Source organism: Pseudomonas sp. BF-R-26 (assembly GCF_019947395.1).
GTDB classification, from domain to species: Bacteria; Pseudomonadota; Gammaproteobacteria; order Pseudomonadales; family Pseudomonadaceae; genus Aquipseudomonas; species Aquipseudomonas farris.
Window position 1 is genome coordinate 1 of record NZ_JAGYGK010000028.1, and the last position, 41,983, is coordinate 41,983.

Here is a 41,983-nt window from a genome sequence, read left to right on the forward strand (position 1 = left end):
CTCCTACACGATAATCTCCAGCGTGGTCGATTATCGGGAGCGAGGGCTGGCTTGAATATGTGGAGGGCAGGTGAGCGTCGATATCGAATGCGTGGTGGTCGGGGCCGGTGTGGTCGGGCTGGCGGTAGCCAGGGCGCTGGCTCGGGCCGGGCGAGAAGTGATTCTGGTCGAGGCGGGCGAGGGGATTGGCGTGGGCATCAGCTCGCGCAACTCGGAAGTGATCCACGCCGGTATCTATTACCCGAGCGGCAGTCTCAAGGCGCAATTGTGCGTGGAGGGCAGGCAACGGCTGTACGCTTTCTGCGATGAGCGCGGCGTCGATTACCGGCGTATCGGCAAGCTGATCGTGGCCACCGATGACCGTCAGTGCCGAGCCTTGCAAGCATTGCTGGAGCAGGGCCGGCGCAACGGTGTTGATGATCTGCAATGGCTGAGTACCACGCAGGCGCGGGCGCTTGAACCGGCGTTGTCCTGCGTTGCCGCGCTCTGGTCGCCGTCCACCGGCATCGTCGATTCCCATGCCCTGATGTTGGCGCTTCAGGCAGACGCCGAAGCGTGCGGTACTTCGATAGCCTTTCACACGCCATTGGAATCGGCCCGTTGCACCGGGCACGGTTTCGAGCTGCACATGGGTGGGGCTCAGCCGATGACGTTGAGCTGTCGTCAGTTGATCAACTGCGCCGGATTGTCCGCGCCTGAAGTGGCGAGCCGGATCGAAGACTTGCCAGCGCAGCACGTTCCCAAGGCCTGGCTGTGCAAGGGCAGCTATTTCAGTTTCAGCGGTCCGGCGCCGTTCCGGCATCTGGTTTACCCGGCACCGGAAAGCGCCGGGCTGGGCGTGCACATGACCCTGGACCTGGGCGGTCAGGCGCGTTTCGGGCCGGATGTCGAATGGGTCGAGCACGTCGATTACCGCGTCGATCCCCGCCGTAGCGAAAGTTTCTATCAGGCGATCCGGCGCTACTGGCCGGCGTTGCCCGATGACAGCCTGCAACCAGCCTACAGCGGCATTCGCCCGAAGATCAGCGGGCCGAGCGAGGCGGCCAGCGACTTTGTCATCAGCGGCCCGGATGTGCATGGCGTGCCGGGGTTGGTCAACCTGTTCGGCATCGAATCTCCGGGGCTGACCAGTTGCCTGGCGCTGGCCGACCGGGTGGTAAAAATACTAGCCGCTCCGCATTCCTTGTAGCAGCTGGCGAAGCCTGCGTTCGGCTGCGTTCGGCTGCGTTCGGCTGCGAAGCAGTCGTAAAACCTGCCCATGCGGTTTACCTGGTAGACCGCAATGCCTGAATTCACGACTGCTGCGCAGCCGAACGCAGGCTTCGCCAGCTGCTACAAAGGCGCGTACGGCGTGACCGATGATCAGCGTTTACGATGTTGCCAGCCGCGAGGGCTATTCTTGGCAATGCGCCCATCGTCATGGGAGACCTCTGATGATCAACGTACGCACTGCCCGCATGCTCGCCGATTACAGGCGCTGGGCCGATCAGCGACTCTTCGACAGCCTCATGGCGCTGCCACCGGAAGAGCTCAACCGCAAGCGGGTGTCGGTGTTCAACAACATCATCGGCACCTTGAACCACATCTACGTGGTGGACTGCATCTGGCAAGCACATCTGGAGGGCCGAGGGCACGACTTCAAAACCTCCCATGACCTGCTCCATACCGAACTCCCCGAGCTGCGAATGGCGCAACAGGAGATCGATCAATGGTTCTGTGGATGGACCTCGGCCCAGACCGACGATTCGCTGGATCAACCGATCGAATTCACCTCTGTCTCGGGGGAAAGCGGGGTCATGAGCGCCGGCGCGATGCTGTTGCATGTGGTCAACCACGCCAGTTATCACCGAGGCTGGGTGGTCCAGATGTATGTCGAGATTCCGGCCCTGCCGCCGATCACTGATCTGCCGGTATTTCTGCGCGATGTTCCGGGGTACTGAGTCATCGCTGACTTAAGCAAATCCCTGTGGGAGCGACCTGTGGCGAGGGGGCTCGCCCCCGTTGGGCTGCGCAGCAGCCCCAAAATCTCTGATGTACCAAAGATCTTGTGAGTGCTGCGCACTCAAACGGGGGCAAGCCCCCTCGCCACAGGCCGCTCCCACAGGGGGGCTTCTTTGTCAGTGAATGAGTGTCAAGCCTGAGGAATCAAACTCTGCCGGCAATCGAGCACCAAGAGCGCACCACCCAGTTCGCTGCTGCCGACTTCCAGCGTAAACCCATGCAAACTGACAATCGCCGCGACGATCGACAGGCCCAGCCCGAAACCGCTTTGCGGGTTACCGCCCTCGGCGCGATAGAAGCGCTGGAACACCGCTTCACGTTCGGCCAGCGCAATGCCGGGGCCGGAGTCGAGTACTTCGATTCGCGTATGCCCAGCGTCATTCAACCCACGTAAAATCACCTTGCCACCCGGCGGTGTGAATTTGATCGAGTTGCTCAGCAAATTCGCCACGGCTTCGAACAGCAGCGCCCGGTCGCCGTTGAGCCGGGGCAGGGACTCGGGCAGTTGCAGTTCAAAAGTCAGTTCGCCTTCTTCCGCCAGCGGCAGATAAAAGTCATGCAACTCTTGCAGCAACGGCACCGGGTCCAGTTGCACGAAACCCGAACGGCGCTGGCGATCCTCCAGCTCGGAAATTCGCAACAGTCCACGAAAACGCGCCATCAAGGTATCGGCTTCGCCGAGCACCGAATCCAGTTGCACGGCCAGCGTCGAACCGTCATCGGCCTGCTGCTGAATCCTGTACAGCTGCGCCCGCAAGCGCGTCAGTGGTGTGCGCAGGTCATGGGCGATGTTGTCGCACACGCCCTTGACCTCGTTCATCAAGCGCTCGATGCGTTCGAGCATGGCGTTGACGATGGCGGCGAGCATGTCCAGCTCGTCACGGCGGTTGGACAGCGGCAGGCGCCGGGTCAGGTCACCGGCGACGATGGCTTCGGCGCTGGCCTGGATTGCCCGGATCCGCCGCAGCGGTCGCCGTCTCAATAAATGCCAGCCGGCGATGCCGGGCAGAATGGTCAGCGACACGCCCCACAGCAGCGCGTGCAGGATGATCCGGGTCACGGCAAACAGCGAACCGTTGTCCCGCACCAGCACCAGCCAGCGACCGTCCAGGGTCCGGGTCGCCGCAGCATCGCAGCCGTCGGCGGGCAGAGTCGGGTCGTCGGCGTCGACGCAGTCGCTGAGGATGTGAATCTTGCCGTCCAGCGGCAGGCCTTGGGGGATCTGGCGCAAGGGGCCGCTGAGGTAGTGCTGCTGGTCATCGAACAGGCCATAGGCATCGATGCCGCGAATGTCGAAGGTCACACTGGCGGCGAGGGCGTCCTCCAGTTGCTCGCCCTGGAAGCGAGAAAACAAATGCTGGCGTTGCATCAACGAATGCTTGGCCAGGGTGTCCAGGTAGCTGGACACCTCGTAATACATGACCCCCATGAGAATCCCGCTCCAGGCCACGAACAGCGAACTGTAGAGCGCCAGCAAGCGGCTGCTGGAGGAGCGCCAGCCTTTAGAGGGGTTCAGCAATGACATAACCCGAGCCTCGCACCGTCCGAATCAGTGGGACTTTGCCTGGCGGGTCGATCTTTTTGCGCAGCCGGCCGATGTGCACGTCGATCAGGTTGGTGCCAGGGTCGAAGTGATAACCCCAGACCTCTTCGAAAATCATCATCCGCGACAGAATCTGCCCGGTGTTGCGCATCAGAAATTCCAGCAACTTGTACTCGGTGGGCAACAGCGTCAGCAACTGGCTGTCGCGGCTGGCCTCGTGGCTGATCAGGTTCAGCTCCAGATCGGCCACGCGCAATGTGGTGGCCTGGGCGGTCACGGTGTTTTGCCGGCGCAGCAAGACTTCGACCCGGGCGGCCATTTCATCGGTGGCGAACGGTTTGGTCAGGTAATCGTCGCCGCCGGCGCGCAGGCCGCGAACCCGTTCATCGACATCGGAGAGGGCGCTGATCATCAGGATCGGCGTGGCCACGCCCATGGTGCGCAGGGTGGTGACAATCGCCAGACCATCGAGCTCCGGCAGCATGCGGTCGAGGGTGATCAGGTCGTAGTCGCCACTGACCGCGCGCTCCAGGCCTTCGCGGCCATTGTCGACCCAATCCACGTCGAGGCCGTGGCTACTCAGTTCGGCGACGATTTCCCGGGCGGTCACAGCGTCGTCTTCGATGGTCAAGATGCGGGTCATAAGGGCTTGCCTGGTTAGGTGTTCAAGACGTTGCACGGCATTTTGCCAAGAAATGATCGATGGTTTTCTAAATAAAATTTCATGCAGGCCTCGTTTTGATCAATGCATAAAACCCGCCGATATGGCCGGCTCCTTGCAAACTGCATGACCCTGAGAAGTTCATTGTTTTCAACACATTGAAATAGAACGATTTATCCAAGTGACGCGACTGGCACGTTGACTGCAATTGCTCGTTTGACGAGTTGTAACACCTGCCTGGAGCACTACAACAATGAACAGATCCTCTGATGGTTTTTATCCTGTCGCAGATGAGTTCAGCACGCTCTCGGGCGTATCCTGGGCGGCGATCTTCGCCGGGGCCGCGGCGGCTGCGGCGTTGTCGCTGATCCTCGTGCTGCTTGGTTTTGGCCTGGGTTTTTCGGCGGTTTCGCCGTGGGCCCATGAAGGCGTCAGCGCCAAAAGCCTGGGTATCTCGACGATTGTCTGGCTGGCCTTTACCCAGATCGTGGCGTCCGGGCTCGGCGGCTACATCGCCGGTCGCCTGCGAGTGAGGTGGGCCTACATGCACGGCGATGAGGTCTACTTCCGCGATACGGCCCATGGCTTCCTGGCCTGGTGTATCGCGACGTTGGTGACCGCGACCCTGGTGGTCGGCTCGGTCAGCAACATTGTCAGTGGCGGCGTGCAGGCCGGGGCCACGGTCGCCGGCGGTACCGCCAGCGCCATGACCCAGGCTGCCGGCAGCGCGGTCGGTAATACCGACAGTGACCCTTACGGTTACTTCGTCGACAGCCTGTTTCGCGATGATCGGCCAGTCGCCGTCAGCGAGGACGCCGTCAATGGCACCGTCACCCGGATCTTCGCGCGCAGCCTGCGTAACGACGGTCAATTGGCGCCCGAGGATCGGACCTACCTGGCACAACTGGTCGCCCAACGGACCAACCTCACTCAAGAGGACGCCGAACGTCGTGTCGATGAAGTCTATGCCCGCACCCAAAAAGCCGTCGCCGACGCCAAACTGGCGGCGCAACAAGCGGCCGACACCGCAGCCAAAGTCGCAGCCTTGACCGCGTTGTGGATGTTCGTCGCGTTGCTGGCCGGTGCATTTTTTGCCAGCCTCGCCGCGATCTTCGGCGGTCGTCGTCGGGATGCCGTGGAGTACCTGGAAACCGATGCCTACGTGACCACCACCACAACCACGACGCTGCCACCTGTTCGCTAACCCAGGAGAACCATCATGCGCTCTATATTGCTGCTCCTTCTCGGCGTACCGATCCCGATCATCATTCTGATTGCCTTGCTCACGTGACCCCTTCGAGGCGCTTGCCTGCGCCGCTTCTATCTCCGGTAGAAGCGGCGTTTTGCTTTTCTGATGCCCAAGCAGCGAGAATCGCCCCATCGGGAGCACATCCGCTCCCACTTTTAATGTTGTGTTGCCTGACAGGAGAAATACCTTGGACAAAAAGGAAAGCAAACGGCAACTGGTGGCGATGCTCGAAAGCGGGTGTTCGAAGACCGAAATTTTCAAGACGCTGTCCGGCGGCGAGATCAAGGATCGGGTGCTGGCGTACTGGATCGGTGCCTATGCGGACCCTGCGCTGTGTCAGCGGCACTCCGGCAAGATCAAGACATTACTTTTTCTGACGATTGCTCAAGCGTTGCTCGGTGCAGTCTTCGGGTTCTTCCTCGGCTCGATGATCGGACCAGGTGCCGCCGTGTTTTTTACCCTGTTTGCCGCAGGGGTGCCGCTGCTGTTCGCCTGGGGCTTTTATAAGAACGTTGCGCAGGCCTACACCATTTACGTGATCCTGTCCCTGAGCCAGTTTCCGCGAATGTTCCAGGGGTTTGAGGAAGATCCGCTGCTGACGCTCGTCGGTGCCGGGATCACCCTGGGCATGGTGTTTTTTGTCGCGTACCTCAAAACGCTGTTGTTCCCGGACCTGGGATTCCTCGGCTCGAAGAAGGTCAAAGGACACTACGTGTTTTCCAGCTGAAGATCGGTGCCGGGCGCGGCAGAAATGGAATGCTTGAGGACGCCTTCGCGGGCAAGTCGGATCGCCGCACCGCTCGCTTCTACAGGTCATGCGCCGATCATGTGGGCGCTGACGATCGTTCCCACGCAGAGCGTGGGAACGATCGTTGTGGCTCAGTTAATCGGCGTAGCGACAAACACCTCAAGCCCCTCGGCATACTCTGTGAACGCGCTGATCCGCGGAAACTGCGCGGCCTGCACCTGATCCGGCACCATCAGGTTGGTAAAGCTCCAGGCCACCGCCAGGGTAATCCCGTCCTGCGCAATCGAACCGTCGGTTTTCAGCGGCTGTTTTTCCAACTCCCGCTCCAGCGCCGAATACGCCGCGGCCAATTGCACTTCGACCCGTTCCACCCAGGGCGCGTACTGAATCTCCGCTGGCCGCAGGTTGCGTTCGTAGTAAAGCTGAACCGACTTTTCGCACGCCGCCAACGTCAGGCCGATCAGTCGTAGCGAGCGCAAGCGTTGCTCCAGATTGTTGGGTATCAGGCTTTTACCCGGCGCGGCCAGAGCCTCCAGGTAATCGATGATCAGCGTCGAATCCATCAACACCTCGCCATCATCCAGCACCAGGGTCGGCGCCTTCACCACGGGGTTGATCTGCTGGAACTGCTCGAAGTTTCTGAACACCGAAACCGAATCGTGCTCCAGCGGTATGCCCAGGCACTTGGCGGAAATGGCGACGCGTCGCACGTAGGGCGAATCCAGCATGCCGATCAGTTTCATTGAGCCTTTCCTTCAGACGGTCCTTGGGGGATGGACAACCTTAGCTGAGGTTCAGCGACCTGCAAACGGCCTCGTGCTAATCCTCAAAGGCTAATCCTCAAAGCCTACCTGCTCATGAATCTCATCGACCTTCAATTCCAGTCGATAAGCCACGGCGATAAACAGCGCCTGGCACAGGCACAAGGTCGCACTCAGCGAGCGGAAGGCAAACGAACTGCCTTCGTTGACCAACAGCACGGTGTTGGCGCGCTTGGCCAAAGGGGAAAGGTTGCTGTCGGTGATGATCAGGGTTTTCGCCTGATTGTGCTGGGCAATACGCAGACAGTGCTGGGTTTCCTTGCCGTAGGGCGTGAAGCTGATGGCGATCACCAGGTCATTGGCGCGCACGCTGCGCATCTGCTCGCGGTAACTGCCGCCGAGGCCCGACACCAGGTGGATGCGCTTATTGGTGTGTTGCAGGTTGTAGACCAGGTAATCGGCCACCGCGAACGAGCGGCGCACCCCGACCACGTAGATGTTGTCGGCATTCACCACCAGGTCCACGGCTTTGTCGAAGGCCTGGTCATCGAGTTCCAGCCCCAGCCGTTCAATGCCCGACAGGGTGGCATTGATGCATTCGCGCGCCAGATCGCCCCCGCTGGCCTTCTGCGACTTGTTGGCGATCATGCTGCGGATGCGTTGCTGGTAGTTCTGCACCGGCGTGGTTTTGTGGGTGTAAGCCTCGCGAAACAGCGCCTGCATTTCGCTGAAACCACTGAAGCCGAAACGCTGGGAAAAACGCACGATGGCCGATGGGTGCACTTCGCATTCACGGGCGATGTCGCTGATGCGGTCGACCATGATCCGGTCGCTCTGCTGGCTCATGTAGCTGGCGATGCGTTTGAGCTGGCGCGGCAGGCTTTCGTATTCATCGGTGATCAGCTGCAACAAACGCTCGGCGTTGATCGGAGGGCTGGCGAGATCGCTGTCGGGCGTGCTCTCGGTCGTAGCCGGCTGATCGGTGCGGGACATAAGGAATCCTTCTGGCTTGTTCTCATAGAGATGACAGGCGGGTCATCCCCTGACAATAGGTTGGCTGTGCGCAGTCTACAGGGTAGGCCGGAATAAAATCTTGAGCTTGCGGCTGCCATGGGGTCTGCTGAAACGATGCACTGTGTCTGGAACGCTTGTGTGAAAGTTTATTGGAAAAAATATTCCACGTAAAAAATATTTAGAATAATTATTGATTGTTCGGTCCCGGTCGTTTTAGTCTGCATCCACCAAGAGTGTTCGGTGCCTTCATCGCCCCGAACGCAGGCTGATAAAAATAACAGGAGCCAGCATGGGCCAGACTCGTTTTGCCAGTGGGCGTCAATTGGATCTGATTTGCCTGGGGCGCCTAGGCGTCGACCTCTATGCGCAGCAAGTCGGGGCGCGGCTGGAGGATGTGAGCAGTTTCGCCAAATACCTCGGTGGTTCGTCCGCCAACATCGCTTTCGGCACCGCTCGGCTGGGTCTGAAATCGGCGATGCTGAGCCGGGTGGGGGACGACCACATGGGCCGCTTCCTCGTTGAATCGCTGACCCGTGAAGGCTGCGACGTCAGCGGCATCAAGGTCGATCCGGAACGCCTGACCGCCATGGTCCTGCTGGGCCTCAAGGACCGCGAAACCTTTCCCCTGGTGTTCTACCGCGAAAATTGCGCCGACATGGCGTTGCGCGCCGAAGACATCAACGAAGCCTTTATCGCCTCCAGCAAAACCTTGCTGATCACCGGCACCCATTTCTCCACCGACGGCGTCTACAAGGCGAGCATCCAGGCGCTGGACTATGCCGAGAAGCACAACGTCAAACGGGTGCTGGACATCGATTATCGCCCGGTGCTCTGGGGGCTGGCCGGCAAGGCGGACGGCGAAACCCGGTTCGTCGCCGATCAGAACGTCAGCCAGCACGTACAGAAAATTCTTTCGCGTTTCGACCTGATCGTTGGCACTGAAGAAGAGTTTTTGATTGCCGGCGGTTCCGAGGATTTGCTCACTGCGCTGCGAAATGTCCGGCAACTGAGCTCGGCCACATTGGTGGTCAAGCTTGGCCCGCAAGGCTGCACGGTGATTCATGGGGTGATTCCGGCGCGTCTCGAAGATGGCGCGATCTACCCCGGCGTGCGCGTCGAAGTGCTGAATGTGCTGGGGGCCGGCGATGCCTTCATGTCGGGTTTCCTCAGCGGCTGGCTGGAGGACGCCAGCGACGAGCGCTGCTGCCAGTTGGCCAATGCCTGCGGCGGTCTGGTGGTGTCGCGCCATGCCTGCGCCCCGGCGATGCCGACCCGCGCCGAACTCGACTATCTATTCAACAGCCCGGTACCGATCACCCGGCCGGATCAGGACGCCGTGTTGCAGCGTCTGCATCAAGTCAGCGTGCCGCGCAAACAGTGGAAGCAACTGTTCATCTTCGCCTTCGACCATCGCGGGCAATTGGTGGAGCTGGCCCACAAGGGCGGGCGCGATCTGAACGCTATCGGCGAACTCAAACAACTCTTTATCAAAGCCGTGGAGCGGGTCGAAGCGGATTTTCGTGAGCAGGGCGTCGAGGCTGATGTCGGCTTGCTGGCCGATCAACGCTTCGGTCAGGACTCGCTGAACGCTGCCACCGGTCGCGGCTGGTGGGTGGCACGGCCGGTGGAAGTGCAGGGTTCGCGGCCATTGGCGTTCGAACACGGGCGCTCGATCGGCAGCAACCTGATCGCCTGGCCACAAGAGCAGATCATCAAATGCCTGGTGCAATTCCACCCCGACGACGAGCCGTTGCTGCGTCTGGAGCAGGAAGCGCAGATCAAGGGTTTGTATCAAGCCTCGCAAGTCAGCGGTCATGAACTGCTGCTGGAAATCATTCCGCCCAAGGATCACCCGTCGACGCATCCGGACGTGCTGTATCGCGCGCTCAAACGCCTCTACAACCTGGGCATCTACCCGGCGTGGTGGAAGATCGAAGCGCAAAGCGCCGAGGAATGGAAACAGCTCGATGAACTGATTCAAGAACGCGATCCGTATTGCCGTGGCGTGGTGCTGCTGGGCCTGAATGCGCCAGCGGCGGCCTTGGCCGAAGGGTTTCAGCAGGCCAGCCAGAGCCAGACCTGCCGAGGTTTCGCCGTAGGCCGGACGATTTTCCAGGAGCCGAGCCGCGCGTGGTTGGCCGGTGAAATCGACGACGAAACGCTGATCCGCCAGGTGCAGGGCACGTTCGTCGAATTGATCGACGCCTGGCGCACAGCCCGCGCTTGATGGAACACCGCAATACCTGTGGGAGCGGGCTTGCCCGCGATGACGGCGGCACATTCAACATAAATGTGACAGCTAGATCGCTATCGCGGGCAAGTCGAATCGTCGCACCGCCACTCCCACAGGGTTTTGTGCCGCTCTTACTGGTTATGTAAAACAATAAAAGGTGCAGCCATGCCCGCTATCCGAATTGGCATCAACCCGATCTCCTGGAGCAACGACGACTTGCCGTCCCTCGGTGGCGAGACGCCGTTGAGCACCGCCCTCAGCGAAGGCAAGGAAATCGGCTACGAAGGCTTCGAACTCAACGGTAAATTCCCCAAGGATGCCAAAGGCGTCGGTGACGTGCTGCGGCCTTACGATCTGGCGCTGGTCTCCGGCTGGTATTCCAGCCGTCTGGCCCGCCGTTCCGTGGCCGAGGAAATCGACGCCATCGGCAGCCATGTCGAGCTGCTGGCAAAGAACGGCGCCAAGGTGCTGGTCTATGGCGAAGTCGCTGACTCGATTCAAGGCCAGCGCATTCCGCTGGTCGAGCGCCCACGTTTCCATACCGAGCAGGCGTGGCAGGAATACGCCGACAAACTCACCGAACTGGCACGCTTCACCTTGTCCCAGGGCGTGCGCCTGGCGTATCACCATCACATGGGCGCCTATGTCGAATCTCCGGCCGATATCGACAAACTGATGGCGTTGACCGGCAGTGAAGTCGGCCTGCTGTTCGATTCGGGCCACTGCTACATGGGCGGCGGTGAACCCTTGCAGGTGCTGCGCAAACACATCGAACGCATCTGCCACGTGCATTTCAAGGACGTGCGCAAACCGGTGGTGCAACTGGCGCGCAACAACCTGTGGAGCTTCCCGGACTGCATCATCAACGGCACGTTCACCGTGCCCGGCGATGGCGACATCGACTTCGGCGCCTTGCTCGACGTCCTGCTGGGCGCCGATTACCACGGTTGGCTGGTGGTGGAAGCCGAGCAGGATCCAGCGGTGGCACCGAGTTACGTCTACGCCAAAAAAGGCTATGACACCTTACGCGCACTGCTCAACGAGAGGACCGCGCGATGAGCCTGTTGGTCAAAAGCAATGCACGCGGCCGGACCATGGTTGAGTTGGGGCAAGGGGAGCTGGAATACGTCGGCTTCGCCGCTTACCGCCTGAGCCTCGGCGAAACCCTGCCTGTCAGCGCCGGCGACAAGGAACTGTGCCTGGTGCTGCTCAGCGGCCGGGTCAGCATCAAGGGTGAAGCGCCGGGGCAGGGCGCGTTCGATTGGGACAACATTGGCGATCGCCAATCGGTGTTCGAAGACAAATCGCCGTTCGCGGCGTACTTGCCACCGGGCAGTCAGGCGCAAGTGGTCGCGCTCAGCGACGTGCAAATCGCCGTTTGCTCTGCGCCTGGCTCCACTACTGAAGCTAAAAGCGAAAAGATCGCAGCCTTCGGCAGCTCCTACAGCCCACGGCTGATCAAACCCGACAGCATGAAACGCAGCGTGCGCGGCAAGGGCGCCAACACCCGCTACGTCTGCGACATCCTGCCAGACACCGAACCGGCCCATTCGCTGCTGGTGGTGGAAGTGCGCACACCGTCCGGGCACTCGTCGAGCTACCCGCCGCACAAGCACGACACCGACGATCTGCCGCATCAGAGCTTTCTCGAAGAAACCTATTACCACCAGATCAACCCGCCCCAGGGTTTCGTGTTCCAGCGGGTCTATACCGACGACCGCAGCATTGATCAGGCCATGGCCGTGGAAAACAGTGATCTGGTGGTCGTGCCCAAGGGCTATCACCCGGTCAGCGTGCCCTACGGCTACGAGTCGTATTACCTGAACGTGATGGCCGGACCGAAACGCGTCTGGCAGTTCCATAACGATCCGCAGCACAGTTGGCTGCTTGATCTCTGAACTAAAAAGCCTGAATTACAACATCCGAACGGAGAACAAGAACAATGAGTGACGCCCCGGTAATAGGTCATTACATCGACGGTCAGGTGCAGGACAGCGGCAGCGAGCGGTTCAGCAATGTCTTCAATCCGGCCACCGGTAGCGTTCAGGCGCGAGTCGGGCTGGCCAGTCAGAAAACCGTGGACGACGCCGTCGCCTCAGCGCTGAAGGCGTTCCCGGCGTGGTCCGAGCAATCGTCCCTGCGCCGTTCGCGGGTGATGTTCAAGTTCAAGGAACTGCTCGACCGTCATCACAACGAACTGGCGGAAATCATCAGCCGCGAACACGGCAAGGTGTTCTCGGACGCCAAGGGCGAAGTGACGCGCGGCATCGAAATCGTCGAGTACGCCTGCGGTGCGCCGAACCTGCTGAAAACCGAGTTCAGCGACAACATTGGCGGTGGCATCGACAACTGGAACCTGCGCCAGCCGTTGGGTGTTTGTGCCGGCGTTACCCCGTTCAACTTCCCGGTGATGGTGCCGCTGTGGATGATCCCGATTGCGCTGGTCACCGGTAACTGTTTCATCCTCAAACCGTCCGAGCGCGACCCGTCGGCCAGTTTGCTGATGGCGAAATTATTGACCGAAGCCGGTTTGCCGGACGGTGTGTTCAACGTGGTCCAGGGCGACAAGACAGCGGTCGACGCCTTGCTGCAACACCTGGACATCGAGGCGATTTCCTTTGTCGGTTCGACGCCGATTGCCGAGTACATCCACCAGCAAGCGACTTCGCGCGGCAAACGCGTACAGGCGCTGGGCGGGGCGAAGAACCACATGATCGTCATGCCCGATGCCGATCTGGATCAAGCGGCCGATGCGCTGATCGGCGCCGCGTACGGCTCGGCCGGTGAGCGCTGCATGGCGATTTCGATTGCCGTGGCCGTCGGTGATGTCGGCGACCAACTGATTGCCAAACTGTTGCCGCGCATTGATCAACTGAAAGTCGGCAACGGCATGCAGAGCGACAGCGACATGGGGCCGCTGGTGACCGCCGAGCACAAAGCCAAGGTCGAGGGCTTTATCGGCGAAGGCGTGGCCCAGGGCGCGCAGCTGATTGTCGACGGGCGCAACTTCAAGGTGCCGGGCGCCGAGAATGGCTTCTTCGTTGGCGCGACGCTGTTCGACAACGTCACGACCGAGATGAGCATTTACCAACAAGAGATCTTCGGCCCGGTGCTGGGCATCGTGCGCGTGCCGGATTTCGCCAGCGCCGTGGCACTGATCAACGCCCATGAGTTCGGCAATGGCGTGTCCTGTTTCACCAGCGATGGCGGCATTGCTCGCTCGTTTGCCCGCAACATCAAGGTCGGCATGGTCGGCATCAACGTACCGATTCCGGTACCGATGGCCTGGCACTCGTTTGGCGGCTGGAAGCGCTCGCTGTTCGGTGATCACCACGCTTACGGTGAAGAAGGCATCCGCTTCTACAGCCGCTACAAAAGCGTGATGCAGCGCTGGCCCGACAGCATCGCCAAGGGCGCTGAATTCAGCATGCCGACTGCCAAATAATTCACTTGTGCGGAGAACAACAAAAATGAGCAAACCCCTGCGTTTCGCCCTGAACCGTATGGTCGCCCCACGTTTGTCCCTGCCCGCGTTCATCGAGTTGGCGGTGACGCTCAAGGCCGATGCCATCGAGATCCGCAACGACCTCAAGGGCGTCGAGATCGAGGACGGCACCGCGCCCGAACACGTGCGTGAGCTGTGCGCGGCCAAAGGCATCACCGTGCTGTCGATCAACGCGCTGTATCCGTTCGATGTCTGGAATGACGAGCGCCGCGCACACGCGCTGAAGCTTGCTGCGTATGCCCGTGATTGCGGCGCGCAGGGTTTGGTGATGTGCCCGTTGAACGACCGCGCCGATCCACGAACCGAAGCGCAGCGTGCTTCCGGGCTGCGCACGGCGTTGAGTGAACTGGCGCCGATCCTGCGTGATCACGGCATCCTCGGTTTCATCGAGCCGCTGGGTTTCGAAGAGTGTTCGCTGCGGCGCAAACGCACCGCAGTCGATGCAATCAAGGCCATCGGTGGGCTGGATGTGTTCCGTCTGGTGCATGACACCTTTCACCATCACCTGGCCTGCGAACATGAGTTCTTCCCCGAGCTGACCGGGCTGGTGCACATCTCCGGTGTCGAAGATGCCGAGGCACCGCTGGCGACCATCCGCGACGGCCATCGGGTGCTGGTGGGCGAGGGCGACATCCTCGGCAACGCGGCGCAGATCGAAACCCTGCTCGCTACCGGCTACAGCGGCTACCTGTCGTTCGAACCGTTCGCCGACAGCGTCCATGGCCTGGCGGATATCCAGACGGCGATTGGCGCGAGCATGGATCACCTGCAGAAATCCCAAGGTTAATGGAGAACCCTGTGGGAGCGGGCTTGCCCGCGATGGCGGCAGCACATTCAACATTGATGTGTCAGGTAGATCGCTATCGCGGGCAAGCCCGCTCCCACAGTTGATCGCATTCCACAGCACACACCGGATTTAGCTTCAAAGGAAGGTGCAAACATGACCACAACAAGACTGACCATGGCCCAGGCCCTGGTGAAATTCCTCGATAACCAGTACATCGAGGTCGATGGGGTTCAGAGCAAATTCGTCACCGGGATCTTTACCATTTTCGGCCACGGTAACGTGCTGGGTCTGGGGCAAGCCCTGGAACAGGACAGCGGCGACCTGATCGTCCATCAGGGGCGCAACGAGCAAGGCATGGCCCACGCCGCCATCGGTTTCGCCAAGCAACACCTGCGGCGCAAGATCTACGCCTGTTCTTCATCGGTGGGCCCGGGTGCGGCGAACATGCTGACCGCTGCCGCGACGGCCACCGCCAACCGTATTCCCTTGCTGTTGTTGCCCGGCGACGTTTATGCGTGCCGCCAACCCGACCCGGTGTTGCAGCAGATCGAGCAGTTTCACGACCTGAGCATCAGCACCAACGATGCGTTCAAGGCCGTGAGCAAATACTGGGACCGGATCAACCGTCCCGAGCAACTGATGACCGCGGCGATCCACGCCATGCGCGTGCTCACCGACCCCGCCGAAACCGGCGCGGTGACCCTGGCCTTGCCGCAAGACGTGCAGGCCGAGGCTTACGACTATCCCGATTACTTCCTGCAAAAACGCGTGCACCGCATCGAGCGCCGCCCGGCCACCGAAGCGATGCTCGGTGATGCGTTAGCCCTGTTCAAAGGCAAGCGCAAGCCACTGATCATCTGCGGCGGTGGGGTCAAATACTCCGGCGCAAACGCAGCGTTGCAGGCGTTCGCCGAGCGCTTCGATATTCCTTTCGCCGAAACCCAGGCCGGCAAAAGCGCGGTGGTGTCCAGCCATCCGCTGAACGTCGGCGGGATCGGCGAAACCGGTTGCCTGGCGGCGAATCTGTTGGCCAAGGATGCTGATTTGATTATCGGTGTGGGTACTCGCTACAGCGATTTCACCACCGCGTCGAAGTCCTTGTTCAAGCACCCGGATGTGCAATTTCTCAACCTCAATATCAGCCCCTGCGATGCCCTGAAGCTCGACGGCGTGCAGCTGCTGGCGGACGCCAAAACCGGTTTGCAGGCACTGGCCGAAGCGTTGGGCGACTATCGCTCCAGCTGGGGCGATCAACCTCGCCAGGCCAAGGCGCAACTGGATGAGGAAGTCGATCGAATTTATCAGGTCGAATACCAGGCGAAAGATTTCGTCCCCGAAATCAACGATCACCTGGATCCGGCAGTGCTGCGCGAATTCATCGAGCTGACCGGTTCCTGCCTGACCCAGAGCCGGGTGCTCGGCGTGCTCAATGAAACCCTGGCCGATGACGCCGTGATCGTCGCCGCCGCCGGCAGTCTGCCCGGTGACTTGCAGCGCAGCTGGCGTAGCAAGGGCGTGAACACTTACCACGTCGAGTACGGTTATTCGTGCATGGGTTACGAGGTGAACGCCGCACTGGGCGTGAAGCTCGCCGAGCCTGAGCGCGAGGTCTACGCACTGGTGGGCGACGGCTCCTACATGATGCTGCACTCGGAGCTGGCGACCTCGATCCAGGAGCGACGCAAGATCAACGTGGTGCTGCTGGACAACATGACCTTCGGCTGCATCAACAACCTGCAAATGGAACACGGCATGGACAGCTTCGGCACCGAGTTCCGTTTCCGTAATCCGGAAACCGGCAAGCTCGATGGCGGCTTCGTGCCGGTGGATTTCGCCATGAGCGCAGCGGCGTACGGCTGCAAGACTTACAAAGTGAACACCGTTGAAGAGTTGCAAGCTGCGTTGGCGGATGCGCGGTTGCAGACGGTGTCGACGCTGATCGATATCAAGGTCCTGCCCAAAACCATGATTCACAAATACCTGTCGTGGTGGCGGGTCGGCGTGGCGCAAGTCTCCACCAGCGCCCGCACCGATGCGGTGGCCAAGACCCTCAATGAGCGACTGGCCAAGGCCCGTCAATACTGATTGCCCTGAACGAACCCACAGGAGTGTTTATATGTCTTTGCTTTCCAATTCGTTGCGGATCGGCGTTATCGGCACCGGGGCCATCGGCCAGGATCATATCCGTCGTTGCAGCCAGACCTTGCTCAACAGCCAGGTTGTCGCGGTCACCGACATCAATTTGCAGCAAGCGGCCAAGGTCGTTTCCGATCTGAAACTGACTGCCGAGGTCTATCCCGACGGTCATGCGCTGATCAAGGCACCGGAAGTCGAAGCGATCCTCGTGACCTCTTGGGGCCCGAGCCACGAAGAGTTCGTACTGGCGGCGATTGCCGCGGGCAAACCGGTGTTCTGCGAAAAGCCGCTGGCGGTCACCGCCGAAGGCTGCCGCAAGATCGTCGAGGCCGAAGTGGCCCACGGCAAGCGTCTGGTGCAGGTCGGTTTCATGCGCCCATACGATGAAGGTTATCGGGCGTTGAAAGCCGTGATCGACAGCGGCCAGATCGGCGAGCCGTTGATGCTGCATTGCGCCCACCGCAACCCGACCGTGGGCGAGAACTACAAGACCGACATGGCGATCACCGACACACTGATCCATGAGCTGGACGTGTTGCGCTGGTTGCTCGACGACGATTATGTGTCGGTGCAGGTGGTGTTCCCACGCAAGACCAGCAAGGCCCACGCTCATTTGAAAGACCCGCAGATCGTGCTGCTGGAAACCGCCAAGGGCACGCGCATCGATGTGGAAGTGTTCGTCAATTGCCAATACGGCTACGACATCCAGTGCGAAGTGGTGGGGGAGACCGGCATCGCCAAACTGCCGGAGCCGTCGCAGGTTCAGTTACGCAGCGGGGCGAAGCTGTCGAATGCGATTCTGATGGACTGGAAGGATCGCTTCATCGCCGCGTATGACGTCGAGTTGCAGGCGTTTATCGATGGCGTGCGGGCCGGGCAGGTCGGCGGGCCGTCGGCGTGGGATGGTTACGCGGCGGCGGTGGCGGCTGATGCCTGCATCGAAGCGCAGAACAGCGGCCAGATCGTAAAAGTCGGCCTGCCAGACCGCCCCCGTTTCTACGGCTAACAAAACCTGATCTTCGCTGACACTCATCGATCATGTAGGAGCTGCCGCAGGCTGCGATCTTTTGACTTCGCTTTTTAGAATCAAGATCAAAAGATCGCAGCCTTCGGCAGCTCCTACAGGGGACGGCGTCGATTCTGGTTAAGGAGAACAAAAAACATGCGCATCGCACTAGACCCCTACATGTACCGCAACCTGTCCCTGGGCAAGATGGTCGACAAGGTTGCCGAGCTCGGTTACGAACACATCGAGCTGTCGCCCCGGGAAGATTTCCTGCCGTTCTATAAAGCCCCGCGGGTCGACAAGGCGCGGATCAAGGAATTCCGTAAAGCCCTGAGCGACACCGGGGTCAAACTCTCTTCCTTATTACCGATGTACCACTGGGCCGCCGCCGACGAAGGTTTGCGTGTGGCCGCCGTGCGTAACTGGAAGCGCGCGATCCAGATTGCCGTGGAGATGGACTGCGAACTGGTCAACACCGAGTTCACCGGCCAGTCGGACAGCCCGCTGGTGTGCGAAAACCAGTTCATGCGCTCCATGGACGAGTTGATCCCCGAGTTTGAACGCGAAGGCATCAAGCTCGATATCCAGGCTCATCCTTACGATTTCTGCGAGCGCAATAACGAGTCCGTGGACATCATTCGCGGGCTGGACCGTGACTGGATCAACTACCTCTACGCCGCTCCGCACACGTTTTTCTATGACGACGGTGTCGGTGATATCGCCTCGATGCTCAAGTACGCCGGGTCGAAACTGACGCACCTGATCATCGCCGACACCTACAACCACAAGGCTTCCTCGGGCTTGCGCTACATCGTCAACCCGCCGGGCGTCACCGCCACCGTGCACCAGCATCTGGACATCGGCCAGGGCGAGGTCAACTGGGAAGCGTTTTTCGGCACATTGCGCGAGATCAAATTCGATGGCATCGCCACGGTCTCGGTATTCGCCTGGGAAGACCGGCCGGACGAGTCCAACCGCATAATGCTCGAACGCGTCAAAAGCGAACTCTGCCGCTGACGGACCTTACACAAAACCTGTGGGAGCGGGCTTGTGTGGCGAGGGGGCTTGCCCCCGTTGGGGCGCGAAGCACCCCTAAAACCAATCACCGCGATCTTGAATTTAGAAAGCAGTGACTGGTTTTACGACTGCTTCGCAGTCGAACGGGGGCAAGCCCCCTCGCCACACAAGCCCGCTCCCACAGGGGCCGCGTTCTATAAGGAGAATACTTTCATGCGTATCGGACTTGTCGGTTACGGCCATGGTGGCCGGTTTTTCCATGCTCCACTGATCAGCAGTTTGCCGGGTGCAGCTTTCGTCGGTGTGGTCACCCGTTCCGCCGAGCGCCGGCAGTTGCTAGCCACGGACCATCCCGGCGTGCCGGCCTTCGACAGCATTGGCCAACTGGTCGAAGCCGGGGTCGATGTGTTGGTGATCTCCACACCGCTCAAAGGTCGCCCGGCGCTGGTGCTCGACGCCATCGAACATGAGGTGGCAGTGGTCAGCGACAAACCGTTCGCTGCCGATGCGCAACAGGCGCAAACCCTGATCACCATGGCCGAGCGCCAGGGCGTGCAACTGAGCGTCTACCAGAACCGGCGCTGGGATTCGGACTTTCTCACCGTGCGCAAACTCATCGAGTCTGGTGCGCTGGGTCAGGTCACCCGTTTCGAATCACGTATCGAGCGCTATTCGCCGCAGTCGGTGAACAACGGCAGCGGCGGCGGTTTCCTGCGCGATCTGGGCAGCCACCTGGTGGATCAGGCGCTCCTGTTGTTCGGCCCCGTCACCCGGGTCTACGCCGAACTGGATTACCTGGAAAAAGGCCAGCCCTTCGACAACGGCTTCTTCATGTCCCTGACCCATGCCAACGGCGTGATCTCGCACTTGGGCGGCAGTTGCCTGCAGAACACCCCCGGCCCGCGCTTTCGCGTGACCGGCACCCAGGGCTGCTACAGCGTCGACGGTCTGGATGGGCAGGAGGCGTCGACCCTCGCCGGGCTTACGCCGAAATCCGAAGGCGAGCGCTGGGGCGTCGAAGAGCACCGGCGTTGGGGATGGTTTGAGCAGGGCGAGGTGCGTGAGCGGGTGCCGTCCGAGCGTGGCTGCTGGAATCAGTTCTATTTGCAGCTACAAACCGCGTTACAGAGCGGTGGCCCACTGCCGGTCGACGCCCGTGATGCACTGGCGACCACCCGCGTACTAGACGCCGCGCGGCTAAGTTTCGAGCGGCATCAAGTGGTGGCACTGAGCCCGTTCGAGAGCCATGGAATAAAATCAGAATAAAATTCTAAAATGAGTTGATATAGAAATTTTTTTCCAATAAAGTCATTTCCAGGTTGCCGACTATCAACGTCCGATCACGCTCAAGCAGGCCTTGAACGGGTGAAGGACGCACCAAAAACAAGAAACAAAAGCCAGGTACCGTCGATGAAAACCTTCAACTCTGCTTTGCATGCTTTACGTTCCGCGCTGCACCTCTCTCGCGACCTGCCTCGCGTCTCGTTTCATTCCTTCTTTCGCTTGCTTTGCGTCGAACGCAACGGCGCCCTGGTCTGCTGTATTCCGGGGGCACCGATTGTCCGCTTGCCCACTCACTGAAATCGTCACGCCTTATCCATAAAACCAACAAGAATGTGGAGAAAGACTTTTCATGAAGACCAAGATCCGTTTCGCCTCGCTGGCCTTGTCCCTGATGTTCGCCAGCGGCGCCGCACTCGCTGACATGAAGATCGGCGTCAGCATGTCGCAGTTCGATGACACCTGGCTGACCTACCTGCGCGAATCCATGGACACCAAAGCCAAGTCCTACCCCGATGGCGTCAAGCTGCAGTTCGAAGACGCCCGCAGCGACGTGGTCAGGCAGTTGAGCCAGGTAGAAAGCTTCATCAGTCAGAAGGTCGACGCCATTGTGGTCAACCCGGTGGATACCGCCGCCACCAAAAAAATCACTGAAGCAGCGGTCAAGGCCGGTATTCCACTGGTGTACGTCAATCGTCGTCCCGATGACATGAACCTGCCCAAAGGCGTGGTCACTGTCGCTTCCAACGATCTGGAGGCCGGCCAGATGCAGATGCAGTACCTGGCCGAAAAAATGGGCGGCAAGGGCGACATCGTGATTCTGCTCGGTGATTTGGCCAACAACTCCACCACCAACCGCACCAAGGGCGTAAAAGAGGTGCTGACCAAGTACCCGAACATCAAGATCGAGCAAGAGCAGTCCGGCATCTGGTCGCGGGACAAGGGCATGACCCTGGTCAACGACTGGCTGACCCAGGGCCGCAAATTCGACGCGGTCGTCTCTAACAACGACGAGATGGCGATTGGCGCGGCAATGGCCCTGCAACAGGCTGGCGTCGCCAAAGGCAGTGTGCTGATTGCCGGTGTCGACGGTACGCCCGACGGTTTGAACGCGGTGAAGAAGGGCTCTCTGCTGGTCTCGGTGTTCCAGGATGCCAAGGGGCAGGCGGACGGTTCGATCGACACGGCGGTGAAAATGGCCAAGAACGAACCGGTCGAGTCGGCCGTGTGGGTGCCGTATCGCTTGATCACGCTGCAAAACGTCGACACCTTCAAATAGCCCGTCCGTTCGATAACAACAATAAGCACGCAAGGTTGCGACGCGACCTTGCTGATGGAGGACCTGATCATGTTCGCTTCAGCGACTGCTTCGAGCACCCCGTTAGTGGGTATCCAGCCAACCGCAACACCTGTCGATGAGCCGTACCTGCTGGAGATCATCAACGTCAGCAAGGGTTTTCCCGGTGTGGTGGCCTTGTCCGACGTACAACTTCGGGTGCGTCCCGGTTCCGTGCTGGCGCTGATGGGCGAGAACGGCGCCGGCAAATCCACCCTGATGAAAATCATTGCCGGCATCTACCAGCCGGATGCCGGCGAGTTGCGCCTGCGGGGCAAGCCGGTGGTCTTTGAAACACCACTGGCTGCGCTCCAGGCCGGGATCGCAATGATCCACCAGGAACTCAACCTGATGCCGCACATGAGCATCGCCGAGAACATCTGGATCGGCCGCGAGCAGCTCAACGGCCTGCACATGATCGACCATCGCGAGATGCACCGTTGCACCGCCAAACTGCTGGAACGTCTGCGGATCAACCTCGACCCGGAAGAGCAGGTGGGCAACCTGAGCATCGCCGAACGGCAGATGGTCGAGATCGCCAAGGCTGTGTCCTATGACTCCGACGTCCTGATCATGGACGAGCCAACCTCGGCCATCACCGATAAGGAAGTCGCGCATCTGTTCTCGATCATTGCCGACCTCAAGAGTCAGGGCAAAGGCATCATCTACATCACCCACAAAATGAACGAAGTGTTCAGCATCGCCGATGAAGTGGCGGTGTTCCGTGATGGCGCCTACATTGGCCTGCAGCGGGCCGACAGCATGGACGGCGACAGCCTGATTTCGATGATGGTCGGCCGCGAGCTGAGCCAGTTGTTCCCGGTGCGCGAGAAGCCGATCGGCGATCTGTTGCTGTCGGTACGCGACCTCAAGCTGGACGGCATTTTCAAAGGCGTCTCCTTCGACCTGCATGCCGGGGAAATCCTTGGCATCGCCGGGTTGATGGGGTCGGGAAGAACCAACGTCGCCGAAGCGATCTTCGGCATCACCCCAAGCGACGGCGGTGAAATCCGCCTCGACGGCGAAGTGGTGCGCATCAGCGATCCGCACATGGCGATCGAGAAGGGCTTCGCGCTGTTGACCGAAGATCGCAAGCTCAGCGGCCTGTTCCCGTGCCTGTCGGTGCTGGAGAACATGGAAATGGCAGTCTTGCCCCATTACGTCGGCAACGGCTTCATCCAGCAGAAAGCCCTGCGGGCGTTGTGTGAAGACATGTGCAAGAAGCTGCGAGTGAAAACGCCGTCGCTGGAGCAGTGCATCGACACGCTGTCCGGCGGTAATCAGCAGAAGGCCTTGCTGGCGCGCTGGCTGATGACCAATCCGCGCATCCTGATTCTCGACGAGCCGACCCGGGGCATCGATGTTGGCGCCAAGGCCGAGATCTACCGGCTTATTTCCTACCTCGCCAGCGAAGGCATGGCGGTGATCATGATTTCCTCGGAACTGCCGGAAGTGCTGGGCATGAGCGATCGGGTCATGGTCATGCACGAGGGCGACCTGATGGGCACCCTCGACCGCAGAGAAGCGACCCAGGAACGGGTAATGCAACTGGCCTCGGGCATGTCCGCGGTTCACTAATGGATGCTGGCGGTGGCCATGGCTGCCGTCGCGACGTAATAGAAGGGTGAGTGGTTATGAACGCGATACTGGAAAACAAGCCTGCAGTGGCACCGGTCAAGAGTCGCCGGCGCCTTCCGACCGAGTTGAGTATCTTCCTGGTGCTGATCGGCATCGGCCTGGTCTTCGAAATGTTCGGCTGGATCGTGCGGGACCAGAGCTTCCTGATGAACTCTCAGCGTCTGGTGCTGATGATCCTGCAAGTGTCGATCATCGGCCTGCTGGCGATCGGGGTGACCCAGGTCATCATCACCACCGGTATCGATCTGTCTTCCGGTTCGGTGCTGGCGTTGTCGGCGATGATTGCCGCCAGCCTGGCGCAGACCTCGGACTTTTCCCGGGCGGTGTTTCCGTCCCTGACTGACTTGCCGGTGTGGATTCCAGTGATCGTCGGGCTTGGGGTGGGATTGCTGGCGGGGGCGATCAACGGCAGCATCATTGCGATCACCGGGATTCCGCCATTCATTGCCACCCTCGGCATGATGGTCTCGGCCCGCGGCCTGGCGCGCTACTACACCGAAGGTCAGCCGGTGAGCATGCTCTCGGATTCCTACACGGCCATCGGACACGGCGCGATGCCGGTGATCATCTTTCTGGTGGTGGCGGTGATCTTTCACATCGCCCTGCGCTACACCAAGTACGGCAAGTACACCTACGCCATCGGCGGCAACATGCAGGCGGCGCGCACCTCCGGGATCAACGTCAAGCGGCATCTGGTGATCGTCTACAGCATCGCCGGGTTGCTTGCAGGCCTGGCAGGAGTGGTGGCGTCGGCGCGGGCCGCGACCGGGCAGGCCGGGATGGGCATGTCTTATGAACTGGACGCAATTGCCGCAGCGGTCATCGGCGGCACCAGCCTGGCCGGTGGCGTAGGGCGGATCACCGGCACCGTGATCGGCGCGTTGATCCTCGGGGTCATGGCCAGCGGCTTTACCTTTGTCGGTGTTGATGCTTATATTCAAGACATCATCAAGGGGCTGATTATTGTGGTGGCGGTGGTCATCGACCAATACCGCAACAAGCGCAAACTCAAGCGCTGAAGCCGGAAGAAACACGAAAATGCGCCACGCCTGACCCGCGTGGCGCAGCCGTTTGTCTTCTATATACAGCCGCTCGACTGAATTTCTTGCTATAAACGCACTCCGATAAGCGGCTCAAAGCCTGCCGTAGCGCACTTTCAGGGCTTTGTCGGACAGATTTGCTGTCTTTTCAGTTGCTGAGGCCTCAAGTCGGCCTTAGACTGCCGCCCCTCGTAAATTGAGTGCCGGGTGGCGCTTGGAATAAACGGCGCCTTTCCAATGACCGCCTCAGGTTCAACGGATCGCTCCCTAATTCGCCTTAATGCACGTTTTTTTATAGAGATATCAATGACAAAGGACAAGTTGCTGGCCATGCCGGCGGATGACTACATGAATGCCGAGCAACATGCTTTTTTCTCCGAGCTGTTGCAGAACATGAAAGTCGAAACCCATGAGCGCATCGAGCAGAATCGCATCGCCATCGAGAGCCTGGACACCCCGGCCGATCCGGCTGACGCGGCTTCCGTTGAAGAAGAGCGCACCTGGCTGGTGAACGCGATCGATCGTGACCAGCGCATGCTGCCTCAGTTGGAACAGGCCCTGGAACGCATCAAGGAAGACAGCTTTGGCTGGTGCGATGACAGCGGCGAGGCCATCGGCCTGAAACGCCTGCTGATCAGCCCGACCACCAAGTACTGCATCGAAGCTCAAGAGCGTCACGAACAGATCGACAAGCACCAGCGTCAGGCCTGATTCTGTGGGGTAACCAGTTAATAACTGGTTGCCACTGAAAAGATCGCGGCCTTCGGCAGCTCCTACAGATTTATGCGAACCCATGTAGGAGCTGCCGAAGGCTGCGATCTTTGCTTTTCGACGTCTGCGAAAAATCCCACGCACTTCTATTGATCTGCTTCAACCCCCCACTACTAATGGACCATAGATAATGGCTTTGTAGTGGCGTTTAATGCGATCACAACAATTAGAAGACGCGTGGGGTGACGAAGATGACGAGGGACGGATCTCTGGTTGAGGCAATGCCTGCACCAGTACTTTTGCCGAAAAACCTTTGGCTGACGCCGACCCTGCAAAGCATCGCCCTGATGCTATTGCTGTGCGGCATGGCATTGGCTGGCTGGTCGCTTTACATTGGCCTGCCGTTGGCCGTGCTGATTATCTGGCTGCCGCGCCTGCGCTCGCGCACTCTCCCTGAGGCGAACGCTGCGGACAGCACCAGCGCCATCGCTGGATTGACTCGCGATCTCTCCTACACCACCAGTCATAACGCCTTGTCGGCCGCCGGCGTGGCCTATTCGGTCAAGCAACTGGCGGACAAGCTGCAATCGCAGCTCAACGCCGCGGCGCAGATTGTCAGCAGCGCCGAAGTGATGATCACCACCGAACACGCTACGTCGAAGCTCAGTCGGGAAGCCTTGAGCGCAGCCAGCGAAGCCCATCAGAGCAGCGCGGCAGGGCGCACGGAACTGGTCGAGTCCATTGCGCGCATGCATCAACTCAGTCAGCGCGCCAGCAGCAGCCGCGAGCTGATCGAAGCTCTGAGCTTGCGCAGCGACGATATCCAACGGGTCACGCTGGTAATCCAGTCCATCGCCAGCCAGACCAATTTGTTGGCGTTGAACGCGGCCATTGAAGCGGCGCGGGCCGGCGAGCACGGTCGCGGCTTTGCGGTGGTGGCCGATGAGGTGCGGGGGCTGGCCGCGCGCACGGCGACGGCGACTGGTGAAGTCGGGGAGATGGTCGCCGACATTCAACAACGCACGGCGCAAGTGGTGGAGCAGATTCGTCAATTGGCGAGCGATCTCAATACTGGCGTCGCGCAAGTCGAGCACACCGGACAGCACCTGGAAAACATCGCGCGCCTGGCCGCGGGCGTCGAAAGACAGGTCGGGGAAATCGCTCAGGGCGCGGACACCAACCGCGAACAACTCGACAGTCTGTTCCACGCCATCGAACAGATGCGCAGCGATTTGGCAATCAGCGACCAACAGACTCAGCGGCTCGCCCAGGCAGCGGTGCAAATGGAAGGGCAGGCCGAAACCATCAGCGAACGCCTCGCCGCAGTCGGACTGGATGACTATCACCAGCGGATTTACGACCTGGCCCGCGAAGGGGCGAGTCAGATTGCGGCACGCTTCGATGCGGATATCGATCAGGGCCGGATCAGTCTCGATGATTTGTTTGATCGCAATTATCAGGCGATCCCCAACACCAGCCCGGCCAAATACCAGACCCGCTTCGACCGCTACACCGATCAGGTATTGCCGGCGATTCAGGAACCGTTGCTGCCGCGCCATGAAGGTCTGGTGTTCGCCATCGCCTGCACGCAGCAGGGTTATGTGCCGACCCACAACACCGTGTTCAGCAAACCGCTGACCGGTGATGTGCAGGTCGATACCCTGCAAAACCGCACCAAGCGCAAATTCGCCGACCGCACCGGGATCCGCTGTGGCAGCCATCAACAGGCCGTGTTGTTGCAGACTTACACCCGCGACACCGGTGAACTGATGCACGACCTGTCGGTGCCGATCATGCTCAAGGGCCGGCATTGGGGTGGTTTGCGCCTGGGTTACAAGCCGGAAAGTCCTCGCTGAGAGGAAGAGTGCAGGGCTGCCTGGTTGGCGCAATTGAGTGCCGAAATCCCCGGCAGCCTGCATTGAACCCAGGCTAGTGGATCTGGTGCATGCGCAGGTTCAGGTCGTCGACCACATGCGCCCAATCGGCGTCTTCACGCAGTTGTTCCTTGAGGAAGCCGGCTTGTTGCGGGGTCCAGAACTCGGCGTCAATGAGTTTCTTGTCATCGGCCAAGGGGGAATGACGGGCAATGAAATCGTCGATGGCCTTCTCGCTGGAGTCCAGGCCGAGCTGATCGAACAAGCCTTTCAAATCATGTGTGGGTGAATCCATCTTCATCTCCTTGCAGATAATCCGTCGCGTCGAGTGCGAGATCCGAGGTGCGGCTTCATTGCATCTGAGAGGCATCTGAGAGAACCGCGCTTCAGGAGTTCGATAGCGATATTCAAAAGCAGGGATGAGCATAGACTGCAAATCCGATGATCAGGCTTTCAATGCTCCTTCATCGACGGCAAGCTTCAAGGCTTTCGCAGCTTCCTGGGCGGCGACGGTCGCGACATCCGCGGTCTTGAACCAGCGATCCTTTTCGACCTGGTGATACGTCACAGTGGTCAACGGCGGTTTGGCGCGCATGATAATGACTGCCTGGAATTCGCCTTCGACCTCTCTGGCTTCGCCCCGGATAAAAAATTCACCGATATCAAATTCCGTCACGTAGCAGTCTTCCCTTGGAAATAGTTGTTGTGTTGAACGCCGTCCGCCCTGGGGACGGGTTTCATTGGTCGGGCAGTATGGCAGTAGTTGCCTGCCGGCGGCTGAGTTAAGTCGCCGGTGTGACGAAACGTCTATAGAAGTGAATGCGAAAGGTGCCTCAGCTGCTTGCCTCGAGTGAACGGGCAAGGGCGCAGGCATCGTTATGATTGCCGCGGAAACCTCTTACACGTCCGGTGGATATTTCCCTGATGTGGAAAAAGGCGTTACCGGCCAATACCACCTGAAAACGTGGGAGTAGACGCTCTTCGGGCAGGAAGTCTTGCTGGCAAAGCACCATCGAATGCAGAGGTGACGAGCCGTTTGTGTGCCGTGTGTGAGGCTGGGCAAAGTGAGTCATTGTGCACATATGAAGTCCTTTTCGTGGTTTTACCGACGTGTGTACGTTGTTATGGGTAGTCTCGGTGAGCATGGCTGCTCTAGAATCGCCATCAATGGTTGGCGATTGATGCCCATCTAAAGCAATTTTTTACTGGCGATATGTCGGAAAAGTGCTTTTTTTAAAGAGATTTTTCCCTAAAGTTGGTAATCCGGTTTTATCTGGCCGTCAGAAGGGCATTTTCCTTCAACATCTGACGACCGCCAGGCAAGACGACGTGAGGGAAGTTCCAGTAATCTTCTCAAACCTCGCGGTGAATGGGCCCTCTGCTCGTTCCAGGATTCGACCCGGGTCATTTGGCTACACCTCGGCATTGCCGCTTTTTTCTGCTGTGCGCATTTCCGGTGCATGGCGTCATTTTCAGATGTGGGGATGTTTCCTTGGCAGTAAGTAATCTCGATATGCATGCTTTGTTCGTACTGGGTGATTTGCGCGCAAAGCTGGTTAAACAGTTTCAGTCACGTTTCGTCTACATCACCGAACAGAACGCTGAAGGCATTTACATTGCCGAGCTCGACACTGAATCAGCGCTGGTGGTGGATGACAAACCAGGGCTTAAACTCAAGGTCGGCGATCATTTCAGCGCTTCCGTATTGCCCAGTCGCGAAGGCGGCAAGCTGGACATCAAGTTCCGCGAAATCAAGCTGACGGTGTACGGGCTGGGGGATTACGCGTTCGTGACCACCGCAGACGGCCACGGCATTGTGTTCAAGGAAGGTCATAGCGTGGTGATGGTGTTCGCGGCCCATCAACAATTGCAGGAAGGCCTGACCAAAACCCTGAAAGCCGTGACTGCCAAGGCCGCCAAGTGGCGCAAGGGCGAACTGGTGACCTTCAAGGCCAGCGAGTAATGACCCTGACCCGCGCCGATTTCCACGAACAGAACCAGGCCAGTGCCCACGCCGAGGCGCAGCGGCTGTTGGCTCAAAAGGCCGTTCTACAGGGAGCCTGGCTGAGTTGGGTGGCGTCACAGATCTACCTTTTGCGTCCGGCGGCGTACGCCAGCATGGTCAGAAGAGAGCTTGCACGCTTGCAGGAACCTTCCGAAAATTAATCCTCGCCCCTCGAAAGCAGGAACCTCAACTACAGTCAGATGACTGAGTATTCAGAGGCTTGCGGTCTTCTTTGTCAGGCCATCCTGCTATTTGCTGTGAACAGCACGAGGTGCAAAAGCATGAAGGGATTTCGACGGTTACTGGCCGCTACCCTGGCCACGTTCAGTTTATTGGCTTCACCCGTTCCGGTGTTCGCTGCCCAGGCGCCGATCCATTTCGCCGACCTGAACTGGGAAAGTGGCAGCCTGATCACCGATATCCTGCGGATCATTGTCGAGAAGGGCTATGGCTTGCCGACCGACACCTTGCCGGGGACGACCATTACCCTGGAGACCGCGCTGGCCAACAATGACATCCAGGTCATTGGCGAAGAATGGGCCGGTCGCAGCCCGGTCTGGGTCAAGGCAGAGGCCGAGGGCAAAGTCGCGGCCCTGGGCGATACGGTCAAGGGTGCCACCGAGGGCTGGTGGGTGCCGGAGTACGTGATCAAGGGCGACCCGGCCAAGGGCATCAAGCCGATGGCGCCGGATCTGCGCAGTATCAGTGATCTGCCACGCTACAAAGATGTGTTCAAAGACCCGGAAACCCCGGGCAAGGGGCGTTTTCTCAACAGCCCGATCGGCTGGACATCGGAAGTGGTCAACAAGCAGAAGCTCAAGGCGTATGGGCTGGACGACAGCTACGTGAACTTTCGCAGTGGTTCGGGAGCGGCGCTGGACGCAGAGATCAGTTCGTCGATTCGTCGCGGCAAGCCGGTCCTGTTCTATTACTGGTCTCCGACGCCGTTGCTCGGCCGTTTCAAGCTGATTCAGCTGCAAGAGCCGCCGTTCGACGCCGAAGCCTGGAAAACCCTGACCGACGCCGGCAACCCCAATCCGAAACCGACTCGCTCGCTGCCCTCGAAGCTGTCCATCGGCGTGTCCACGCCATTCCAGAAACAATACCCGCAGATTACCGAGTTCTTCAGCAAGGTCGATTTGCCGATCGAAGCGTTGAACAAGGCCTTGGCTGACATGAGTGAAAAACACACCCCGCCACGTCAAGCGGCGGAGGCGTTCATGAAGGCGCACCCGGACGTGTGGCAGGCCTGGGTACCCAAGGATGTGGCAGACAAAGTCTCTGCGGCCCTGAAATAAAACCGATTTATGTACACCCGAAATTCTCGGGTATACATAAATCCCGTAGGAGCTGCCGCAGGCTGCGATCTTTTGATCTTGTTTTTTTAAAAGCCAGGTCAAAAGATCGCAGCCTGCGGCAGCTCCTACGGGGGAGATAGCGAATACCCTTACAAAAACCCGTAAGGAAGTTCATCCTGCTGCAACATTTCACGCTGGATGTCTGAATATGAGCCTTTTGGTCGCGCAATGGATTGCTGCAATCTTTTTATTGATCAGCCTGGTCCACCTGTATTGGGCTGCGGGTGGCAAGTGGGGCAGCGAGGCGGTGGTGCCGCGAGTGCCCGGGGAGGGCGGTGAGGCATCAAGGCCCGCGTTCAAGCCGTCGGGCTTTGCCACGTTGCTGGTGGCGGTGGGTTTACTGCTGATCGCGATGCTGGTGTGCCTGCGGGTCGGGCTGTATCTGCCCACGGTGCATCATTGGTCGCTGCAATGGGTGATCAGCGCGATTGCGATGCTGATGTTCGCCCGGGCGATCGGCGATTCTAATTTGGTGGGGTTCTTCAAGCAGGAGAAGGAATCGAGGTTTGCCCGGCTGGATACGTGGGCGTATTCGCCGTTATGTGTGGTGTTGGGGGCCGGGTTGTTGGCAGTGGCCTGGATCTGATTCGGGACAAGCAAGATCAAAAGATCGCAGCCTTCGGCAGCTCCTACGGGTTTGATGTCATACGCCACAATTGTGATGACCATGACCAATGTAGGAGCTGGCGAAGCCTGCGATCTTTTGATCTTAGCTCCCGGTTTCCGTCCGCCGACTACTCACCTCAGCCGGCACATCATCCCCCGCCATGCGCTTGCGAAACAGCGCCGCCCGAGCCAGCAATAGCGTGGTCACCGGCACCGTGATCGACAATAGAACCGGAATCAGCCAGGCATGCAGCACCGGCTCCGACTTGAGCGCCGAAAAGTAAATGATCGAAGCCAATGCCACGCACCACGCGCCCAAGGTCGAGGCCAGCGCCGGAGGGTGCATGCGCTGGAAATAATCCTTCATCCGCAGCAGCCCAACCGCACCGATCAGCGTAAACAGGCTGCTCAGCACCAGCAGAATCGCCACCGCAATTTCCACCCACAGAGACAGTTCAGGCCTCATTCGATCACCTCGCCACGCAGCAGGAATTTGGCCAGGGCGAACGAGCCGACGAAGCCGAACAGGGCGATCAGCAGCGCCGCCTCGAAGTAAGTGTCACTGGCATAACGAATGCCCAGCGCAAGCATCATCAGCATGGCGATGATGTACAGGTAGTCCAGCGCCAGAACCCGATCCTGGGCCGACGGGCCCTTGAACAGGCGGATCAGGGTCAGAATCATCGCCACCGAAAAGATGAACAGACTCAGCAGGATCGCGTTCGACAGCAATGCGCTCATTCGAAGATCTCCATCAAGGGGCGCTCGTAGGTCGTCTTGAAGTGCTGGATGAATTGGTTTTCGTCATCCAGATCGAAAACGTGCAGCAACAGAATGCTGCGATCCAGCGCCAATTCCGACCAGACCGTGCCGGGGACCACCGTACAGATCATCGACAGCGCCGCCAGGCCGTTGGCATCGCGCAAATCCAGCGGCACCTTGATGAACCGCGAGCGGGGCGCACGACGGCCCGCGTTGAGCACGCCCCAGGCCACGGCGAGGTTGGACACGATCACGTCGCGCCCGACCAGCAAGAACAAACGCAGGATCACCCCGGGACGACGAATGCGGATCGGCAGCGGTCGCAGCTTGCGCATCATCAACGGCGCGCAGAACCCCAGCATGGCGCCCAGCAGTAGATTGCCGGGGCTCATCGACAGGTTCAACACCAGCCACAGCAGCCACAACGCCAACGACAGCCACGGTGCAGGAAACAGACGCTTCATGGTTGCACCTCCAGCAGCGCAGTCTTGGCTTGCGGGCCTGGAATTACACGGGTTTCGAGCACCGCCATCACGTATTGCTGCGGGTTGTTCAATGCATCGGCCGCAGCTTGGGTGTAGCGCAGCAGCGGTTCAGCCTTGAACGTCAGCGCAATGCTCAGCCCCAGCAGAATGACAATCGGCACGCATTCCAGGCGCCGCAGCAATGGCGACGGCCGCTCTTGCGGGGTCCAGAAACGCTGGATGCCCAAACGCGAGAAAGCGATCAGCGAGGCCAGCCCGGACAGGATCAACAGGGCGAGCAAGCCCCACGCGCCATTCGATATCGGTTCGTCGCTGCCATTACCCAGCCCCAGCGGATTGAGCAAAGCGCTGAGCAGACTGAGTTTGCCGATAAACCCGGAAAGCGGCGGCATACCGATGATCAGCAGGGCACAGGCGATGAAGCTCAAGCCGAGGAACGCCATGGTCCAGGGAATCACCTGGCCGACCACGGCTTTGCGGTCGTCATCGAGGTTGAAGCCTTTGGGCGGCTGCAAGGATTCCAGGGGCCGTGGAAGCAGCTCGCCGTCATCGAACAGCGGCATTTCGTTGGCTGAACGCGAGCGCTCGATCAACTCGGCCAGCAGGAACAGCGCGCTCAAGGCCAGGGTCGAGCTGACCAGATAGAACAGCGCCGCGCCGATCAGGTTCGGCTGGGCGAAACCGATGGCCGACAACAGAATGCCTGCCGACACCAGAATGCTCAGGCTGGCCATGCGTTCCAGGCGTTGGGCTGCGAGGATCGCCACGGCGGCGCAGACGATGGTCGCCATGCCACCGTAAATCAGCCAGTCGCCGCCGAAGTACGCGGATGCCCCGGCCTGTCCGGAGAACAGCAGCGTCCACAGGCGCAGCAAGGTGTAGACGCCGACCTTGGTCATGATCGCGAACATCGCCGCCACGGGCGCGCTGGCCGCGGAATAAGCCGGCACCAGCCAGAAGTTCAGTGGCCACATCCCTGCCTTGGCCAGGAACGCCACCGCCAGAATCGCCGCGCCGGCATGCAGCAAGCCGCGATCGGCTTCCGGCACCAGCGGGATTTTCAGCGCCAGGTCGGCCATGTTCAGCGTGCCAGTAACGCCGTAGATCAGCGCCGCGCCAATCAGAAACAGCGACGAGGCCAGCAGGTTGATCGAGATGTAATGCAGCCCCGACGACACCCGCGCCCGACCCGAACCGTGCAGCATCAGTCCGTAAGAGGCAGCCAGCAGCACTTCGAAAAACACGAACAGGTTGAACAGGTCTGCCGTCAGGAAGGCGCCGTACAGGCCCATCAACTGAATCTGGAACAGCGCGTGGAAACTCGAACCGGCGCCGTCCCAGCGAGCCATGGCGAACAGCAACGCACTGACGCCGATGATCCCGGTCAGCACCAGCATCAGCGCCGACAGACGATCGACCACCAGCACAATGCCGAACGGCACCTGCCAGTTGCCCGGCAGGTACACGCCGATGGAACCGGGCACGCCGGTGGTTTGGGTCCATTGCAGCAACATCACGGCAATGCCCAGCCCCAGCAGGCTGGAGAACAGATTGATTTTGGCCTTTAACGGACGGTGTTTCTCGCCCAGCATCAGCATCACCGCGGCGGTCAGCAGCGGTAGCAGAATCGGTGCCGCGATCAGGTGCGCCATCGGATTCATTCTTTAGGCTCCCGGCCATCCACATGGTCGGTACCGGTCAGGCCCCGGGAGGCGAGCAGCACCACCAGGAACAGCGCGGTCATGGCGAAGCTGATAACGATCGCGGTCAGCACCAACGCTTGCGGCAGCGGGTCGGTGTAGTGCAGCAAATCCTGAGGCACGCCGTCCTTGATGTTCGGCTCCTTGCCGATGAACAGGCTGCCCATGCTGAAGATGAACAGGTTGACGCCGTAGGACAGCAGGCACAGGCCCATGACTACCTGGAATGTCCGTGGCCGCAGCACCAGCCACACGCCGGACGCGGCCAGCACACCGATGGCGATTGCGATGACTTCTTCCATCAGATGGCTCCTTGCGTGGCAGCCGCTTTGGCCATGGGCTTGGGTTGCGCGCTGGTTTTATGACCACGGACCGATTGGTGGGCGAGGGCGGTGAGGATCAACAGCGTCGAGCCGACCACCACGGCGTACACGCCAATGTCGAAGAACAGCGCGCTGGCGATGTGAATGTCGCCCAGCAGCGGCAATGTGAAATGCCAGGTGTGGGTGGTGAGGAATGGATAGCCAGCCGCCATCGCCCCGAGCCCGGTGACCGTGGCGAACAGCAGCCCGGTGCCCATCCAGCGCAGCGGTCGCAGGCTCATTTGCGCCTCGACCCACTGGGTGCCGGCGACCATGTATTGCAGGATGAATGCCACCGACATCACCAGGCCGGCGACGAAACCGCCACCGGGTTGATTGTGCCCGCGCATGAACAGGTAGACCGACACCACAAACGCAATCGGCAGCAGCAGACGCACCAGCACCGCTGGCACCATCATGAAACCGAGCGCGGTGTCGCTGGCGTGACGCGGGTTGACCAGATCGGTGACCACGTCGGGTGCGAGCAAGCGCTGTTGCGCCGGCAGTTGCAGGCTTTCTTTTGGAGGGCGGAAGCGTCGCAACAGGGCGAACACGGCCAGCGCCACCGCCACCAGCACGGTGATTTCGCCGAGGGTGTCGAAGCCACGGAAGTCCACCAGCATCACGTTGACCACGTTGCTGCCGCCGCCTTCGGGCAGTGCGCGACTGAGGTAGAACGAGGAAATGTCGTTGGGCGTCTGGCGGGTCAGCATTGCGTAGGACAGCAGCGCCATGCCGCCACCGACCGCGATCGACAGCGCCAAATCGCGGATACGGCGGATGCGGGCCTTGCGCAGGCTGCTCGGCAACGGCGAGACCTCTTCGATCCGTCGTGGCAGCCAGCGCAGGCCGAGGAGGATCAACACCGTGGTCACCACTTCCACCGCCAGTTGCGTCAGCGCCAGATCCGGCGCCGAGAACCAGACGAAGGTCACGCAGGTCATCAGGCCGCAGACGCTGACCATGGTCAGGGCTGCGAGCCGGTGATACTTGGCTTGCCATGCCGCGCCAAGGGCGCAGGCGATCGCCAGCAGCCAGAGGATCACGAACACGATCGAGCCCTGAATCTTCGGCCGGTCGCCCCAGCTCAGGCTGCTGTGCAGCATCGGGATCAATCCGGCGAGCACCGCAGCGAGCACCACCAGGAACAGTTGGGTTTGCAGGCGCCGGGTGCTGATTCGCCGCTCTAGACGACGGGCCAGGCGCATCATGATCACCAGGCTGCGCTCGAACAGGCGCTTGCCATTGAAGTGGCTGATCACCGGCGGGTGCGTGAAGCGCCCGCGCTTGAGCTGATTGCGCAGCAGTAGATAGAGCGTGATGCCGCAGGACATGGCGATCAGACTCATGATCATCGGCGCGTTCCAGCCGTGCCAGATTGCCAGGCTGTACACGGGCAACGTGCCGCCCACCACCGGCAATGCCGCCGCCGCGAGCAACGGGCCGACCACTTGCGCCGGGAAGATCCCCACCACCAGACAGGTGAACACCAGCAACTCCACCGGCGCGCGCATCCAGCGTGGCGGTTCGTGCGGGGTGTGCGGCAGGTCGGTGGCGGTCGGGCCGAAGAACACGTCGACGGTGAAGCGCAGGGAGTAGGCGACGCTGAACGTCCCGGCGATGGTCGCGACGATCGGCAAGGTCATCTCGATCCAGGCCGTGGCGTTGATGAACACGGTTTCGGCGAAGAACATCTCTTTCGACAGGAAACCGTTGAGCAGCGGCACGCCAGCCATGGACGCGCTGGCGACCATGGCCAGGGTGGCGGTGAACGGGATCAGTTTGATCAGGCCGCTGAGTTTGCGAATGTCCCGGGTGCCGCTTTCGTGGTCGATGATCCCGGCAGCCATGAACAGCGAGGCTTTGAAGGTGGCGTGGTTGAGAATGTGGAACACTGCGGCCACGGCGGCCAGCGGACTGTTCAGGCCCAGCAGCAGGGTGATCAGGCCCAGGTGGCTGATGGTCGAGTAGGCCAGCAGGCCCTTGAGGTCGTTCTGAAACATCGCGCAGTACGCGCCGAGCAACAGGGTGCAGGCTCCGGCCCCGCTGACGATGTAGAACCATTCTTCACTGCCGGACAGCGACGGCCACAGGCGTGCGAGCAGGAAGACCCCGGCCTTGACCATGGTCGCCGAGTGCAGATACGCCGAAACCGGTGTCGGCGCCGCCATGGCGTGGGGCAGCCAGAAGTGGAAGGGGAATTGCGCACTTTTACTCAGGGCGCCGATCAGGATCAGGGGAAGCAGAATAGGGTAGAGGGCATGTGCGCGAATCAGATCGCCGGCGGCCAGGACCTTGTCCAGGTCATAGCTGCCGACCACATGGCCGAGCAGCATGACCCCCGCCAGCAAACACAAGCCGCCGGCACCGGTGACCATCAACGCCATATAGGCGCCACGTCGCGCATCGGCGCGGTGGTGCCAGTAGCCGATCAACAGGAATGAGAAGAGGCTGGTCAGTTCCCAGAAAAACACGATCTGGATCAGGTTGCCGGAAATCACCAACCCCAGCATGGCGCCCATGAACGCCAGGAAAAACGCGAAGAAACGCGGCACCGGATCGTCCGGCGACATGTAGTAGCGGGCGTACAGAGAAACCAGTGTGCCGATGCCCAGCACCAGCATCGAGAACAGCCAGGCAAAACCGTCCATGCGCAGAACGAAGTTCAGGCCAAGGCTCGGTAACCAGAAGAATTCTTCGCGGATCACGCCGCCATGGGCGATTTGCGGGTACAAGAGGGCGACCTGGATGGTGCCGATAAGGGCAACCAGGCCAGCCAACAGCGATTCGGTGTTACGCGCGTTGTGCGGCAGCAAGGCTGCCAGACAGCTGCCGATAAAAGGCAGAAGCAGTAGAACTATCAGAGACATAGGCTTCTAATCTGCGGAAGTTTGTGAAGCATCATACGTGCCAGCTCCCGGATCACCAAACGCCAAGCTGTCGCAGAATCCTACAAGGTAAGCGGAAAATTCCTGTTTATCATTGTTTCAAAGGAGATGGGGAATCCCCGAAAAGATCGCAGCCTTCGGCAGGTCCTACAAGGGAATGCGTACTCCTGTAGGAGCTGCCGAAGGCTGCGATCTTTTGATCTTGCTTTTAATTGCCGCTTTCACTCTCCAAGGCTTCATCAACTTCGGAAGCAACCTTCCCCTTAGTCTTCAACTCACTGACAATCACCGCCGCCACAATCAACCCCGCCCCGACCAACGCAATCGCCGGCAATCGCTCCCCGGCAATCCGCCCGACAATCCCGGCCCACACCGGCTCCCCGGCATAGATCAGCGTCGCCCGCGTCGGCGAAACACTCTTCTGCGCCCAGTTCATCGCCACCTGAATCGCCGCACTCGCCGCGCCCAGCCCCAATGCGCTGCACAATAATAACCAGGAGAATCCCGGAATCACTTCCTGAGTCGGCACCACCATCAGAAATGCCAGCACCGAAGTCACCGCCAGTTGCACCACCGTCACCCGGCGCACGTCGACCTGGCCGGCATAGGTGCTGATCAGAATGATCTCCGCCGCAATCGCCACGGCGCTGATCAATGTGGCGATTTCACCGGGGCTGAAATTGAACGAAGCGCCGGCAGGTCCCGACAGCAGCATCAACCCGGTAAAGGCCAGCATGATCCCGATGCTCGGCATCAACCCCGGTCGCCGACCCAGCACCAACCATTGCAGCAACGGCACGAACGGCACATACAGCGCGGTAATAAACGCCGACTGACTGCTGGGAATGCTCTGCAAACCCACGGTCTGCAAGCCGTAACCGAGCATGATCGCCACGCCGATAAACGCCCCGGCCTTGAGTTCGAACAGGGTCAGTTCGCGCAGATGACGCCAGGAGAACAGGGCAACGATGCTCGCCGCCGCAGCAAAACGCAGACCGACGAAAAACATCGGCCCGCTGACGGTCATTGCATGCTGCACCAGCAAAAAGGTCCCGCCCCAGACCATGGTGATCAGCACCAGCACGCACTCAGCTTTGCTGAACCGTGAGAAACGGGAGGAAGCAGGGGAGGAGTTCACCGACGTCATGACCTTGCGCGCTACCTGAGGGAGACGCACAATGCGCCGGAAGTTGGGCAGTATACTGCGCAACACCATCAAGTGAGCAATATAGTGCACAAAGATTCCACCCAACGGGCGTCGGTTCTCCAGCACGTCAGCCAGAACGTCCGACGTCTGCGCCACGCCGCCGACATGAGCCAGACCGCTTTGGCCGAAAAGTCCGGGGTCAGCCGCCGGATGCTGGTGGCCATCGAGGCCGGCGAGAAGAATGTCAGCCTGACCACCCTCGACCGTGTTGCCGAAGCGCTGGACGTAGCCTTCAGCGACTTGATCCAGGCTCCCGACGCCCGCGACCCGAGCCGCATCAACGAACTGGCATGGGCCGGCACGATCCCCGGCAGTAAAGCGGTGCTGTTGTCGAAAGCCACCGCCACCCGCGAAGTTGAACTGTGGGAGTGGCGCCTCGAACCGGGCGAACATTACCCATCGGAACCGGATGCGGAAGGCTGGAGCGAACAGCTCTATGTGTTCGAAGGCTGCCTGACCCTGATGCTCGGCGACCAGCCGCAGCAAATCGCTGCCGGTGAGTTCTTCATGTTTGCCAGCAACCAGCCGCATTCCTATCGCAACGACGGGGAAGTGGCGGCGCGGTTTGTGCGTAATGTGGTGATCTGACTGTTTGCCGACCAACACTGGATAAGCACTTTGCTGTTTTAAAGCTGCAAGTGTTTCTCGGATAGTTAATTAAGCTATTGAAATAAAACAAATTTAATTTCAGGCACGACTCCTGCAAAAGCTCTGGGGCATTCACCAGAACCCGGAGTCGGCCCATGACAGCCTCTGCCCAACCCCCTCGCACCGCCCATGTGATCCGCTCGGACGCCGAAGCCATCGCCGTCGCTCACAAGCTCGCCGCACGCTTCGCTATCGAGGCCAGCACTCGTGACCGCGAGCGACGTCTGCCGGTCGCCGAACTCGACGAGTTCTCTGCCAGTGGTTTATGGGGCATCACCATTCCCAAAGAATACGGCGGTGCCGGCGTGTCTTATGTGACGGTCGCCGAGGTGATCAAGATCATTTCTGCCGCTGACCCGTCCCTCGGCCAGATCCCGCAAAACCATCTGGGCGTGCTCGACATCCTGCTGCAAACCGCCACCGAAGCGCAGAAGCGCTATTACTTCGGCAAAGTCCTCCAGGGTTATCGCTTCGGCAACGCCTTCTCTGAATCCAAAAGCAAGAATGCCGGTGCCTTTGAAACCCGTATTCGTTTCGATGAAGACACCGCGCAAATCGACGGCGAGAAGTTCTACTGCACCGGCGCCTTGTTCGCGCACATCGTGCCGGCGGTGGCGGTCGATGAAGAGAACAAGGCTTTCATCGCCTTCATCGAGCGCGACAATCCCGGGTTGACGGTGATCGACAGTTGGGACGGTTTCGGCCAGCGCACCACTGCCAGCGGCGGCGTGACCCTGAACGCGGTGAGCGTGCCTTTGAGCGCGGTGATCCCGGCCCACAAGGCGTTCGATGAACCCACCGCCGACGGCCCTATCTCGCAAATCATCCAGGCTGCCGTGGACACCGGCATCGCCGTCGGCGCCCTGGAAGAAACCAAGCGCTACGCTCGTGAAGCCCGACCATGGATCGACAGCCAGCAGAATCACGGCTGGCAGGATCCGTTCAGCATCGCCGCGATCGGCGATCTGGAATGGCGGGTTCATGGCACCGAAGCGATCCTGAAAAAAGCCGGCCAAGCCATCGACGCCGCGTTGCTCAAACCCAATGAAGACACGGTTGCCCGCGCCTCGGTCGTGGTCGCACAGGCGAAAGTCCTCTCTGCCGAAATCGCCTTGCTCACCAGCAGCAAACTCTTCGAACTCGCCGGCACCCGCTCGGTGCTCGGCAAGTACAACCTCGACCGTCACTGGCGCAACGCCCGGACGCACACCCTGCACGATCCGGCGCGCTGGAAATATCACTTGATCGGCAACTACCTGCTCAACGGCGTGAAGCCTGCGCGCCACGCCTGGAACTGAGGAGCCCACCATGAACGCTTTGACCCAACCGATTGTTACCGGGCAGCCCCTGGCCAAGCCTCAGCACGACCTGCACAACGCTCGCACGTTGCTTGATGCGACCCTGCGTTTCGTCCGGCAAAAGACCCAAGCCACGGCTGATCCTTTCGTCATCAGCCGCTTCGGCGACTTGCACATCCGCATCGAAGTCGCCGCCGCGCTGCTCGAACGCGCCGAAGACTTTCTGAACAGCGTTGATGACGACACGGAAATCAGCGTCGCCATCGCCGAGTCGCACCTCGCCAGCGCTGATGCTTTAAATGCCGTCAGCAATGCCGAATTCGAACTCACCGGCCAACGCACCGTGTTGCCTGGATCGCTGGATGATCCGCTGCGTTGGAAACTCCACCTCATTGGCAACTTCCGCCTCAACGGCATCCATCCACCCAGCGTGCGGAGTATTGGTTGATGGCCCGTGAAATTCGTCTCAACGCCTTTGACATGAACTGCGTCGGCCACCAGTCGCCGGGTTTGTGGGCGCATCCGCGGGATCGATCCTGGCAGTACAAGGACCTGGAGTACTGGACCGATTTGGCGAAAATCCTTGAGCGCGGCAAGTTCGACGGTTTGTTCATTGCCGATGTGCTGGGCATTTATGACGTCTACAACGGCAACGGTGACGCAGCGATTCGTCAGGCGGCGCAGGTGCCGGTCAACGATCCGCTGCAACTGATTCCGCCCATGGCGCTGGTGACCGAGCATCTGGGTTTTGGCCTGACCGCGTCGCTGTCCTTCGAGCACCCGTATCCGTTCGCCCGACGCCTGTCGACTCTCGACCACCTGACCAAGGGCCGCGCCGGCTGGAACATTGTCACGTCGTACCTGGAAAGCGGCGCGAAGAACCTCGGCCAGAAAGCCCAGACCGAACACGACGCCCGTTATGACTTCGCCGAAGAGTACCTGGAGGTTTGCTACAAGCTGTGGGAAGGCAGCTGGGAAGAGGGCGCGATTCTGCGGGATCGCGTGCGGCGGATTTTCAGCGATCCGAGCAAAATCCACGAGATCCGGCACGTCGGCAAACACTTTCAGGTGCCAGGGATTCACCTCTGTGAACCCTCGCCGCAACGCACACCTGTGCTGTATCAGGCCGGCGCCTCGAGTCGCGGCAAGCAGTTTGCCGCCGAGCATGCTGAGTGTGTGTTCGTCGCCGCGCCGTCGAAAGTGCTGCTGAAGAAAACCGTGGCCGACATCCGTCGTCGTGCGGCCGAGGCGGGGCGCGATCCGTCGAAGATCCTGATCTTCAATCTGCAAACGGTGATCCTCGGCGAGACCGACACAAAGGCCAAAGCCAAGTTTGAAGAATACAAAACCTGGGTCAGTTATGAGGGCGCCATGGCGTTGATCTCGGGCTGGACCGGGATCGATTTCAGCCAGTTCAAACCGGATGAACCGCTCAAACACGTGCACACCAATGCCATTCAATCGGCGGTGGAGGCGTTCTCCACTGCGGACCCGAACAAGGTCTGGACGCCGAACGAACTGGCCGATTGGGTTGGGATCGGTGGTTTCGGGCCGCTGTTTGTCGGCAGCCCCGAGACCGTCGCCGATTTGCTGCAGGAGTGGGTCGAGGAGACCGATGTGGATGGCTTCAACCTGGCTTATGCGTTGACCCATGAAACGTTCATCGATGCCGTGGAGTTGCTAGTGCCGGAGTTGCAGAAGCGCGGGGTGTACAAGACCGAATACGCACCGGGGACCTTGCGCGAGAAGTTGTTTGGCGAAGGGGCGCGATTGCCGGAGATACATCCGGGGGCAGGCTATCGAGACCTGGCGGAGTTGCGGCGGCAGGAGAAGAAAGTGGTGTCTGCGTAGACGCCTTCGCGGGCAAGCCTCGCTCCTACAGGTTTCGGATCGCCGGCGATATTTGTGGACGACACAAAACCCTGTGGGAGCGGGCTTGCCCGCGAAGAGGCCAGCACATTCAACATTGATATCACCAGTTACACCGCTTTCGCGAGCAAGCCCGCTTGTGTCTTGGGCAGGAATTAGACTGAGGGTGAGAGCGGTGAGTGGCAAGCTGAATGCCCGGAGTGCTTAAAGCACGTGTGGGAGCCCATGCTGCCATTCACCTCTCCGCTCTGGTT

The 41,983-nt window shown here is 60.1% G+C and carries 40 protein-coding genes; 26 read left to right on the plus strand and 14 right to left on the minus strand.

All coding sequences use genetic code 11. From position 1 onward, the window contains the following. The first annotated feature begins 70 nt into the window (after positions 1 to 70). Together KGB18_RS28850 and KGB18_RS28855 are read left to right on the plus strand one after the other, a co-directional pair. Positions 71 to 1,189, plus strand: a complete 1,119-nt coding sequence (locus KGB18_RS28850; protein ID WP_123722238.1) for an NAD(P)/FAD-dependent oxidoreductase — start codon at positions 71 to 73, stop codon at positions 1,187 to 1,189. Between the two features lie 244 nt (positions 1,190 to 1,433). Next, positions 1,434 to 1,940, plus strand: a complete 507-nt coding sequence (locus KGB18_RS28855) for a DinB family protein (protein WP_123722239.1) — start codon at positions 1,434 to 1,436, stop codon at positions 1,938 to 1,940. Positions 1,941 to 2,131: 191 nt separating this feature from the next. Here KGB18_RS28855 and KGB18_RS28860 read toward each other — a convergent pair whose 3' ends face one another. Both KGB18_RS28860 and KGB18_RS28865 read right to left on the minus strand, forming a co-directional pair. Next, the gene (locus tag KGB18_RS28860) at positions 2,132 to 3,526 is read right to left on the minus strand and encodes a sensor histidine kinase (RefSeq protein WP_223570918.1); all 1,395 of its coding nucleotides are present in this window, start codon (positions 3,524 to 3,526) and stop codon (positions 2,132 to 2,134) included. Then, the gene (locus KGB18_RS28865) at positions 3,504 to 4,187 is read right to left on the minus strand and encodes a response regulator transcription factor (RefSeq protein ID WP_052966859.1); all 684 of its coding nucleotides are present in this window, start codon (positions 4,185 to 4,187) and stop codon (positions 3,504 to 3,506) included. The genes KGB18_RS28860 and KGB18_RS28865 overlap by 23 nt, the downstream gene beginning before the upstream one ends. Before the next feature lie 271 nt (positions 4,188 to 4,458). Here KGB18_RS28865 and KGB18_RS28870 point away from each other — a divergent pair, with 271 nt between their 5' ends. Both KGB18_RS28870 and KGB18_RS28875 read left to right on the plus strand, forming a co-directional pair. Beyond that, positions 4,459 to 5,409 carry a hypothetical protein gene (locus tag KGB18_RS28870; protein WP_123722241.1) on the plus strand — a complete coding sequence of 317 codons (951 nt, stop codon included), beginning with the start codon at positions 4,459 to 4,461 and terminating at the stop codon, positions 5,407 to 5,409. A 232-nt stretch (positions 5,410 to 5,641) separates the two neighbouring features. Beyond that, entirely contained in the window at positions 5,642 to 6,181 is a 540-nt protein-coding gene (locus tag KGB18_RS28875; protein WP_123722242.1) for a hypothetical protein, read from the plus strand. A gap of 152 nt (positions 6,182 to 6,333) precedes the next feature. On the opposite strand, the gene KGB18_RS28880 is transcribed toward KGB18_RS28875, so the two are convergent. Beyond that, complete coding sequence (locus KGB18_RS28880; protein ID WP_123722243.1) at positions 6,334 to 6,945, minus strand: glutathione S-transferase; 612 nt, start codon at positions 6,943 to 6,945, stop codon at positions 6,334 to 6,336. Between the two features lie 90 nt (positions 6,946 to 7,035). Next, on the minus strand, positions 7,036 to 7,956 hold the full coding sequence (locus tag KGB18_RS28885; RefSeq protein WP_052966863.1) for a MurR/RpiR family transcriptional regulator: 921 nt from the start codon (positions 7,954 to 7,956) through the stop codon (positions 7,036 to 7,038). Between the two features lie 310 nt (positions 7,957 to 8,266). Here KGB18_RS28885 and KGB18_RS28890 point away from each other — a divergent pair, with 310 nt between their 5' ends. From KGB18_RS28890 to KGB18_RS28955, 14 genes are all read left to right on the plus strand, one after another. Continuing rightward, positions 8,267 to 10,204 (plus strand): bifunctional 5-dehydro-2-deoxygluconokinase/5-dehydro-2-deoxyphosphogluconate aldolase, encoded by a 1,938-nt coding sequence (locus KGB18_RS28890; RefSeq protein ID WP_223570919.1) that lies wholly within the window; start codon positions 8,267 to 8,269, stop codon positions 10,202 to 10,204. A gap of 171 nt (positions 10,205 to 10,375) precedes the next feature. Further along, positions 10,376 to 11,269 (plus strand): myo-inosose-2 dehydratase, encoded by an 894-nt coding sequence (gene iolE / locus KGB18_RS28895; RefSeq protein ID WP_201060779.1) that lies wholly within the window; start codon positions 10,376 to 10,378, stop codon positions 11,267 to 11,269. Continuing rightward, entirely contained in the window at positions 11,266 to 12,108 is an 843-nt protein-coding gene (gene iolB, locus KGB18_RS28900) for a 5-deoxy-glucuronate isomerase (protein ID WP_123722245.1), read from the plus strand. The genes iolE and iolB overlap by 4 nt, the downstream gene beginning before the upstream one ends. 44 nt (positions 12,109 to 12,152) lie before the next feature. Further along, complete coding sequence (locus KGB18_RS28905) at positions 12,153 to 13,655, plus strand: CoA-acylating methylmalonate-semialdehyde dehydrogenase (RefSeq protein ID WP_223570920.1); 1,503 nt, start codon at positions 12,153 to 12,155, stop codon at positions 13,653 to 13,655. A 25-nt stretch (positions 13,656 to 13,680) separates the two neighbouring features. Continuing rightward, positions 13,681 to 14,502, plus strand: coding sequence for a TIM barrel protein (locus KGB18_RS28910; protein ID WP_223570921.1), 822 nt, complete (start codon positions 13,681 to 13,683; stop codon positions 14,500 to 14,502). A gap of 153 nt (positions 14,503 to 14,655) precedes the next feature. After that, on the plus strand, positions 14,656 to 16,587 hold the full coding sequence (gene iolD, locus KGB18_RS28915; RefSeq protein WP_223570922.1) for a 3D-(3,5/4)-trihydroxycyclohexane-1,2-dione acylhydrolase (decyclizing): 1,932 nt from the start codon (positions 14,656 to 14,658) through the stop codon (positions 16,585 to 16,587). Positions 16,588 to 16,618: 31 nt separating this feature from the next. Then, entirely contained in the window at positions 16,619 to 17,644 is a 1,026-nt protein-coding gene (locus KGB18_RS28920) for a Gfo/Idh/MocA family protein (RefSeq protein WP_201060774.1), read from the plus strand. Between the two features lie 156 nt (positions 17,645 to 17,800). Beyond that, entirely contained in the window at positions 17,801 to 18,661 is an 861-nt protein-coding gene (locus KGB18_RS28925; RefSeq protein ID WP_123722250.1) for a sugar phosphate isomerase/epimerase family protein, read from the plus strand. A 213-nt stretch (positions 18,662 to 18,874) separates the two neighbouring features. Next, positions 18,875 to 19,927 (plus strand): Gfo/Idh/MocA family oxidoreductase, encoded by a 1,053-nt coding sequence (locus KGB18_RS28930; protein WP_223570923.1) that lies wholly within the window; start codon positions 18,875 to 18,877, stop codon positions 19,925 to 19,927. Between the two features lie 367 nt (positions 19,928 to 20,294). Beyond that, the gene (locus KGB18_RS28935) at positions 20,295 to 21,221 is read left to right on the plus strand and encodes a sugar ABC transporter substrate-binding protein (protein WP_123722251.1); all 927 of its coding nucleotides are present in this window, start codon (positions 20,295 to 20,297) and stop codon (positions 21,219 to 21,221) included. Positions 21,222 to 21,290: 69 nt separating this feature from the next. Next, entirely contained in the window at positions 21,291 to 22,856 is a 1,566-nt protein-coding gene (locus tag KGB18_RS28940) for a sugar ABC transporter ATP-binding protein (RefSeq protein ID WP_123722252.1), read from the plus strand. A gap of 56 nt (positions 22,857 to 22,912) precedes the next feature. After that, positions 22,913 to 23,935 carry an ABC transporter permease gene (locus KGB18_RS28945; RefSeq protein ID WP_052966875.1) on the plus strand — a complete coding sequence of 341 codons (1,023 nt, stop codon included), beginning with the start codon at positions 22,913 to 22,915 and terminating at the stop codon, positions 23,933 to 23,935. A gap of 327 nt (positions 23,936 to 24,262) precedes the next feature. Then, positions 24,263 to 24,667, plus strand: coding sequence for a TraR/DksA family transcriptional regulator (locus KGB18_RS28950; protein ID WP_007907888.1), 405 nt, complete (start codon positions 24,263 to 24,265; stop codon positions 24,665 to 24,667). 632 nt (positions 24,668 to 25,299) lie between these two features. Continuing rightward, entirely contained in the window at positions 25,300 to 26,523 is a 1,224-nt protein-coding gene (locus tag KGB18_RS28955) for a methyl-accepting chemotaxis protein (RefSeq protein ID WP_410003854.1), read from the plus strand. Positions 26,524 to 26,596: 73 nt separating this feature from the next. On the opposite strand, the gene KGB18_RS28960 is transcribed toward KGB18_RS28955, so the two are convergent. The 3 genes from KGB18_RS28960 to KGB18_RS28970 all read right to left on the minus strand — a co-directional run bounded on the left by KGB18_RS28960 (position 26,597) and on the right by KGB18_RS28970 (position 27,623). After that, positions 26,597 to 26,836: a DUF2789 domain-containing protein gene (locus KGB18_RS28960; protein ID WP_007907886.1), complete on the minus strand. Its 240-nt coding sequence runs from the start codon at positions 26,834 to 26,836 to the stop codon at positions 26,597 to 26,599. A 150-nt stretch (positions 26,837 to 26,986) separates the two neighbouring features. After that, complete coding sequence (locus KGB18_RS28965; protein ID WP_052966877.1) at positions 26,987 to 27,217, minus strand: hypothetical protein; 231 nt, start codon at positions 27,215 to 27,217, stop codon at positions 26,987 to 26,989. Between the two features lie 157 nt (positions 27,218 to 27,374). Beyond that, positions 27,375 to 27,623 carry a hypothetical protein gene (locus tag KGB18_RS28970; RefSeq protein ID WP_123722254.1) on the minus strand — a complete coding sequence of 83 codons (249 nt, stop codon included), beginning with the start codon at positions 27,621 to 27,623 and terminating at the stop codon, positions 27,375 to 27,377. A gap of 410 nt (positions 27,624 to 28,033) precedes the next feature. Here KGB18_RS28970 and KGB18_RS28975 point away from each other — a divergent pair, with 410 nt between their 5' ends. The 4 genes from KGB18_RS28975 to KGB18_RS28990 all read left to right on the plus strand — a co-directional run bounded on the left by KGB18_RS28975 (position 28,034) and on the right by KGB18_RS28990 (position 30,490). Continuing rightward, positions 28,034 to 28,504 (plus strand): hypothetical protein, encoded by a 471-nt coding sequence (locus tag KGB18_RS28975; RefSeq protein WP_007907879.1) that lies wholly within the window; start codon positions 28,034 to 28,036, stop codon positions 28,502 to 28,504. Then, positions 28,504 to 28,707, plus strand: coding sequence for a hypothetical protein (locus KGB18_RS28980; protein WP_123360817.1), 204 nt, complete (start codon positions 28,504 to 28,506; stop codon positions 28,705 to 28,707). Before KGB18_RS28975 ends, KGB18_RS28980 begins: the two co-directional genes overlap by 1 nt. Before the next feature lie 120 nt (positions 28,708 to 28,827). Then, positions 28,828 to 29,844, plus strand: a complete 1,017-nt coding sequence (locus KGB18_RS28985; RefSeq protein WP_223570924.1) for an ABC transporter substrate-binding protein — start codon at positions 28,828 to 28,830, stop codon at positions 29,842 to 29,844. 208 nt (positions 29,845 to 30,052) lie between these two features. After that, positions 30,053 to 30,490 carry a DUF3995 domain-containing protein gene (locus KGB18_RS28990; RefSeq protein WP_123722256.1) on the plus strand — a complete coding sequence of 146 codons (438 nt, stop codon included), beginning with the start codon at positions 30,053 to 30,055 and terminating at the stop codon, positions 30,488 to 30,490. 123 nt (positions 30,491 to 30,613) lie between these two features. Here KGB18_RS28990 and KGB18_RS28995 read toward each other — a convergent pair whose 3' ends face one another. The 7 genes from KGB18_RS28995 to KGB18_RS29025 all read right to left on the minus strand — a co-directional run bounded on the left by KGB18_RS28995 (position 30,614) and on the right by KGB18_RS29025 (position 37,923). Beyond that, on the minus strand, positions 30,614 to 30,976 hold the full coding sequence (locus tag KGB18_RS28995; protein ID WP_123722257.1) for a Na+/H+ antiporter subunit G: 363 nt from the start codon (positions 30,974 to 30,976) through the stop codon (positions 30,614 to 30,616). Next, positions 30,973 to 31,251 carry a K+/H+ antiporter subunit F gene (locus KGB18_RS29000; protein ID WP_052966881.1) on the minus strand — a complete coding sequence of 93 codons (279 nt, stop codon included), beginning with the start codon at positions 31,249 to 31,251 and terminating at the stop codon, positions 30,973 to 30,975. The genes KGB18_RS28995 and KGB18_RS29000 overlap by 4 nt, the downstream gene beginning before the upstream one ends. Then, on the minus strand, positions 31,248 to 31,736 hold the full coding sequence (locus KGB18_RS29005) for a Na+/H+ antiporter subunit E (RefSeq protein WP_123722258.1): 489 nt from the start codon (positions 31,734 to 31,736) through the stop codon (positions 31,248 to 31,250). Before KGB18_RS29005 ends, KGB18_RS29000 begins: the two co-directional genes overlap by 4 nt. Further along, on the minus strand, positions 31,733 to 33,418 hold the full coding sequence (locus tag KGB18_RS29010) for a monovalent cation/H+ antiporter subunit D (protein WP_201060769.1): 1,686 nt from the start codon (positions 33,416 to 33,418) through the stop codon (positions 31,733 to 31,735). Before KGB18_RS29010 ends, KGB18_RS29005 begins: the two co-directional genes overlap by 4 nt. Then, entirely contained in the window at positions 33,415 to 33,759 is a 345-nt protein-coding gene (locus KGB18_RS29015) for a Na+/H+ antiporter subunit C (protein ID WP_008029186.1), read from the minus strand. The genes KGB18_RS29010 and KGB18_RS29015 overlap by 4 nt, the downstream gene beginning before the upstream one ends. After that, a complete protein-coding gene (locus KGB18_RS29020) occupies positions 33,759 to 36,689 on the minus strand; it encodes a monovalent cation/H+ antiporter subunit A (protein WP_201060768.1) in 2,931 nt (976 codons plus the stop codon). Before KGB18_RS29020 ends, KGB18_RS29015 begins: the two co-directional genes overlap by 1 nt. A gap of 226 nt (positions 36,690 to 36,915) precedes the next feature. Next, positions 36,916 to 37,923: a DMT family transporter gene (locus KGB18_RS29025; RefSeq protein WP_201121312.1), complete on the minus strand. Its 1,008-nt coding sequence runs from the start codon at positions 37,921 to 37,923 to the stop codon at positions 36,916 to 36,918. 15 nt (positions 37,924 to 37,938) lie between these two features. Between KGB18_RS29025 and KGB18_RS29030 the strand changes: the two genes are divergently transcribed. The 4 genes from KGB18_RS29030 to KGB18_RS29045 all read left to right on the plus strand — a co-directional run bounded on the left by KGB18_RS29030 (position 37,939) and on the right by KGB18_RS29045 (position 41,711). Then, complete coding sequence (locus tag KGB18_RS29030) at positions 37,939 to 38,502, plus strand: helix-turn-helix domain-containing protein (protein ID WP_050681569.1); 564 nt, start codon at positions 37,939 to 37,941, stop codon at positions 38,500 to 38,502. A 155-nt stretch (positions 38,503 to 38,657) separates the two neighbouring features. Further along, positions 38,658 to 39,860, plus strand: a complete 1,203-nt coding sequence (locus KGB18_RS29035) for an SfnB family sulfur acquisition oxidoreductase (RefSeq protein WP_223570925.1) — start codon at positions 38,658 to 38,660, stop codon at positions 39,858 to 39,860. Positions 39,861 to 39,870: 10 nt separating this feature from the next. After that, complete coding sequence (locus tag KGB18_RS29040) at positions 39,871 to 40,308, plus strand: acyl-CoA dehydrogenase (RefSeq protein WP_223570926.1); 438 nt, start codon at positions 39,871 to 39,873, stop codon at positions 40,306 to 40,308. Further along, a complete protein-coding gene (locus tag KGB18_RS29045) occupies positions 40,308 to 41,711 on the plus strand; it encodes an LLM class flavin-dependent oxidoreductase (RefSeq protein WP_223570927.1) in 1,404 nt (467 codons plus the stop codon). The genes KGB18_RS29040 and KGB18_RS29045 overlap by 1 nt, the downstream gene beginning before the upstream one ends. Positions 41,712 to 41,983: the final 272 nt, after the last annotated feature.

Coding starts and splice junctions, on each gene's coding strand:
- KGB18_RS28855 (WP_123722239.1), top strand. CDS start 1,434: ATGATCAACGTACGCACTGCCCGCATGCTCGCCGATTACAGGCGCTGG.
- KGB18_RS28860 (WP_223570918.1), bottom strand. CDS start 3,526: ATGTCATTGCTGAACCCCTCTAAAGGCTGGCGCTCCTCCAGCAGCCGC.
- KGB18_RS28865 (WP_052966859.1), bottom strand. CDS start 4,187: ATGACCCGCATCTTGACCATCGAAGACGACGCTGTGACCGCCCGGGAA.
- KGB18_RS28870 (WP_123722241.1), top strand. CDS start 4,459: ATGAACAGATCCTCTGATGGTTTTTATCCTGTCGCAGATGAGTTCAGC.
- KGB18_RS28880 (WP_123722243.1), bottom strand. CDS start 6,945: ATGAAACTGATCGGCATGCTGGATTCGCCCTACGTGCGACGCGTCGCC.
- KGB18_RS28885 (WP_052966863.1), bottom strand. CDS start 7,956: ATGTCCCGCACCGATCAGCCGGCTACGACCGAGAGCACGCCCGACAGC.
- KGB18_RS28890 (WP_223570919.1), top strand. CDS start 8,267: ATGGGCCAGACTCGTTTTGCCAGTGGGCGTCAATTGGATCTGATTTGC.
- iolE (WP_201060779.1), top strand. CDS start 10,376: ATGCCCGCTATCCGAATTGGCATCAACCCGATCTCCTGGAGCAACGAC.
- iolB (WP_123722245.1), top strand. CDS start 11,266: ATGAGCCTGTTGGTCAAAAGCAATGCACGCGGCCGGACCATGGTTGAG.
- KGB18_RS28905 (WP_223570920.1), top strand. CDS start 12,153: ATGAGTGACGCCCCGGTAATAGGTCATTACATCGACGGTCAGGTGCAG.
- KGB18_RS28910 (WP_223570921.1), top strand. CDS start 13,681: ATGAGCAAACCCCTGCGTTTCGCCCTGAACCGTATGGTCGCCCCACGT.
- iolD (WP_223570922.1), top strand. CDS start 14,656: ATGACCACAACAAGACTGACCATGGCCCAGGCCCTGGTGAAATTCCTC.
- KGB18_RS28920 (WP_201060774.1), top strand. CDS start 16,619: ATGTCTTTGCTTTCCAATTCGTTGCGGATCGGCGTTATCGGCACCGGG.
- KGB18_RS28925 (WP_123722250.1), top strand. CDS start 17,801: ATGCGCATCGCACTAGACCCCTACATGTACCGCAACCTGTCCCTGGGC.
- KGB18_RS28930 (WP_223570923.1), top strand. CDS start 18,875: ATGCGTATCGGACTTGTCGGTTACGGCCATGGTGGCCGGTTTTTCCAT.
- KGB18_RS28935 (WP_123722251.1), top strand. CDS start 20,295: ATGAAGACCAAGATCCGTTTCGCCTCGCTGGCCTTGTCCCTGATGTTC.
- KGB18_RS28940 (WP_123722252.1), top strand. CDS start 21,291: ATGTTCGCTTCAGCGACTGCTTCGAGCACCCCGTTAGTGGGTATCCAG.
- KGB18_RS28945 (WP_052966875.1), top strand. CDS start 22,913: ATGAACGCGATACTGGAAAACAAGCCTGCAGTGGCACCGGTCAAGAGT.
- KGB18_RS28950 (WP_007907888.1), top strand. CDS start 24,263: ATGACAAAGGACAAGTTGCTGGCCATGCCGGCGGATGACTACATGAAT.
- KGB18_RS28955 (WP_410003854.1), top strand. CDS start 25,300: ATGATCACCACCGAACACGCTACGTCGAAGCTCAGTCGGGAAGCCTTG.
- KGB18_RS28960 (WP_007907886.1), bottom strand. CDS start 26,836: ATGGATTCACCCACACATGATTTGAAAGGCTTGTTCGATCAGCTCGGC.
- KGB18_RS28970 (WP_123722254.1), bottom strand. CDS start 27,623: ATGTGCACAATGACTCACTTTGCCCAGCCTCACACACGGCACACAAAC.
- KGB18_RS28980 (WP_123360817.1), top strand. CDS start 28,504: ATGACCCTGACCCGCGCCGATTTCCACGAACAGAACCAGGCCAGTGCC.
- KGB18_RS28985 (WP_223570924.1), top strand. CDS start 28,828: ATGAAGGGATTTCGACGGTTACTGGCCGCTACCCTGGCCACGTTCAGT.
- KGB18_RS28990 (WP_123722256.1), top strand. CDS start 30,053: ATGAGCCTTTTGGTCGCGCAATGGATTGCTGCAATCTTTTTATTGATC.
- KGB18_RS28995 (WP_123722257.1), bottom strand. CDS start 30,976: ATGAGGCCTGAACTGTCTCTGTGGGTGGAAATTGCGGTGGCGATTCTG.
- KGB18_RS29000 (WP_052966881.1), bottom strand. CDS start 31,251: ATGAGCGCATTGCTGTCGAACGCGATCCTGCTGAGTCTGTTCATCTTT.
- KGB18_RS29005 (WP_123722258.1), bottom strand. CDS start 31,736: ATGAAGCGTCTGTTTCCTGCACCGTGGCTGTCGTTGGCGTTGTGGCTG.
- KGB18_RS29010 (WP_201060769.1), bottom strand. CDS start 33,418: ATGAATCCGATGGCGCACCTGATCGCGGCACCGATTCTGCTACCGCTG.
- KGB18_RS29015 (WP_008029186.1), bottom strand. CDS start 33,759: ATGGAAGAAGTCATCGCAATCGCCATCGGTGTGCTGGCCGCGTCCGGC.
- KGB18_RS29020 (WP_201060768.1), bottom strand. CDS start 36,689: ATGTCTCTGATAGTTCTACTGCTTCTGCCTTTTATCGGCAGCTGTCTG.
- KGB18_RS29025 (WP_201121312.1), bottom strand. CDS start 37,923: ATGGTGTTGCGCAGTATACTGCCCAACTTCCGGCGCATTGTGCGTCTC.
- KGB18_RS29035 (WP_223570925.1), top strand. CDS start 38,658: ATGACAGCCTCTGCCCAACCCCCTCGCACCGCCCATGTGATCCGCTCG.
- KGB18_RS29040 (WP_223570926.1), top strand. CDS start 39,871: ATGAACGCTTTGACCCAACCGATTGTTACCGGGCAGCCCCTGGCCAAG.
- KGB18_RS29045 (WP_223570927.1), top strand. CDS start 40,308: ATGGCCCGTGAAATTCGTCTCAACGCCTTTGACATGAACTGCGTCGGC.